Source organism: Pseudarthrobacter sp. TAF60_1 (assembly GCF_052113505.1).
Taxonomy (GTDB): Bacteria; Actinomycetota; Actinomycetes; order Actinomycetales; family Micrococcaceae; genus Arthrobacter.
The window spans coordinates 54,453-109,370 of record NZ_JBFRDI010000012.1 but is presented as its reverse complement, the minus strand read 5'-3'; the positions used below and the strand labels follow the sequence as shown (position 1 = coordinate 109,370).

The window sequence follows — 54,918 nt, the reverse complement described above, 5'->3', positions numbered from 1 at the left end:
GCCGCCCATTCTCAACGGCGCCGGTGACTCCACGCAGCTCCGGAACCCGGCCGTGGACGGGCAACCCTACGGCGTCGGCTATCAGGCCGCCGTCCAGCGCCGCTCCGGCCTTGCCCCGGACCAGCAGGGCCGCCTCAACCGGCGGAAGCTCATGAAGGAGTCGGGCAGTCGCCACCGCGGCCTTCAGCTGGGCCGGCACCACCAGAAGGAGCCGATCGCAGTCCCAGGCGAACAATTGCACCGGCTCGGCACCGCGGCCGATGTCCACCACCACCAGTTCATAGCCGCGCCGGGCAGCATCCAGGACCCCGGCGGCGGTGGTGGCGTCAACGGGTACTGTGCGACCCCGGCTGCCGGGCCAGGACAGGAAAGAAAACCCTCCGACCACCGGCAGCGAATCAGCCAGCTGCTCCGGATCGATGCTGCCACTGGCTCCGGACAGGTCAGGCCAGCGCAGACCGGGCGTCTCCTCGGCCGCCAGGGCCAGTTCCAAACCGCCGCCCCAAGGGTCCCCGTCAACCAGCAATACCCGGACTCCCAGGGCGGCTGCCGCTTGGGCGATCCAAATGGCGGATGTGGTGGCACCGGCCCCGCCGCAGCCCCCGGTGATTCCCAGGACCAGACCGCCCGTCTCCGGCGAGCGCGACCTGCTTAAGTACTCGGCCAGCCATGCCCCGGCATCCGGAAGCACCGCTACGCGCTCCGCCCCTAGGGCCGCGGCGAGATGCCAGAGGCTGTCCCCCTCACCATTCAAACCCACCAGCACCGCGGGTGCACGGCGCCGCGGCGGCAACTCCCGGACATCGCTTCCCACCAGCACGGCAGCCGCGGAATCCCAGTACTTGGCGGCATCGGCGACGTCGGCCACCACCCTCAGCTGGCCCCCGGCCGCAGCCACAATCTGTTCCACTTCGCCCTGCAGGAAGTCGTAGCCCGTCACCAGCAGTACTTCAGCGGCAGCAGAATCCGGCAGCCATGCCTCCCCAACCAGGCTTGTACTGGGCGCGCCAGAGGCAGGCCTCCCGGATGCGGCCCCGCGCGTAGGCGACGGCCGGGCCCGGGACATGTGGGGCGCGGGCTGTTCGGAAGGGGACGGCGATAGCTGGTGCCTGCTCATGGAGCAACTCTCCAGCGCAGTTCGTCGGAGCAACAGTGGCATGCCGCGCTATGTGGATAACCTCAGATCCTCGGGCAAGGCGGCATCTGTTTCCGTGTAGCCGGCTATTGCTTTCCGTATTTGCGGTGGACGGCCTGCTTACTGACCCCAAGGCACAGGGCGATCGCCTCCCAGGAGAGGCCGGCCTGCCGGGCCTTGCGGACCAGGGAAGCTTCCGCGCGCCCTACTTCCTTCTGCAGTTCAGCCACTGCGTACAGCGCTTCGGCGGGGCCTTTCCCGTCCATTGATGCCACCAGCGTCTTCATCCGGTCCACCTCCATGGCGTCAACATTAGTTGACGCACAACTGCTCGTCAACAAAAGTTGACGAGGGCCGTACGCCAACATCCTCCCCGCAGGGCAGAATTGAACCCATGTACCTGCTGCTCGCCGCCCACTCCAACGGCGCTGCCCTCCAGCAGGTCACCCAGGCGGGAGATCCGCACCCGGACCGCCCCGAACCGCGGCTGATCAGCGCAGGCGAGCTGCCCGGCGTCGTACGCCGTTTCGAAACCCGGCCACGGGAGGCCGCACCCCGCTGGATCTGGCAGCGCACCCAGGACTGGTATCCCGCACTCCTGGCAGCCGGAGTGGACGTGGAGCGCTGCTACGACCTGAGCCTCTGCGGCACCATCCTGGCGTATTCGCAGTTCACCGCCCACACCGAATACGCGCAGAACGCCGAAAAAGCGACGCTGGACGATACGCTGGAGCCGCCTCGTACCCTCCAGCCGCCGCCCCCGCCAGCGGACCAGGGCGCACTGTTTGAGGACGTCCGGCAGCGGGCGCCCCGCCACACCCTGGCGGAACTGCGTGCGGAGTATGCCGCGCAACAGGCGGCCCTGGCAGACGCAACCCCGGAACAGAACAAGCGGAAGCGGCTGCAATTGCTGCTCGCCGCCGAATCCGCCGGTGCCATGATCGCCGCGGAGATGCAGCACGCCGGTGTTCCGTGGCGGCCGGACCTGCATGAGCAGATCCTGGCCGACTATCTTGGGCCACGCCCGCAGCCAGGCCACCGGCCAGCGAAGCTTGAAGCACTGAACAGCGAACTGCGGGGTCTCCTGAACTCCCCCGCGCTGAACCCGGATTCGCCGCAGGAACTGATGCGCGCCCTGCACCGCAACGGGATTGAGGTCAAAAGCACGCGGCAGTGGGAGCTGATGGAGTCCAGCCATCCAGCCATCGAGCCTCTCCTCGCCTATAAAAAACTTTCACGCCTGCACAGCGCCAACGGGTGGGCCTGGCTGGACGCATGGGTGAACAACGGCCGCTTCCGGCCCGAATACGTGGTGGGTGGCGTGGTGTCCGGGCGCTGGGCCTCCCGCGGCGGCGGTGCCCTGCAGATTCCGCGCCAGATCCGCGGCGCCGTCCATGCCGAGCCCGGCCACAAACTCATCGTCGCCGACGCGTCCCAGCTGGAACCCCGCGTCCTGGTGGCCCTCGCGCAGGACTCCAAAATGGCCGCGGCCGCGCGCGATAAGGACCTGTACGCAGGCATTGCCGCCCAGGGCTTCGGCGGCGATCGCGCCAAGGCCAAAACGGCCCTTCTGGGCGCCATCTACGGCGCCACGACGGGAGAATCAGGACGCCTCATGCCACAACTGGCACGGACATACCCGCACGCCGTTGGCTTTGTGGAGCAGGCTGCCCGGGAGGGTGAGGCCGGCGGCACCGTGACCACACGGCTTGGCCGCAGCAGCCCGCCGCCGTCGGAACACTGGTTCCGGAGCCAGCAGTCGGCCACTGCGGAGGAGCAGCGCCGCGCGGAATCAATCGCCCGTTCCCGCGGCCGGTTCACGCGGAACTTTGTGGTGCAGGGCTCCGCCGCCGACTGGGCGGCATGCTGGCTGGCCGAATTACGACGGCGGTTGCGGGCCCTGCGTGCCGACGGCTCCGTGCAGGCGGAACTAGTCTTCTTCCTGCACGACGAGGTGATGGTCCACGCCCCGGAGGCGGGCGTTACCGCCTGCATCCGCGTGATCGAGGAAGCAGCCGCTGCTGCAAAGGAGCTGCTGTTCGGCCCCATCCCAGTGGAATTCCCGGTCAGCGTGGCCGTGGTGGACTCGTACGACAACGCAAAGTAGCCCGAAGTAACCTACCCGGCAGTAGCTGGTTCTGCGAAGTGACCATGGTTACAGTCAGGGAAGCCCCGCTTATGCAAAGGGTTGGGGCTAAACGTGCAATGACGCATTTAGGGGAGGTCCGGATCATGCCCGGCAGGTTTGAAATTCATCGAGTAGGCGATGCCGCCTATCGTTTCAGGCTCACTGACAAGAACGGCAATATTGTGGCCGTATCGCCCGATTTCAAGCACCTCGGTGCAGTGAAAGACGGCATCAGGGCATTACGTGAAAACGCCGCCACCGGCATTGTGGTGGACCTGCGCAACAAACCGCAACCCAGTTAGGCCGGCGCTAGAACGCCACCTGGTGTACGCGGCTCCGGTCCCACGGAACCGCCCAGCCCAGCTGTTCGAAAAGGCCATCGAGGATGATCCCGGTGAAGCCCCACACCAGCACGCCGCAGACGGTGAAGGCAGGGCTGCTGAAGGTCCTGCCGTCACGGCCGACTGTGGCCGTGACCCGGTTGACCGGGTCCAGGAGGTCACGGACGGGGACCCGGAAGACCTGGGCGGATTCACCGTAGTCCACCACGTGCACGGGCGACGGCGAAGCCCACCATCCGAGCACGGGCGTCACCAGGAAGTTGCTGCGGGCGAGTCCAAGCTCCTGCAGGCTCCCCAGGACCTCGACTCCTGCTGAGTCGAGCCCGGTTTCCTCTTCGGCTTCCCGCAGTGCCGCAGCTACCGGGGTTTCGCCGTCGTCGATGCCGCCGCCAGGGAAAGCTACCTGGCCCGGGTGCGAGCCCAGGGTGTGCGCGCGTTCAAGCAGCAGCACGTCCAGGTCCGCGGCGGCCAATGGCTTGCTGGAGACGGCCGGAACATCGTCCAGCACGCCGAACAGCATCAGGACGGCTGCCTTCCGGGCTATGGTTTCATCCACGGTCAGCGCGGCCCATGAGGTGTTGGGCGGGGTGACGTCGCCGTTGTCCGATCTCTGCACCAGGTCGATCAGGTCCTGGCGCGCACTCATGGGAGCCGCCTTTGTGATTCCATCCGTATTTCCGCGGCCCGGTGGGTTTCCGCCAGCAGCTGTTCCAGGAGGGCCTCGTTTCCGGGCGCGAGCTCGTATTTGAGGAGCTTGGCTGCCTTGACGGGATCGGTCTCGCCGAGCCCGTAGCTTGGGCACCAGTTGGCCACCGGACAGGCGCCACACGCCGGCTTGCGGGAGTGGCATACCCGGCGGCCGTGGAACACCACCCGGTGCGACAGCATGGTCCAGTCCCTGGGTTCGAACAGCTCGGCGACGTCGTACTCGACCTGCACCGGATCCTCGGACTGGGTCCAGCCGAAACGCCGCGCCAGCCGGCCGAAGTGCGTGTCAACGGTAATGCCGGGGACACCGAAGGCGTTGCCCAGTACCACATTGGCGGTTTTACGTCCGACGCCGGGAAGTGTCACCAGCTCTTCCAGCCGGCCGGGCACCTCGCCGTTGTACTCGTCCACCAGGCGGTTGCTCAGCGCCAGCACATTTTTTGTCTTGGCCCGGAAGAAGCCGGTGGGCTGCAGGATCGCTTCCAGGTCGGCCGGCTCGGCTTCGGACATGGCACGGGCATCCGGGTACTTGGCGAAGAGGATTTTGGTGACCTGGTTGACCAGCACATCGGTGGTCTGCGCGGACAGGACCGTGGCCACGACCAGTTCGAACGGGTTCCGGAAATCAAGCTCGGCGTGGGCGTAAGGGTACTTCTCCGCCAAGGCCCTGTCGATCCGCCGCGCCCGGCGCTTCAACGCCAGCAGGGACTCGGCAGCGGCCCCGGCCGTACGGGAGGTGGCCACGTGACCGGTCTAGCCGCGCTCGATGTTGCTGAGGTCGCGCAGCACGCCCACCCGTCCGTCGGTGTGCTGGACGAGGAATTCGTGGCCGCGGTCCTCGAGGGCCAGCACCCAGCCGCCGGGTTCGATCACGAATGCCGGGGCACCGGTCCGGGGGTCGACGGCGGTCCGGTGCTGCGCCACGGCAAACCAGAACGCCTCGTGCACCGGCTCGCCCGATTCTTCGGGCCGGCTGGCCGGGTCGACGGTTGCGCCGATGGGCTCTGTTCTCTGCACCTGCTGGTGGACGGCCGTGGCGGCGGGTTCGGCGGCAGCCTGGCGGGCCGGGGCAGGCACCTGCGCGCCGCCGTCGAGCACTGCCTCGGGACCCGGCGCCCCAGCGGGAGCGGATTCTGCAGCGTGATCAGCCGGAGCGGCGGCGGCCGGGATGTCACCCAGCATGGTCTCCTCCGCGGCGGACGCCGGGCGGGCGTTCGCCGGCGAAGCTGAAGGAACGACGTCGGCGGCCTGCGTTGCCGGGGTCGGGTCACCGGCCGCAGTCCATTCCCTGACCTCAGGGGCCGAGGAGACCGCGGCAGCTGCCGGAGCGGCCGTACCGGCAGCAGCACCAGCGGCGGGCGCCGAAGCAACAGGCGCGGAACCTGCATTCGCGGCCGAACCGGAACGGTTGGACGGCCACAGTCCGGCAGGGATGCCGAAGCCGCGCTTGGATCCGGACTCAGCTCCGGCAGCGGGCTTGGGTTCCTTGGGCGTATGCGGTTTGGGCAGCGGGACGGCCGATTCGCGGGCCACAATGTGGGCAGTCGTTTCGTCGCGTCCCAGGAAGTCACCGGAGAAGAACGGGATGAAACGGCCCAGCACAGTCGCGGCGAAGAGGATCACGGAGCCCGCCAGGCCTACGAGGAGGCTCGGGACGTAGGCAGCGGCGGCGGAAACAAAAAAGAATGCCAAGGCGAAGGACGCCACAACGGAGGCGAACTGGTCAACGGACAGCGACCCGATGCGGACCTTCGTTCCGGGGGCCAGCCGGCGGGCGGCGAAAAGGGCGGTGACGATCAGCGGCAGCACAATGCCCAGGCCAAGGAAAAACAGGCTGCCTGCGTTCCAGAGGTTGAACCGGCCGAAGAAGATCGGGAGCAGCGAGGCGACAAGGAGGACCAAGGTGCCGGCGAAAACCGTCAGGTCCCGGATGGTGAAGGGGCCCAGTACCGCCTGATTGGTGGTGCCGGGCTTGGCGCCTGCGGGCCGCTGGGGATCCTTTACTGCCCCGCTCCCCTCGGTCGCGTGAGACTCTGCCTCCGTTGCACGGCCAAGGTTCTGGCCGACGATTTGCTGGTTCATTCTGTTCTCCTAAGCGTGGCGGCACGGGACGGTTCCGCCCCAACAACTGTGCCGTCCGGAACGGCGGCAGCCGCCGGTCCCGGGCAGTGATGCACCGGATCGGGCAGCTCCGTAGAAAGTCACAATCCAATCTCAGCCTAGTCATCCGCATGGCCGATCACTAGCTGAACGGCGAGCGGAGGGCGCGCACCGCTCGCCGTTCCGTAACCATTCACCGCTAAATAAATGCCGTTCAGTGCACATATGTGACAGCGCACACACTCGGGTCCGGCTGAAGCATTAGTCTTGATTCTGGAACAGCTCTTTGCGGAACGCCCGTGATCGGCCACCGCCCCGGGGGAGAACCGGCGGCGGCCCGGCCACGGTGCATGCCCCGCAGCAAAGACCGATGAATGATGAGGTTCACATGTCCCAGGACACTCCCGGCTCCACTGTCACTGCTCCTGCCACCACCGCAAACGGCGGCCAGCAGGGCGATGCTTTTGAAAACCTGCTGCAGGAGAACCGTAAGTTTGCCCCCACCCCGGAATTCGCCGCCGACGCCGTTGTCACCGCAGCCGATTACGCCGAGGCCGACGCCGACCGTCCGGCCTTCTGGGCACGGCAGGCCCGCGAGCTGCTGACCTGGAGCAAAGACTTCGACCAGGCTCTGGACTGGTCCAACCCGCCGTTCGCGAAGTGGTTCGTGGGCGGTGAGGTCAACGCGGCCTACAACGCCCTGGACCGGCACGTGGAAAACGGCCTGGGCGACCGGGTGGCCATCTACTTCGAGGGCGAACCCGGCGACACCCGCACCTACACCTACGCCCAGCTCACCGACGAGGTGAAGAAGGCAGCCAACGCTTTCGAGTCCCTCGGCGTGGAAAAGGGCGACCGTGTGGCTGTCTACCTGCCCATGATTCCCGAAGCTGTGATCACGCTGCTGGCATGCGCCCGTATCGGCGCCGTGCACTCTGTGGTGTTCGGCGGGTTCTCCGCGGAAGCCCTCCGCTCCCGCATCGACGACGCTGAAGCCAAACTCGTGGTCACTGCCGACGGTACCTACCGGCGGGGCAAGCCCAGCCCCTTGAAGGCCGCCGTGGACGAGGCACTCTCGCACGAGGGTGAGCACACCGTTCAGAACGTTGTGGTGGTCAAGCGCAACGGCCAGAACGTGGACTGGCACGAGGACCGGGACCATTGGTGGGCGGACACCGTCGGGGCCGCCTCGAACCAGCACACCGCCGTCGGGCATGACTCCGAGCACCCGCTCTTCATCCTCTACACCTCCGGAACCACGGGTAAGCCCAAGGGCATCCTGCACACCACCGGCGGCTACCTCACCCAAGGCGCCTACACCCACAAGGCAGTGTTCGACCTGCACCCCGAAACGGACGTGTACTGGTGCACGGCCGACGTCGGCTGGGTCACCGGCCACTCCTACGTCGCCTACGCCCCGCTCATCAACGGCGCCACGCAGGTCATGTATGAGGGCACCCCGGATTCCCCGCACCAGGGCCGCTGGTGGGAGATCATCGAAAAATACAAGGTCTCCATCCTTTACACCGCCCCCACCGCGATCCGGACGTTCATGAAGTGGGGCCGGGACATCCCGGACAAGTACGACCTCTCCTCGATCCGTGTGCTCGGCTCGGTGGGTGAATCCATCAACCCCGAAGCGTGGATGTGGTACCGGGACGTCATCGGCGCCAACGCCGGCAAGAACGGCGAAAAGAAAGAGCACCCGGCGCCGATCGTGGACACCTGGTGGCAGACCGAAACCGGCGCCCAGATGATCGCCCCGCTGCCCGGCGTGACCGCCACCAAGCCCGGCTCCGCCCAGGTTCCGCTGCCCGGCATCGCCGTGGACGTCGTGGACGAGATGGGCGAGTCCGTGCCCAACGGCCACGGCGGGTTCCTGGTGATCCGCGAACCCTGGCCCGCCATGCTCCGCGGCATCTGGGGCGACCCCGAACGGTTCAAGGACACCTACTGGTCCCGGTTCGAAACCATGTACTTCGCCGGCGACGGCGCCAAGAAGGACGAAGACGGCGACATCTGGCTCCTGGGCCGCGTGGACGACGTCATGAACGTCTCCGGGCACCGCCTCTCCACCACCGAAATCGAATCCGCCCTCGTCTCCCACCCCGCCGTGGCCGAAGCCGCCGTCGTGGGCGCCGCGGACGAGACCACCGGCCAGGCCGTCGTCGCGTTCGTCATCCTCCGCGGGGACGCCGTGGACTCGGGCGACGCCATCGTCCAGGAACTCCGCAACCACGTCGGCAAGGAAATCGGCCCCATCGCCAAACCGAAAACCATCCTCGTGGTCCCGGAACTGCCCAAGACCCGCTCCGGCAAGATCATGCGCCGCCTCCTCAAAGACGTCGCCGAAGGCCGCGACCCAGGCGACGCCACCACCCTGGCCGACAACACCGTCATGGCACAGATCGCGGCGTCGCTGCGTAAGTAGGTGCCTCGGTGACAGGGAAGATCGGCCATCCTCCGCGTGCTGCTCGTACCTCGCTCTGACGCACGCTTCCGGATAACCGATCTTCCCTGTCTGCCACCTCCCTCGCCGCGCGCGGGGTAGGTACCCCTACACTTGTTGCAGCCCAGTCCCCCGGCTTGAAGGATTTTTCGATGCTTGCTGCTGCACGCCACGAAGCGATTGTGAGCGCCGTTCAGCGGGAGCGGGTTGTTCGGGTCTCTGACTTGGCTCAGCAGTTGGGGGTTTCGCTGATGACTGTGCGGCGGGACATTGAGTTGCTGGAGGAAGGCGGGCGGCTGGAGCGCATCCACGGCGGCGCCAAGCTTCCCGGCGATGTCAGCACGCACGAGCCGGGCTTTGAACTCAAGTCCACCCAATTGACGGCTGAGAAACGAGCGATTGCCTTGGCGGCGGCCGGCTTGGTCCACGAAGGCATGGCCGTGGGATTCAGCGCCGGAACCACCACTTGGGCTCTTGCCAAGGAACTGGTCAACGGTCCGCGGATCACCGTGGTCACCAACTCCGTGCGCATCGCCGACGTTTTCCACCACGCGTCCCCCGGCCCGGCCCGGTTTGCCTCCACGGTGATTCTCATCGGGGGCGAACGCACGCCGTCGGACGCATTGGTAGGACCCATTGCTACGGCGGCGCTGAGGCAGTTGCACCTGGACGTGCTGTTCCTGGGCGTGCACGGCATGGACGCTGATGCCGGCTTTACCACCCCGAATCTTCTGGAAGCCGAGACGGACCGCGCATTTGTGACGGCGGCGCGGAAGGTGGTGGTTTTGGCCGACCACACCAAATGGGGGCTTCAGGGCATCAGCACCATCGCGGCCCTGGACGAAGCGGACGAAGTCATCAGCGACGCACGCCTGGGCGCGGACGCGCAACGGATCCTCGGGGAGCGCGTCGGCAAGGTCCGGATCGCGGCCTAGGAAGCCTGTTTTCCTTCGTCGTGTCGGATTCTGCGCCATCATTCACGTGCCGCAGTCCGCGGGCGCCGGAAATCCGGTCCTGTGGACCCGGCCGGCCCGAATGATCGTGCAGAATGCGGCGGGTAGATTGGAGCCATGACTGATGCCGCTTCCCCCGCCTCCGACTCCACTTCTCCCGCTGGCCACGACGCCAGCCGGCGCGGCACTATCCTGGTGATCAACGGCCCCAACCTCAACCTGCTGGGGACGCGCGAGCCGGAAAAATACGGCACCTCAACGCTCGCCGACGTCGAACGGCTTGCCGCCAACGCCGCTGAGGCCCACGGGTTCGACGTTGAATGCGTCCAGTCCAACCACGAGGGCGTCCTGCTGGACGTCATCCACGCGGCCCGCACCAACGCCGTCGGCATCGTCCTGAACGCGGGTGCCTTCACCCACACGTCAGTTGCACTGCGCGACGCCCTGGCCGCGGTGCAGCTGCCCGCCGTCGAAGTGCACATCACCAACGTGCATCAGCGTGAGGAATTCCGCCACCACTCCTACCTGTCGCCGGTATGCGCAGCGGTGATCGTGGGAGCCGGCGTGTTCGGGTACAAGCTCGCCATCGACTACCTGGCCGAAGCCCTTTAACTCAGGCCCGCCGGTTCCGAGTGGGCTGCTACTTCTGGATGCACTGCCCCGAGGAAACGGGCGAACTGAAGCCGGCAGCCTGCGATGCCACCGGATAGAGGTCATCCATAGTGATAGCGAAGCCCATTTCGGCGTCGGAGGTTGCCTTGGCGAAGATGACGCCGGCCACCTGGCCGTCCGTAGTCAGAAGCGGTCCGCCGGAGTTCCCGGGCTGGACGTCCCCGGCCAGCCGGTAAATGTTCTCAGGGGCCGGGTTCTGTCCATAGATATCGGGCACCAGGACCGAGGCGATGTCCTGGACAGTGGCGGGGTTGGACTTGAACGGACCGCCGTGGGGATAGCCGGCGAAGGCAGCCTGGCTGCCGTTTGGAAGGTCCGACGTCAGGGCCAGCGGTTCGGACGGCAAGCCGTCGACAGCCAGCACGGCGACGTCGTGCCGGGTGTCGAAATAGACCACGCGCCCGGGCATCGCTCCGCCGTTGGGGATCTCCACCACCGGCTGCGACACGCCCGCCACCACATGGGCGTTGGTCACAACCCGTCCGGGGGAAACCACGAAGCCGGTGCCGGTCTGGTTCTGGCCGCACTGATAGGCCGTTCCGGCGATTTTCAGGACCGATTCGCCTGCCCGGTTCAGGGCCGGCGTGTTAGTGCTGGCATTAGGCACGGACACTTGAGGCCCCTGGCCAAGGCCTTCAATCAGCGTGGGGATGCCGTTGCCGATCACCGTCGAACGCAGCTGCGCGAGGCTGGCCTTCACCGGCACTGGCGTCAGTCCGTCGATGTAGCGGATCACCTTGGACTCGGCCAGCTGCTGCGACACAAAGGGAACGCCAAGGGAGCTGACGCTGAACGCGAGCATGGACATCACCAGTGCTGACACCACCACATTGACGGCGCCCCCGACCAGGCGGTCCACCGCGCGCAGTGGCTGGACCCGCACGGCGCCGCGGATCTGCCGCCCGATCATGGTCCCCAAGCCATGCCCCGTGGCCATCAGTACGACGGCGGCGGCCACGATGGCGGTCAACCTCCACCCGGAGTCGTCCACGAACTCGCTGACCAACGGTACTGCAAAGAAGGCAGCCACGGCGCCCGCGGCGAAACCCGCGATCCCGCCGAGCGTGACCAGGAAGCCGTTGCGCAGGCCATAGATCAGGTAGGACAGCAGTGCCAGGATCAGCGCCAGGTCCAGAACGGTCAAGCCAAACACTGACGCTCCTCTAATACGGTTGAGTCCCAATTCTAGTGCCGTCCACTGACATTCTTCGCTGGGGTGCCCGAGGCTGATGGATGCCGCCGCTCCACGAGGTAAAAGCTGCTCCCACAGCCACCGGCACAGCTACCGGCTGGCCTGCGTCAACGCATCCAGCGGCGTTTCCGCTGCCAAGTACGTCACAGAACGTTGAAAATTCTGAAACAATGGCAAAAGCGCCACAGCCGACACTTTTTTATATGGGAGATTTCATGGACATCGAGGTACTGCGCCGAGCACCACTATTCGCCACGCTTGACGACGAAGCATTCCGGTTGCTGACCGATGAGCTGACTGAGGTGGACCTTTCCCGCGGTGCATCGGTATTCCGCGAGGGCGACCAGGGTGATCAGCTCTACTTCATCGTCTCCGGCAAGGTGAAGTTGGGCCGCACGTCCCCCGACGGGCGCGAATCCCTGCTGGCCATCCTTGGGCCGGGTGAGCTGTTCGGCGAGATGGCCCTGTTCGATCCCAGCCCCCGCACGGCCACTGCCACTGCGGTCTCCGAGACCCGCCTCGCGGGCCTGAAGAACGAGAGCCTTAACGGGCTGCTCCGGACCCGCCCCGAGGTTTCAGCGCAGCTGCTGCAGGCTCTGGCCCGCCGGCTGCGCCGCACCAATGATTCGCTGTCTGACCTGGTCTTCTCCGACGTCCCGGGCCGTGTGGCCAAGGCACTCCTGGACCTGGCTGACCGCTTCGGCCGCCCGGCGACCGACGGCGTCCTGGTGGCCCACGAGCTCACACAGGAAGAACTGGCCCAGCTGGTTGGCGCGTCCCGCGAGACGGTCAACAAGGCTCTTGCAGAGTTCGTCCAGCGCGGCTGGCTCCGCCTCGAAGCCCGCGCCGTGGTCATCCTGGACATGCAGCGCCTCCGCCAGCGCTCCCGCTAAGACTCATCAGATAGACACGCACGAAGGCCGGCCCCGAGACAATCGGAGCCGGCCTTCTTTGCGCCCCCAACCACCGACGCTCTCTCAGTTAATGTGCTCAAACGACGAACGCTCTCTCACTCTCCTCAAGAGAGTGAGAGAGCGTCGCCCAAATACCCACGTTAAGTGAGAGAGCGTAGGGGGCCGGCCGCGGGAGTCAGCGAGCGGACCGAAAACGGGGATCCGGCAGCGTGCGTCAGAGCGAAGAAGGAGCAGCCCGCAGAGGATCGCCGTTTTCGGTCCGCGGACCCACCAGATCGGAGGCTAGCGTTCGCGCTGGGGGTCTCCGGCTACTGTCTTGGCCGCTTCGACTTCAAGCATCAACTTGCCGTCCTCTTCCACGAGCTTCGGCTGATAGACGTGGGGCTTCCGCTTGTAGCTGAGGTAGGCGATGCAGCCGTTCGCGGCGGCCATCTTTTCGAGCATGATCTCCGAGCCCGGCACCAGGAGCTGGCCGAGGGTGAGCCCGACGGTGTTCTCCCGGCCCACCTCATCCCCCAGGGCGGTGGTGTCGCGTTCGGCGATGGCTTTGGTGGCGCAAACCCAGCGGCCCCAGACGCCTTTGCCCTCCAGCAGGCTGGGCTGCTGGTTCATGGGCACCGTGGCGGCGAAGTACCGGGTGTCGAAGCGGCGGTGGGCGAAGTCCGGGCTGCGCCAGTTGACCAGCGGTTTCAGCAGGTCCGTCCGGACCGAGAGTCCACGCTTGGCGAGCAGCTCGGTGAAGGTCTTCTCCTGGTCGGCGACGGCCACCCGGATCTTCATCCATTCGTGGCTGGACGTGCCCTCGACAGTATTGGACATGTCCGGACCAGCCAGGAGCACCCCGGTTTCCTCAAAGAGTTCGCGGATGGCGCCCACCACGTGGCGGCGCGCCAGCCCGACGTCGGCCGTTCCCAGTTGCTCAGCCCAATGCTGCGGTGACGGGCCCAGCCAGCCGACGGCGTCGTTGTCGGACGCCTCCAGAGAACCCCCCGGGAAGGCGAGAACGCCGAGCGGCGAGGAGCCTGGCCGGTATCCCAACCAGGTCTCCAGGCCGGTGGGCGAATCGCGGAGGAGCACCACTGAGGATGCCAGGCGGGCGGCACGCGGAGTCCGCTCGCCGTGTTCGAACCAGCTTCGGGCCGCCCCTTCAAGCTCAGGAGGGAGGGCGAACAAGCGTCTGGCAAGCTGAGGCAATTGAGTGAACCGGTTCCTTAGCTGAATTCAGCGATCAGTTCGACCTCGACCGGAGAGTCGAGCGGAAGAACCGAGACGCCGACGGCGGAACGGGCGTGCTGCCCGGCGTCGCCAAACACCTGGCCCAGGAGCTCGGACGCACCGTTGATGACGCCCGGCTGGCCGGTGAAGGACGGGTCCGACGAAACGAAGCCCACCACCTTGACGATGCGTGTGATGCGGTCAAGGTCACCTATGACGCTCTTCACGGCGGCCAGCGCGTTGACCGCGCACACGGCGGCGTAGGCTTTTGCGGCCTCAGGGGACACCGTGGGCTCGTCGGAAGTGCCCTCAGTGCCGGTGGAAACTTTGCCGGTTGCTTCGAGTTTGCCGTTAATAAACGGCAACTGCCCGGACGTGTAGACGTGGCTGCCGGTGATGACCGCCGGCACGTAGGCGGCCACCGGGGCGGCCACCTCCGGAAGGGTCAGGCCCAGCTCGGCAAGCCGCTGCTCGACGGCGGAAATAGGCGCCTCTGCCGCGCCGGACGTGGTCTCTGCGGACGTGCTCATTGCTACTGCTTCTCCCTCTTGAGGTAGGCAACCAGGCCGTTGCCGTCCGGTCCGGTGACTACCTGGACGAGCTCCCAGCCATCCTCTCCCCACTGGTCCAAGATCTGCTTTGTGGCGTGAATAATGAGCGGAATCGTCGCATACTCCCATTTGGTCATGAGAGAAAGACTAGTCCTTGCCGGTAAAGTGGAAAACATGGTGACTCGTAAGAACCCCATTTTCGACACGGCCACTACCCTCGGAAAGATTTTTGGCTTCCTTGGCGTGAGCGCTATTTGTGGTGTCCTGGTGGCGGGCCTGTTGGTTCCGGCGGCGGCTGTTTCAGGCAGCGCGGCGAGCGGTTCGATCGACTTCTTCGACACCCTTCCGGCGGAACTGAAGGTGGATCCGCCCAACCAGACCACCCGGATCCTGGCAGCGGACGGCAGCCAGATCGCCAGCGTCTACTCAGAGAACCGCACCAAGGTCAGCCTGGACCAGATTTCGCCGTTCATGAAGAAAGCCGTCATCGCGGTGGAGGACAGCCGGTTCTATGATCACGGCGGCGTGGACACCACCGGCATCATGCGCGCCTTGGTGGCCACTGCCCGGGGCAACAAGCAGGGTGCTTCCACCATCACCCAGCAGTACGTCAACAACGTCCTCAACGCCAACCTCGCAGCCGAGGGCAATGAAGAGGCCATCAAGCTCAATGGCGTCAATAAGGGCGTTGGCGACAAACTGCGCGAGATGAAGCTTTCCATTGCCTTGGAAAAGGAGTTCTCAAAGGATCAGATCCTGGAGGGCTACCTGAACATTGTCTTCTTCAACCGTGACGCCTACGGCATTGAGGCCGCGTCCAAGTTCTTCTTCAGCACCACAGCCAAAGACCTCACGCTCCCGCAGGCCGCGCTCCTTGCGGGCCTGGTGAACAGCCCGTCAGCCTTCGACCCGATCACCAACCCGGAGAACTCGAAGGCCCGCCGCGACCTCGTTCTGGGCCTGATGCTGAACCAGAACAAGATCACCCAGGCCGAACACGACGCCGCCGTGGCGACTCCGGTTGAGACCAAGGTGACTCCGGCCCGCCAGGGCTGCGCCTATGCGTCCACCGCCCCGTACTTCTGCGACTACGTGCTCCACCTGCTGGAGAACAACCCGGCCTACGGCGCCGACATCAAGGAGCGCCAGCGGCTCATCTATGGTGGCGGCCTGACCATCACCACCACGTTGGATCCCGCGGCCCAGGCAGTGGCCCAGGAGCAGGCGAACGCCTCAGCGGGCGCCAACCCGGACAAGTGGGGGGCCGCAATGGTCTCCGTGCAGCCCAACACGGGCAAGATCATCACGATGGCGCAGAACACCACGTTCCTGCCCGGCGACGGCAAGTTTGATTCCCAGGTGAACTTCAATGTGGATCAGCTGGACAAGAACGGCAACGACCTCAACGGCATGGGCGGCGCGCAGCCCGGGTCCACCATGAAGCCGTTCACGTTCGCGGAATGGTTGAACGAGGGCAAAACCATGAACACCGTGGTCAACGCAGCGCAGCGCCGGTACCCGCTGAACTTCCCATGGAAAAACACCTGCGGCAAGGTCACGGGAGCTTACAACACCGCCGAAAAAGCGCTGGGTGCGGCCGATGACCTGCAAAACGCCGAACCCCAGTGGTACCGGCCCCTGACGGTGCTGGAGGGCCTGTACAACTCCATTAATACGGTGACGTTTGCCACCGCGGCCCAGCTGGACTTCTGTGGAATCCAGAAGGTTGTGGACGGCGTGGGGCTGCACAGCGGCCTGCCGTCGGCCGACGGTGACCCGAACCCCAAGATCGACATGTCCACCTTGGGCAACCTGCTCGGTTCCACCCAGACCTCCCCGCTGACCATGGCCAGCGCGTTCGCGACGTTCGCGAACGATGGAAAGTACTGTGAACCCATCGCCATCGCGTCGGTAACCGACAATGCCGGCAAGAACCTGCCGGCCCAGTCGACGGCTTGCCGGGACGCGATTAAGCCTGAAGTTGCGCGCGGCGTGAACTACGCACTTCAGGAAGTCCTCAACCGCGGGTCCGGCTCTCTGATCCAGCCACGGATCTCCACCAAGACGAGCTTCCCGATCGGCGCCAAGACGGGTACGTCCAATAACAACGGGTCCACCTGGGTGGTGGGCCACACCACTGGCTTGGCCACGGCGGCGTGGTATGGCGATCCATTGGGCGCACAGAGCCGGTCAGGCCAGAATGTGACCATCAACGGCAAGTTCTACCAGGGCATTGACGGTTACATGATTGCGGGCCCCATGTTCTCCAACTTCATGTCCAAGATCGCCCCGGCGTACGGCACCAACCCGTTCCCCGCACCGCCGACAAACATGGTCAACGGCACCACCACCCGCACGCCCAGCGCGCCCAACGCGCCCGTGACCACGCCGTCGTCCCCGGCCCCCGCCCCGGCACCTTCAGCACCAGCCACGAACGGCCCGGGCAACAGCGACAAGAAGGGCTAGCCAGCAATGGCTATCAGTCCTGACTTGGCCGGCCGCGTTCGAACCATCGGGCGCGGCTTCGCCGTCACCGCCGCCGCCGGCACCGCGGCGGGCCTTGGCACGTTCGGATACGGGCTGTGGGAAAAGAACCAGTTTGTCCTGCGCGAGGAAACACTTCCCATCCTGCCTCCCGGTCAGGCCCCCTTCCGGGTGCTTCACCTGAGCGATATCCACTTCGTCCCCGGCCAGGACACGAAGGCCCGGTGGCTTGAGTCGCTTGCAGCGCTGAAGCCGGACCTGGTGGTCAACACCGGCGACAACCTGAGCCATGTCAAAGCCGTGGACCCCCTCCTCAAGGCATTGCGCCCGCTGATGGAGTTCCCCGGCGTGTTCGTGCCGGGTTCCAACGACTACTACGCCCCCACCCCGAAGAACCCCGCGTCCTACCTGCGGGGGCCCTCGAAGGCCAGGCCCAAGCCAGTCGAATTGGATTGGCCACGGCTGCGGTCCGGTTTCGGCATGGCCGGCTGGGTGGACCTCACCAACCGGCACCAGTCAGTGGTGCTGAGCGGGATCCGCTTCGACTTCTCCGGCGTGGACGATCCGCACCTGAACCGGGAGCGTTATGCCGGCTGGCCCCGCGGCACCCGCAACCAGGACCAGGATCCGCACCTCCGTGTGGCCGTCATCCATGCCCCCTACCAGCGGGTGCTGGACCACTTCACCGAGGCCGGCGCGGACCTGCTCCTCGCAGGCCACACGCACGGCGGCCAGCTGTGCATCCCCGGTTACGGCGCGCTCGTGGCCAACTGCGACATCCCCACGTGGCGGGCCAAGGGCCTCCATGACTGGGAAAGTGATGGATGTACGACGCCGGTGAACGTCTCGGGCGGCATCGGCACCTCCCGTTTCGCCCCCATCCGTATCGCCTGCAAACCAGAGGCCGTGCTGCTGACCCTCACCTCCTGAGGCCAATGCCAAGCCTGCTGTGAATCAGCTCACGCAATAACATAGGGTAGTTGCTACGGGAAACTACATTCGTTTTATAGCTTGAGAAGCGGGCATGGCCAAGCAGACCTCATTTTTCAGATCCATCAGCCGTCTTTATCCCCACGTCAGGCCGATCCTCCCCCGGCTGGTGCTGGGACTGATCAGCGCCCTGCTGGCCAGCCTGGTTGCGCTAACCATTCCCCAGGTGCTGCGCGTCCTCATCAATGAGTCACTGAAACCCGGTGGTGCCCAGGACGCCGTCTGGACTGCCGCCGTCGTCATCCTGCTCTTGGGCGTCGCCGAGGCCGTCCTGGTGGCGCTTCGGCGGCAGTTCGTGATCAACCCGGCCACCACAGTGGAAACCCGGATGCGGGTATCCCTCTACGGGCACCTGCAGAACCTGACGGTGTCCTTCCACGACCGCTGGGGGTCCGGCCAGCTGCTCTCCCGCGCCATGACGGACCTGAACTTCCTGCGCCGCTGGATGGCCTTTGGTGCGATCATGCTGGTGGTCACTACCCTCACCGTGGTGATCGGCATTGTGGTGATGTTCTCCATGAGCTGGCAGCTGGCGCTGATCTTCATGGCCGCCGCGGTGCCCATCATGGCTTACAGCTTCCGGTTCCGGACCCGCTTCAGCAAAGTGGCGCGCCGCAGCCAGGATCAGGCCGGCGACCTCGCCACCACTGTGGAGGAGTCCGTTCACGGGATCCGCGTACTGAAGGCATTCGGCCGCAGCCGCGAAGCCCTGGAGAACTTCAACGAGCAGGCCGAGGAGCTGCGGCAGACCGAAATCGCCAAGGCCAAACACCAGGCGACCTTCACCATGGTGGTCACGCTGCTCCCGGAACTCGCACTGGGCGCCGGGCTGGTGGTGGGGGTGACGCTGTGCGCCAGCGGCCAGCTGAGCATCGGCGCCCTGGTGGCGTTCTTCGCCACTGCCGCGGTGGTGGCCACACCGGTGGAATTCTCCGGAATGCTGCTGGCCATGGCGCTGACGGCCAAGACCGCCATTGACCGACACTTCGAGGTGATGGATTCGGTCAACACCATCACCAGTCCCCCGGCCCCGCGCAAGCCCTCGGACCCCAAGGGCGCGCTCAGCTTCAACAACGCCACCTTCGCGTTCGAGGACGCGCCGGACAAGCCCATCCTCACGGACATCAACCTGGCGGTCCGGCCGGGCGAAACCATGGCGCTGGTGGGCATCACCGGCAGCGGCAAGAGTGCGCTGATCCAGCTGGTCCCGCGCCTGTACGACGTCACGGCCGGTTCCATCACCATCGATGGCGTGGACCTGCGCGAGTTCGACGTCGCGGAGCTTCGGCGCATGGTGGCTGTCGCGTTCGAAGACACCACCCTGTTCTCCAGCTCCGTCCGGGACAACGTCCTCCTGGGGGCAACGGACCGGTCCGAAGAAGCGTTGGACGAAGCGCTGGACGTGGCGCAGGCGCACTTCGCGTACTCGCTGCCGGAAGGCGTGGACACGCTCATCGGCGAGGAAGGCCTGAGCCTGTCCGGCGGGCAGCGCCAACGGATCGCTCTCGCCCGGGCCATCGCGGCGCGGCCCCGCGTGCTGGTGCTGGATGACCCCCTCTCCGCCCTCGACGTGCACACCGAGGAGCTGGTGGAGACCCGGCTCCGTACGGTCCTGAAGGACACCACCACGCTGATCGTTGCGCACCGCCCGTCCACCGTGGCCTTGGCCGACCGGGTGGCGCTGCTCGAGGAAGGCCGAATCGCCGCCGTCGGAACCCATACGGAACTGCTGGCGCACAATCCCCACTACCGCTACGTCATTGCCAGCCTCGACCCCCAACCACGGGACCTGGATACGGAACTGTCCGAGCTTGAGGAAGCGGCAGACGCAGAGGAAATCACCCGATGAGCAACGCAACCTTCGGCACCGCCAACGAGGACAACGCCCACCTCAGCAAGGCGGAAAGCAAAACCGTCCGACGGCGGTCTCTCGCGTTGCTTGCCAAGCTGATCCGTCCGGTTCGGCTCAGGTTCTGGCTGACCATCGCCACGGTGGTCCTTTCCCAGGCCGCCCGTGTGGCTGGGCCTGCGCTGATCGCCTTCGGCATCGACCACGCCCTCCCGGCCCTACAGGCAGGGGACAACCTCCCGCTGGTACTCACCGGCGTGGCCTACCTGCTCGCGGCGATCGCGACGGCGGGACTCACCTCCTTGTACGTCACCTCCACGGCGCGGCTCAGCCAGGCCATGCTGCTGGACCTTCGCGTTCGGGTGTTCCGGCACACCCAGCGGCTGAGCCTGGAATTCCACGAGAAATACACGTCGGGCCGCATCATTGCCCGGCAGACCTCGGACCTGGAGGCCCTGCGGGAACTGTTGGACTCCGGTGTCAGCTCGCTCGCTTCGGGCCTGCTGTTCATGATCTTCACCGCCATCACGGTGTTTGCCCTGGACTGGCGCAGCGGGTTGATTGTCCTGGCTGCCGGTGTGCCCATGTTCTTCCTGGCGCGCTGGTACCAGAAGCACTCCCAGATCGCATTCCGTGAATCGCGCGTTGTGTCCGCCCGGCTGATTGTGCACTTTGTGGAAACCATGACCGGGATCCGCGCCGTGAAGGCGTTCCGCAAGGAACAGGAGAACGCTGAGGAGTACGGCCAGCTGTCCGAGGACTACCGGCGCGTTACAGTGCGCTCCATCAACCTCAACGGCATTTTCCAGCCCGGCCTGGTGCTGATAGGCAACGTCTGCGTGGCTGTGGTCCTGCTGTTCGGCGGCTTCCGGGTGCTGGGCGGGGATCTGGCGGTGGGCGTGCTGCTGGCTCTGATGTTGTCCACCAAGCGCTTCTTCCAGCCGGTGGACCAGATGGCGATGTTCTACAACTCGTTCCAAAGCGCGCAGGCAGCCCTGGAGAAGGTGTCCGGGCTGCTGGAGGAGGTCCCCACAGTCCGCCCGCCCAAGAACGCTGTGGAGCTTCGCGATGCCAGGGGCACGGTGGACTTCAAGGGCGTCGAGTTCCGCTACGGTGACGGGCCCGTGGTCATCCCCACGATGGACCTGCACATCCCCGCCGGTCAGACCGTGGCCCTGGTGGGCCAGACCGGTGCCGGGAAGTCCACCCTGGCGAAGCTGATCGCCCGCTTCTACGACGTCTCCTCGGGTTCCCTGACCCTGGACGGTGTGGACCTCCGCAGCCTCAGCACCACAGACCTGCGGCGGAACATCGTGATGGTCACGCAGGAGGCGTTCCTGTTCAGCGGCTCCGTGGCGGACAACATTGCCCTGGGCCGGCCGGAGGCCTCCCGCGACGAGATTGAGGGTGCCGCGCGTGCCGTGGGCGCGCACGACTTCATCACCCACCTCCCCGAGGGCTACGACACCGACGTCAACAAACGTGGCGGCCGTGTTTCCTCGGGGCAGCGGCAGCTGATCAGTTTCGCACGGGCGTTCCTGGCCCGGCCCGCCGTGCTGATCCTCGATGAGGCCACCTCCTCCCTGGATATCCCTTCCGAGCGTTTGGTTCAGAACGGACTGGCGCGGCTCCTGCGGGGAACGTCCGACGGCGGCACTCCGGCAAGTGCCTCGGGTTCACGCCGGACGGCGCTGATCATCGCCCACCGGCTCTCCACCGTGGAGACTGCCGACCGGGTACTGGTGGTCCACGACGGCCGGATTGTCGAGGACGGTACGCCAGCGGATCTGATTGGCGGTGGCGGACGGTTCGCGGATCTCCACGGCGCTTGGAAAGACTCTCTGGTCTGAGTTCTGGGTGCTGCCGGTGGGGGCCGATTTCGCATCCGGGCAGGCATCCGTTATTCTTGTAAAGTTGCTTTTGCAGCGGATCGGGATGTGGCGCAGCTTGGTAGCGCGCGTCGTTCGGGACGACGAGGTCGCAGGTTCAAATCCTGTCATCCCGACCATTTGAGAAGAGGGTCTCCCCAGGGAGGCCCTCTTTTTGCATGTCCTGACTTCCCGGCCTGCGGACAAAAAGCCGGAGGACAAGTAGCCGAGGGCAAAGAAATAGCCCCGAAGCATGGAAACCATGCTTCGGGGCTAACGCCTCCGGAAAGGATTTCTTACATCGGGTTGGGCCAGTTACCGCTGAGCGTGGTGTACGTGGTGCCCGTACCCGTAGTGCTCTTATCACCCTTCACCTTTGCAGACATGGGATTCGGCCAGTTACCGCTGGCAACAGCTACACCCGTGTTATCTGAAATGGAACCTGCGGACAGGACTGCTGGGGCGGCTGCAGAGAATGCAAGGGCGCCGGCTAGGACGGCGGCTGCCGCTATCTTCTTGAACATGTGAGTTCCTCAATACGAGTCGGATTCGTTACAAAGTCAGCACGTCCTTGTTGACACTTATTGTAAAATGGATCCCACAGGGCCTGTCAAGCTTTGCGTACAAAGACGGTCCGGAATAAGGAGGGATCCCGTGGGTAATGGTTTCGGGGAAAAGCTTCGAGCGGAGCGACTTGAGCGCGGGATGACTCAAGCTGAACTCGGCAAGAACCTGTATTCCCCCAGCTACATTTCGCTCCTTGAGACCGGCCGCCGCGAGCCCACCGCCGAGGTAATCGACGAACTCGCCCGCCGATTGGAATTGGCGCCCAAGGCTTTGGAAGCCTGGAGCCAGCCCATCTCGGTCAGCGACGCTGAATATGTCCTTGCTGGCCTCTACGCCCGCCAGGCATGGGACCTCCGCGACTACGAGCTTGCCGCCAGCCATGCCGCCACGGCTGCAAAGATTGCCCTCGAAGGAAAGAACACCAGCGCCTGGTGGAATATGACCTACATGCAGGCCGAGTGCCTGGTGCGGCACGGTGATCTGTTGGAGTGCCAGCGGATCACCGAACGCCTTATCGAGCACCCGATGGCCAGGGAATCCGTGGGCCTCGGGGTTCGTGCCCGCCAAATGCTTGCAGCCGTGTTGCAGCGCCAGGGTCAATTGTCAGCCGCTGTAGACGAAGCGATGGAAGCCATGAAGCTGTCCGAGCAGCTGCCTCCAAGTTCCACCATTATTACCGGCGCCTTGCGGGTCCTCATCGGGGCTCTGGCAGAAAGTGGTCGCCTGAACGAGGCATGGACATACTGCCAGCAGCTCGTCGCCCAGGTTGATGAGAATACGAATGCTCAGCTTGCGGGTGAAGTCGCCTGGGTAGTGGGCAACGTGGCCTTCATGCGGCACGACTACGCAGAGGGAGTCAAGGAACACGAACGTGCCGCGAAGCTGCTTTCCCCGGCCAATGACATCGAAATGTGGGCCCGGTTCAACAAAGCGTCGGCTGCCGTACGGCTTCAGGCCGGCATCGTGGAACCTGAGACGCTGGCCTCGATCGAACGGGCCGAGCTTGCTTTTTCCATCGTCTACGAAATGAAGAGCGATGAGCTCGAAGTCGCCTTCATCCGTGCCCGCTGGTTGTACCTCACCGGCGACATCGTTGCCGCTATCAACAAACTGCGCGACATCCACGCCCAGCGCGAGGCTCTCGCCAAGCACACGGCCGGCGAGGTTTCCCTGCTTTTGGGCAAGTCACTCAAAGCGGCGGGGGAAGCTGACGAAGCCCTTGTGTACCTGCAGGAAGCACAGAAGGCGTTCAGCTCCGCCGGAGCCCAGGATCTCGTCCAGCAGTCCCTGGACGCGATCCTGGAAATCAGGTTGTCCCAGGAGCGGGCTGCCGCCACCGCGAAGAACTCCAAGGCCAGCTGACGCCGGCAGCGGCCAGGCCGGAGGCGGCTTAGGCGAACGTCCGGCCGGTCAGCTTCTCGTAGGCCTCAACGTAGCGGCTCCGGGTACGGGCCACCACGTCCTCGGGCAATGCGGGCGGAGGCGTGTCCGAGTTCTTGTCCCAGCTTGATTCGGCCGAGGTCAGCCAGTCGCGGACATACTGCTTGTCGTAGGACGGCTGCGCCTGCCCGGGCTGGTACGTGGCGGCGTCCCAGAAGCGGGACGAATCCGGTGTGAGGACCTCGTCGCCGAGGACAATTGAACCGGAGACGGCGTCGTAGCCAAACTCCACCTTTGTGTCAGCCAGGATGATGCCGCGTTCACGGGCAATCTTTTCCGCAGTGGAGTAAATCTTCAAGGTAAGTTCACTCAGCCGCCCCGCGATGTCATCGCCCACCATGCCCACCACGGCGTCGTAGGTGATGTTTTCATCGTGGTGGCCCACCTCGGCCTTGGCGGACGGCGTGAAGATGGGCTTTTCAAGCCGTGAACCGTCCACCAGGCCCTCGGGCAGGGGGATGTCGCAGACCGTGCCGGATGCCTTGTACTCCAGAAAACCGGTGCCGGTGAGGTAGCCGCGGGCGATGCACTCCACGGGGAACATGTCCAGGTTCTTGCAGATCATGGCCCGGCCTTCCACGGCCGCGGGCACTCCGCCTTCCACGGTGGACGCCAGCACGTGGTGCTCCACGTCCAGCTGGTCAAACCACCAGAGGCTCAGCTGGGTCAGGATGCGGCCCTTGTCCGGGATTTCACTCGCCAGGACATGGTCGTAGGCGCTGATGCGGTCGCTGGCCACCACCAGGACACAGTCCTGGCCAACCTGCTCGCGGACGGAGTCGTCCGCAGGTTCGTACAAGTCGCGGACCTTGCCGGAATAGATGTGCTTCCAGCCGGCCAGGTCAAGGGTTGCCGTGCGCAGGCCGCGCTGGGGTTCCTGGGCGGGAGTCTCAGTCATGTTATGCCTTCGCCTTCGTGACAGGCAGCGATCCGGTTGCGCTGGAGGCAACCTTGATCTCGCCGCGGGCAGCTTTGCGTCCAATATCCGTCCGGAACTGCGAGCCTTCCAGCTGAACCAGCTCCACGCCGTCGTACGCCCGTTCACGGGCCTCCACCAGGTCGGTGCCGAGGGCCACCACCGCGAGCACCCGGCCGCCGGCGGAAACAACCTTGCCGTCGTCGTCGAGCGCGGTTCCCGCGTGGATCACGTGCACGCCCTCCAGCTCATCCACCTTCTTGAGGCCACGGATGCGGTCACCGGTGCGGGGAGTGTCCGGGTAGTTTTCGGACGCCACGACGACGGCGACCGCGGTCTCCTTGGACCAGCGCAGCTCATCCGCCTTGTCCAGTTCGCCCTTGGCAGCTGCCAGCAGCAGGGCACCGAGCGGCGTCTTGAGCCTGGCCAGCACCGCCTGGGTCTCGGGGTCGCCGAAGCGGACGTTGAACTCGATGACGCGGGTGCCGCGGGACGTCAGCGCAAGGCCAACGAAGAGCACGCCAACGAAGGGTGTGCCGCGGTGCGCCATTTCGTTCACGGTGGGCTGTGCGACGCGCTCAATGACTTCATCCACCAGCCCGGCGGGCGCCCATTCAAGCGGGGTGTAGGCACCCATGCCGCCTGTGTTGGGGCCTTCGTCGTTGTCGAAGATCCGCTTGAAGTCCTGGGCCGGGGACAGGGCAACGGTGTTGTGGCCGTCGCACAGGACAAAGATGGAAACTTCGGGGCCGTCCAGGAACTCCTCGATCACCACGGTGCCGCCGGCGTCGAAGCACGACTGCGCGTGGGCCAGGGCTTCGTTCCGGTTCTTGGTGACCACCACGCCCTTGCCGGCTGCCAGGCCGTCGTCCTTCACCACGTACGGTGCGCCGAAGGTGTCCAGCGCCGAGGCAGCTTCCTCGGCATTTGTGGCCACCATGGCCATGGCCGTGGGAACGTCCGCCGCAGCCATGACTTCCTTGGCGAACGCTTTGGAGGCTTCCAGCTGGGCTGCGGCCTTGCTGGGGCCGAAGACGGGAATGCCGGCGTCACGGACGGCGTCGGACACTCCGGCTGCCAGTGGAGCTTCCGGGCCCACCACCACCAGGTCCACGCCGAGCTTGGTAGCCAGGGCCGCCACAGCGCCGGGGTCGTTCCCGTCAATCTTGTGGGTGGGTACCAGTTTGCTGATGCCGGCGTTGCCGGGCGCTGCGTGGACTTCGGAGACGTTGGGGTCGGCGAGCAGGGAGCGGACAATGGCGTGTTCGCGGCCTCCAGGGCCAATGACGAGTACCTTCACAGTGTCCAAGGGTACTTTGTGCACCCTGCCCTTTCCTAAGGGGTGTTCCTCAGCTTCGTCCCTGCCCAGCCATCCCTAACCATCCGCAGGGCCTGCCGCGCCGAACCAACACCATGAAGAAGCTCCTGAACTGGCTCAAGGAACCCGCTGCGCTCGCTGCTTTGGCAGGCGTGGCGGCTGCCGCCGTCGTACTTTCCGTTGCGGAGCTGATCGGAGCGTTCTTTACGGCGCGGGCCACCCCGATCATTGCCCTCGGTTCCACCTTCGTCGACTTCACCCCGCTGTGGATGAAGAATTTTGCTGTCGAAACGTTCGGCACCAACGACAAGGCGGCCCTGTTCGCAGGGATGGGACTGACCATCTTCCTGCTGGCCTGCGTGCTGGGCGTAGTGGCTTACCGCAGGTGGGCTTTGGGTGTGGCCGGTGTGCTGCTGATGGGCGCCGTCATTGTGGCCAGCGTGGTGACGCGCGCGGGCGTCCAGCCACTGGATGCGATCCCCTCGGTGTTGGGCACGGTGGCCGGCCTGGTGGTCCTGCGGCTCCTGGTGGCTCCGCTCTGGCGGCTGAAGACTTGGCCGGAGGCACCTGCAGACACTGGTGCCGAGGAACCCGGCCGGCCCGCCTCCAGCCGCCGCCGTTTCTTCGCCGCCGCCGGGATCACCGTCGTGGGCGCCGGGATCGCGGCCACCGGCGGACGCCTGCTCAGTGCCGCCCGCAGCAACGTGGCCAAAGCCCGCGAAGCCCTCCAATTGCCGATGCCCGCCAAACCCGCGGCGGCCGTACCCGCGGGCGTGCAGTCCCCGGTGGCCGGCGTGACGCCGTGGCTGACGCCCAATGGCGACTTCTACCGCATTGACACCGCACTGAGCGTCCCGGAGATCAATGCCAAGGACTGGGAGCTCCGGGTCCACGGCCTGGTGGAGCAGGAAGTCCGGTTGAGCTTCCAGGACCTGCTCGACGCCGACCTCATCGAATCGCACGTAACCCTCACCTGCGTGTCCAACCCGGTGGGCGGAAACCTGGCCGGGAACGCGCGCTGGCTCGGGCTGCCCATCCGCGAGGTCCTCAAACGGGCCCGGCCCCAGGCAGGTGCGGACATGGTGCTTTCGACGTCGATCGATGGCTTCAGTGCCTCCACACCGTTGGAGGTCCTTCAGGATGACCGCGATGCCATGCTGGCGATCGGCATGAACGGTGAGCCGCTCCCCCTGGAACACGGCTACCCGGTGCGCATGGTGGTGCCAGGGCTGTACGGGTTCGTCTCCGCCACCAAGTGGGTGGTGGACCTGGAGGTGACGCGGTTCGCGGACCACAAGGCCTACTGGACCCAGCGCGGCTGGTCGGAGCGCGGCCCCATCAAGACCATGGCCCGGGTGGAGGTGCCCAAGTCCTTCGCCAAGGTGCCGGCAGGCCGGGTGGCCATCGGCGGCACAGCGTGGGCGCAGACCCGCGGCATCACCAAGGTGGAAGTCCAGATCGACAACAACCCGTGGGCCGAAGCCGTCCTGACCAGCGAGGCCTCCCTGATAACGTGGCGCCAGTGGTCCTTCGACTGGGATGCCACACCGGGGCCGCACTACATCAAGGTAAGGGCCACGGACGGGACTGGTGAAGTGCAGACGGACCAGCGGGCGGATCCCGTCCCCGACGGCGCCTCCGGCTGGCAGTCGGTGATGGTCACCGTGGAGTAGCCCGGAAATCGGCGGGACCGCCCCTAGACTGGCAACATGCCGCACAACCCGCACGCCACTTTTACCGTGGACTCCGCCGTCGAACTTGCCGTCGTTGAACGCAGTGGCTTTGTGGAGTCCCGGCACATCGGCTCCGCCGTGGTCCTGTCCGCCGACGGCTCCGTTGTCACCGAACTCGGCGATATCAGGACTCCCCTCTACGCCAGGTCTTCGCTTAAACCGCTCCAGGCGCTGGCGTCCATGCAATCCGGCGTCCCCCTGCGCGGCGCGCAGGTGGCCGTGGCCTGCGGCAGCCACGTGGGTTCCCTGGACCACATGGATGTGGTGGAAGGAATGCTGAAGGCCGCCGGCGTGAAAGAAGACCAACTGCAGTGCCCCGCAGCCTGGCCGCAGGACGAGACAGCCCGCAACTGGCTGCTGCGCTCCGACAAGGGCAGGTCCAAGCTGGCCTTCAACTGCTCCGGGAAGCACGCCGCGTTCCTGTGGGCGTGTACCGAAAACGGCTGGGACACCCACAGCTACCTCGAGCCGAACCATCCGCTCCAGCAGCGCGTCCGCAGTGTAATTGAGGAATACAGCGGAGAACGGATCGCCCACCTGGGCATTGACGGGTGCGGGGCTCCGGTGGCCGCCATTTCGCTGACCGGGCTGGCCCGCGCCTATTCCATGCTGGCCAAGGCGCCGGGTGACAAGAACTCCAACGCCCGCGCCGCCACCATCGCCACGTCCATGCTCGACTACCCTTGGGCCGTGCAGGGCCGGGGCGAGGCGAACACGGTGGTGATGGACGAGCTGGGCATCATCGCCAAGATCGGCGCCGAGGGAGTCCTGGCCATGGCCACACCCCAGGGCGTCTCCGTGGCCATCAAGATGCTGGACGGGAACCTGCGCGCCACGTCACTGGTGGGTCTGACGCTCCTCGCGGCCGCCGGCGCGGTGGACATCCCCGGCGTCTCCAGCGTCCTGGAAAAAGTGGTGGCCCCGGTGATGGGCGGCAGCCACGAGGTGGGCAAGATCCGCCTGGGCCCGGCCGTGTCGGCACTGCTCGACTGATGGCTGTCGCACGCCGAAGGATCGGCATTGACGAAGGCACAGCGGCACTGGCCGCATGGCGGGAAGCCGCCGCAACGCCGTCGGGCGCTCCCCTCCCCCGCAGCGTCACCGCAACGGCGGTGCGCTACACGCTGGAGGAGGTGACCGCCCGGGCGCCTGGCAACTCGGTGGAAGTACGGGTGCCACCCTTCGGCGTCACCCAGTGCGTGGAGGGTCCGCGGCATACGCGCGGCACCCCGCCGAACGTCATCGAGTGCGACGCCGCCACCTGGCTGTCGTTGGTGACCGGCCAATTGACGTGGGCGGACGCAGTGGCCGCGCACCGGGTGGCCGCGTCCGGACTGCGCGCGGACCTCTCCGCACTCCTACCGCTGTAGGGCCCTACCGCTTGAGCCTCCACCTCTTTTTGCGGAAAACCGGGTCCGGTTTACTGTCCGGGGTTGAGGACTACCTTGATGCAGCCGTCCTCTTTCTTCTGGAACTTCTCGTACAGGGCGGGCGCACCGTCCAAGCCGGAGCGGTGGGTCACGAGGTCCATCACACCCAGGGGATCGGCGTCGTCCTCCACGAGCGGAAGCAGGTCACCGGTCCAGCGCCGTACATTGCACTGTCCCATCCGTATCTGTATTTGCTTGTCGAACATGGTCAACAGCGGCATGGGGCTGGCTTGGCCGCCGTACACGCCGCTCAGCGAGATTGTCCCGCCGCGCCGGACGGCGTCGATGGAGGTATGCAGGGCGGCCAGGCGGTCCACCCCGGCCGTTTCCATGGCCTTTTGCGCCAGTTTGTCGGGCAGGAGACCCAGCGCATGGTGTGCGAAGCCGGCCACCGGGGAACCGTGTGCTTCCATTCCGACGGCGTCCAGCACCGCGTCCGGTCCCCGTCCGGCTGTCATTTCCCGCAGTTCATCCGCCACATCCTTGTTGTAATCGAGCGTCTCCACCCCGTGCCGCTCGGCCATAGCGCGGCGCTCCGCGACCGGATCAACGCCGATGACCCGCAGCCCGCGGTGGACGCCGATCCGGCTGGCAAACTGGCCCACGGGCCCGAGCCCGAACACCGCGAGAGTGCCACCGGGCGCAACGTCCGCGTACGCCACACCCTGCCACGCTGTGGGAAGGATGTCGGAGAGGAACAGGTACCGTTCATCCGGTAGGTCCGCGCCCACCTTCACCGGACCGTAGTCTGCGTGCGGTACGCGCAGGAATTCCGCCTGCCCGCCCGGGACCGATCCGTAAAGTTCGGAAAAACCAAGAAGAGCGGCGCCGGATCCTTTTTCCCTGACCTGCGTGGTCTCGCACTGGGACTGCAGCCCCTGCTTACACATGTAGCAGTGGCCGCATGAGATGTTGAATGGAATGACCACGCGGTCGCCTTTGTGCAGGTTGGTGACGGCACTGCCGACCTCCTCCACGATGCCCATGGGCTCGTGCCCGAGGACGTCACCTTTGTGCATGTAGGGTCCGAGTACTTCATAAAGGTGCAGGTCCGAGCCGCAGATTGCCGTGGATGTGATCCTCACAATTGCGTCCGTGGGTTCCTGGATCACAGGATCAGGGACATTCTCCACGCTGACCGAGCGCTTGCCTTGCCACGTAAGTGCCTTCATCGTCTGCCTTTCTATCGGATCCGGGCGGGTGTCCCTCTTCGACGCTAACGGGTTCAGCAGAAAAACGTAAGTGCACTGACTAATTTCCTTGTGCAAGGAAGTCGCGGCCCCTAGCGTGGAAGGACAAGTGACGCGACCATAGTGAGGAGGCGCCGCCATGGCGCTGGACCAGCCGGAGCCCGTTGAGATTTCCACCAGGATGCGTCCGGGGGAATGGACCGACGCCAGCCTGACGGAACTGGTGGCCAGCTACCGGGAACGCATTCTGGCCATGGGCGCTACCGCCTCGGAGGTGGTTGAGCAGATCGAAAAGCACGACGACGGGTCCGTTGCGGTGAACGTCTCCTGGGTCAAGGCCGACCTCGCCGAGGACGCAGGCTTCATCGGGGAGAATACGGATAATCCTGACGGTCGGCGGCTCTAAGCACCAGCTCCGGAAGCACCGGCTCCCGACTCCAGCGCGAGCAACCTGCCGATGGCGCTCGCCTGCAGGTTGTCGAGCAGATCCCGCGGACCTGCGTAGACCTCCGCGGCGCCGGCGTCGAACAGCTCGGCGGCACTCCGGCCGCCGCAGGTGAGCCCGATGGGCGGGATGCCCAGTGCGGCGGCCGCTTTCATGTCCCACACCGCATCCCCCACGTAGACGGCGTTGGCCGCCGGGACATGGACGGCCTCCAGGGCCGCCACCAGAATGTCCGGAGCGGGTTTGCTTTCCTTGGCGTCGTTGGAGCTGGTGGCCGCATGGATAAAAGCATCAGCTCCGAGTGCCCTGCGGCTGGCGGCCAGGTCTTCCTTGCGCGCAGACGATGCCAGGGCGACGGCAAGTCCCCCCGCGTGGCACTGGGCAAGCAGGTCCTTGGCGCCGTCGAACGCTCCCAACGACGGCCAGTTCATCGCGAAAACCGCAGCATGGCTGGCCAGGATTTCCGCATCCGCATCCTTGTCCCGGTTCGCGGGAAGGAGGCTGTCCACCAGACGGTCGCCGCCCATACCCACGCACCAGTGGATGGCTGACATGGGCACATCATGCTGGTGCTGGCGGAACGCCTGCCACCACGCCAACGTGTGCACGTAGGCGGTATCCAACAACGTTCCGTCAACATCAAAAAGGACGGCCCCCCGCCACCAAGAGGCGGGGCCATGACTTTGCGGGGCCATCACCCGACCGTACTACGCGGGGTCTTTGAAACCTTCCTGCCCCTCGAAGCAGGACTGTCCTTCGGCGAGGACAGCGGACGAGCCTTGTCCCGGATCACCACACCGGCGCCTTTGCTGCTGCAGTCCCTGATCAGGCCCGTGCCCGCAATCTCCCGGGCCATCGCAATGCCGGCCACTGCGGCGCGCTTCGTGGGAAAGGTCACCGAGATCGCCATCAGGCTCCCTGAGCCATCCAGCATCCTTATCCTGTAGCCGCCGTCAGATGCGTCAACCAGCTCAAAGTGTCCGGCCATTGTTACCACCCCTCGTTCAGTCGCGGCGCTGGCTTTGTAACCTCTCCGCGAGTATTTAGTAAGTCTACTTACCTCTCCGGCGGAGTTGAAGCGGTGGGGCCGCCAAGGCGTTACTGCCCCACCCTTTCTGCCTCCGGCGAAATAGGGGTATCACTCCGGCGCACCATATCCTGATGCAGCTCAAGGGCGCTTGTCACAAGCGCGAAGTGGCTGAAGGCCTGCGGTGTATTGCCCAGTTGCCGCTCGGCCGTGACTGCCCATTCCTCGCTGAGCAGGCCCACATCATTGCGCAGTTCGAGCAGCCGCTCGAAGAGCTCAGTGGCTTCGTCGGCTCGCCCGGCCCCCAGAAGCGCCTGCACCAGCCAGAAGGAGCAGGCGAGAAACACGCCTTCGTCCCCCGGAAGTCCGTCGTCGCTGTCAGCTGGACGGTACCGCAGGACGAAGCCGTCCTCAGTGAGCTCGCGCTGGATCGCGTCGATGGTTCCCACCACCCGGGGATCATCGGGCGGCAGGAACCCCACACGGGGGATCAGCAGCAGGCTGGCATCGAGTTCCGGCTGCCCGTAGGACTGCACGAAGGTGTTGCGCACGGGGTCAAAGCCGTTGGCCATGACCTCCCGGTGGATGGTGTCCCGAAGGGCCTCCCAGCGCTCCACGGGTCCCGGCAGACCGAAGTCGCGGACGCCTTTGACCATCCGGTCGGCGGCCACCCATGCCATCACCTTCGAATGGGTGAAGTGGCGGCGTGGCCCGCGCATTTCCCAGAGCCCGTTGTCCGGCTGGTCCCAGATGGTTTCCAGATGCTGCATCAGGGCAACCTGCACGTCCCAGGATTCATCGGTGTGTTTCAGCAGTGAGTTCCGGGTCAGGGACAGGCAATCGAGCACTTCGCCCCAGACGTCGAGCTGAAGCTGCGCGGCGGCGCCGTTGCCGGTGCGCACCGGCTTCGAATTCTCGTACCCGGCCAGCCAGGGCAGTTCCATTTCCGGCAGCCGCCGCTCTCCGTGGATGCCGTACATGATCTGCAGGTCCGCCGGATCGCCCGCCACGGCGCGGAGCAGCCAGTCGCGCCAGGCAGCAGCCTCAGCGGTGTAACCGGCAGCCAGCAGCGCCTGCAGCGTCAGGGTGGCGTCCCGCAGCCAGCAATACCGGTAGTCCCAGTTGCGGGGACCGCCGATTTGTTCCGGCAGGGAAGTGGTCACGGCGGCCACAATGCCGCCGGTGGGCGCATATGTCAGTGCTTTCAGTATCACCAGAGACCGGGCTACGGCCTCGTGGTATTTGCCTTTGTAGGTGCATTGGGAAGCCCAGCCCCGCCAGTATGCCAGCGTGGTTCCCAACACGTGCTCGGCGTCAACGGTGTGCGGCCGGGGAACGTGGCTGGGCGCCCAGGTCAGGACAAAGGGCACGCGCTCTCCCGCATGAACAGTGAAGTCGCTGACCGAATGCATGTTTTCGCCGTGAACGGGGGCCGTGGTGACGAAGTAGGCGGCGTCCGGGCCGGCGATGGCGTGCAGGCCACGCTTGTCCTTCCGCACCCAGGGAACTATGTGGCCGTAGTCGAACCGCATGGCCAGTTCGCTGTGCATCCTGACACTTCCGGACACTCCCTCCACAATCCGGACGATGTCAGCCACCTCGTCACGTGGCGGCATGAAGTCTATGACCTTGACGGTGCCCTCCGGAGTGTCCCATTCGGTTTCAAGAACCAGGGTGCCGTCCACGTAGCTGCGCCTGGTGCAGGTGCCGCCACTTTCGGGCGCCAACAGCCAGCGACCGGCCTCGGGCGTATCAACCAAGGCGCTGAAACAGGCCGGGGAATCGAAGCGGGGCAGGCAGAGCCAGTCGATCGAGCCCTCGGTACTGATCAGGGCGGCGGTGTGAAGGTCGCCAACAACTGCATAATCCTCGATGCGCGCCATGACATTACATTGCCACAAGGACACCCCTCATAGGGGAAAGCGGCAGACGGGCGCGGACACTGTGACCAGCACTTCGGCCGCATCCGGCGCGGTAGCCTATGTCCAAGGCCCGTCCCCGAAACTCCGGAGGCACCATAATGCACCCTTCACCGATGGGAACCAGCTAGGTATGGCCATTCATATCGGCACGTCAGGCTGGAGCTACGACCACTGGGAGGGCGTGCTGTATCCGTCGGGCCTCCCCGCCCGGGACAGGCTCCAGCACTATGTTGCCCGCTTCAGCACGGTGGAACTGAACGCAAGCTTCTACCGCTGGCCACGGGATACGTCCTTCGCCAGCTGGCAGCGCCGCCTCCCGGACGGGTTCGCCATGTCAGTGAAGGCTCCCCGCGGCCTGACGCACGGCAAAAAGCTCTACGCACCGGAGGTGTGGCTGGAGCGGATTGGCCGGTGCTGGCATGAGCTGGGCGACAAACGGGCCGTCCTGCTGGTCCAGCTCCCACCGCAAATGGAACGCGATGATGCGCGCCTGGATTATTTCCTCGGCGCAGTGCCGTGGTGGATCCGGGTGACGGTTGAGTTCCGGCACCCCAGCTGGGACCATGCCGATGTTTACGCCCTGTTGGAACGGCACGGCGCCGCATACTGCATCATGAGCGGCGCCCAGCTCCCCTGCATTCTGCGTGCCACGGCACCGTTCGTTTATGTCAGGCTCCACGGCCCCGACCATGAGCACCTCTACGGCGGTTCCTACTCCGACGAGGACCTGCAGTGGTGGGCGGCCCGCATCCGTGAATGGGCCGGGGCCAACCTCGATGTCTATGCCTATTTCAATAACGACGGCGGCGGGAACGCCGTGCGGAACGCCGAAACACTGCGCTGGTTCATAGGCGCCGGCTGACGTCACGCACGACGACGGTACCGCCGCATGTGCCCTGCGCGGCGGTGCGCTGTGGCAGAGTGGAGGCATGGACAGGGCTCCCCAGAACACCCCGCACCCGGCACAGCCTTCGGGCACGCAGCTTTTCCGTCTGGCCCACCGGATCTCGGACGCTGTTAACGGGACGCGGGTCCGGCTCGCCGGACGCTGGAATTTCGCACCGCAAACCATCGCGTACCAGGGCTACGGATCATCCAGCGGGTGGGTGCGTGTCCTCGGACGTGTCCTCCTCACCAGGAAGCCCACCCCCGGCAGCTTGGCCGAACATGCAGCCCTCAACGGTACCCAGAACGTCCGCGGCTGGCGGGCCTTTACCAGCGTCCCCATGCAGCACACTGGGGTGGAAATCACCATCGGCGACGTCACCGCCCAGGTCAAGGCGGACCGGGGCGGGCTGATCGACACCGTGGTGGACGTCAAGCTTTCCCCCGGCTGGCACACTGCCGTCCTGCGGGCGGACGGGACCGAGCCGGTGGAAACGCTCATCCAGGTGATCGATGCCAACGCGAAGTTCGGCATCGTCTCGGACATCGATGACACCGTGATGGTGACCGCGCTGCCGAGGCCGTTCCTGGCACTCTGGAACACGTTTGTGCTCAGCGAACGGGCGCGGATGGCCACTCCCGGCATGGCGGTCCTGCTGGACCGGCTCACCATTGAACACCCTGACGCCCCGGTCATCTACCTGTCCACGGGTCCATGGAACGCTGCCCCCACGTTGAAGCGGTTCCTGAGCCGGAACATGTACCCCTCCGGCGCCCTGCTGCTCACGGACTGGGGCCTCACGCAGGACCGCTGGTTCCGCAGCGGGCAGGAGCACAAGAACCGCAACCTGGAACGCCTGGCCAAGGAATTCCCGGACATGCGCTGGCTGCTGATCGGCGACAACGGCCAGCACGATGAAGAGATCTACTCCGGTTTTGCCCAGGACCACGGCGACATGGTGGCGGCCATCGCCATCCGGCAGCTCTCCGTCAGCGAGTCAGTGTTTGCCGGCGGGCACTCTGAGGACGGCGACCACACCACCTCGGTGGTGCCCTGGATCTATTCGCCTGACGGTGCGGGAATGGCCAAGCAGCTCAAGGTCCTGGACCTGCTCTAGCGCCCGCCCGGCCCGGTACCGCCGGGCTGCGCAGGTCAGGCGGCGGTGCCTGAGGTCACGTCGTCGTCGGGCATTGCCGCTGCGTCCGGTTCGTCAGTGGCAGCCTGCGCGACGGCGGCACCCGCCGCCGCGGCCAGGTTCCGCTCCTCGATGAGCTCCTGAAGCCAGAAGTAAGAAGCCTTGGGTGTGCGTTCCAAGGTCTCGAAATCAACGTGGAGCAGGCCGAACGGCTGGTTGTACCCAGCGGACCATTCGAAATTGTCCAGCAGCGACCATACGTAGTAGCCGCGCAGCTCGATCGATTCGGCTTCACCGCCGGGGGATGTTGCCTTCAGTGCCGACTCGATGTGGTCCGAGAGGTACTTCAGGCGCCGCTCGTCCGGAATGAAAGTGGTATTGGTGGACTTGTCGCGGACAATGATGTCCTCGAAACTTGCCCCGCCTTCGGTGATGATCACCGGCGGGAGATCCGGATAGCGCTCGGCCATCTCCTTGAGCGCCACCTTCATGTATTCGGGTTTCACCGGCCAGCCGTAGGCAGTGATGTCGGCTTCGGGCCAGGTCTCCACGTGGAACGGCGTGCCGCCATTGCCCGCAGCACTCAGGTCGCTGCCCATCGCCTCCGCCATGCTCGCCGGCACCGCGCCTTCGCCCGGGCCGACGGCAACTTTCGTGGGCATGTAGTAATTCAGGCCGTAGAAATCCAGCGGCTGGGAGATGATCTCCATGTCCTCGTCGGGGTGATCGAACGAGCCGAAGAACTTCGCGGCCCGGATGAGGTCCGGATATTTACCTTTCAGGACAGGATCGGCGTACAGCCGGTTCTGCGCAAGGTCCATCAGGTTGGCACTGATTTTGTCCAGAGGGTTGATCGAGTTGGGGACCATCGGCGAGTACACGTTGGTCATCCCGACCTCACCGGGGACACCTGCCGCCCGCAACGCCTGCAGGGCCAGCCCGTGGCCCAGCAGCTGGTGGTGCACGGTGGGCAGCGCGTTGAGCATGAGTGCTTCGCCGGGCGAATGCAGCCCCAGGGTGTAACCGTTCGTGGTGACCGTGGCAGGTTCATTGATGGTGCACCACCGCGCCACCCTGTCGCCGTAAGCCTCCGCGGCGATAGCGGCGAACTCCCCGAGGCGGTAGGCGGTGTCCCGGTTCATCCAGCCGCCGGCGTCGTCCAGTGCCAGCGGCGTGTCCCAGTGATAGAGCGTCAGCATCGGGGAAATGCCGTTGGCGAGCAGCTCGTCCAGGAGCCGGTCGTAAAAAGCCAGGCCCTCGGGGTTCACCGGGCCGCTCCCCTGGGGCTGGATCCGCGACCAGGAGAGGGAGAACCGGTAAGAGTCGACGCCGAGCTGCTTCATGAGTGCCACATCCCCCGGCATGCGGTGGTAGTGGTCGCAGGCGACGGCCGGGCTGTGGTCCTCAACAATGGACCCGGGCTTAGCCGAAAAGACATCCCACCCCGCCGGGCCCCGGCCGTCCTCGGTGAGCGCGCCTTCAATCTGGAAGGCTGCGGTGGCCACACCCAACGTGAAGTCCGCGGGGATGAGGGCTGCCAGGTCTTTGGCGGAAATATGCATTGGCGTCAGCCCTTAGTGATGAGAAAACGTGGAACGGGTACCACTCAGAATGCTATACCCGGGGCACCGCTGGCGAGGGAGGCTGCTAGGGTCTGGGCATGGATGAAAAACTGGGGAAGTTCATCGACAACTTTGGCGCGCTGGTCCAGCTGGCGCAGGCCGGAAGCCACCGGCAGCAGAAGGGCCAACAGCTCCTTCAGGCGTTGACCGAACATCTCGGCGTCGCGGCCGAGGGGCTCTCCGTGGTGGAGGAGACCATCCCGCAGCACCGGTTCGTGGACGCCGATATCGTGATGGCGGAACTCGCTGCGAAGGACCATGCCGCCCGGCTGGTGGGCATCGGCGGCGGCGGCCAGCGCCACCACCAGTCCTTCAGCGACATGGTCCAGCAGTCCCAGCTCTTTCCCCAGTTCCCGCTGGCCCAGCCCGACTATGCCAACTTGGCGGTGGGGCCGGACAAGCAGCGGCAGGCCGTGGCGATGGGCCTGCGGCTCTTCGCCTTCGGCGGGAGCCCGCTGGCGGTCCTGCAGCGCAACGCCGAACCTCGCTCCGGGCGCCAGACCGCCACGCTGGAGGTGATGGCCGGTAGCCCGGACGCTGCCACTGAGTTCCTCGCAGAGTTCCGCCTCCGGATGGAGAACAACAGCGTCCTCAAGGGCCAGGTCATTTCCCTGGTGATGTCCGAGTACGGCCCCAGCACGGCGGGGGTGACGTTTCATCACCGCCCCAGCCTGCCGGCGTCGGACGTCATCCTGCCCGAGGGTCTGCTGCAGAAGGTGGTGGACCACACCGTAGGAATCGCCACCCACCGCGAGTCGCTTCGGGACCACGGCCAGCACCTCAAACGCGGCATCCTGCTCTACGGCCGGCCGGGAACGGGCAAGACGCACACCGTCCGGCACCTGCTCAGCCAGAGTGAAGGCTCGACGGCGATCCTCCTCTCGGGCGGTTCGCTCGCCCGGATCGCGGAAGCGGCGCGCATGGCGCGCGCCCTTCAGCCGTCCATTGTGGTGCTGGAGGACTGCGACCTCATCGCCGAGGACCGGAGCTTCGGGCACGGGCCCCAGCCGCTGCTGTTTGAGGTGCTGGACGCCATGGACGGGCTGGACAGGGATGCCGACGTGGCGTTTGTGCTCACCACCAACCGCCCGGACATGCTGGAGCGGGCGCTGGCACAGCGACCCGGCAGGGTGGACCTCGCCGTCGAAATCCCTCTGCCGGCCCACGCCGAACGGGTGCGGTTGCTGGAACTGTACGGCCGCCTGGTGGGTTTCAGCCCTGAGGCCCTCGATGCCGCCGCGGCACAGACCGAAGGAACCACCGCGTCCTTTGCCCGCGAACTTGTCCGCCATGCTGTGGTTGCCGCTGCGCTGGAAAACGATCCGGTGTCGGACTTCCACCTCAGTGCCGCCGTCGAGGATCTGATGGCCGACGCCGAAACCCTCACCCGCAGCCTGCTGGGCAGCGGGTCGGATGCTGCGGCCGGGCCCGGTCACGCACCCGGCTTCCCTGCGCCCGGCCTACTGTGAGCCGAACAGGAATTCCTTGGCGTGGGCCACGGCCTTGCGGTAGGCATCGTTCCGGAGGGTGACAAGCTGTTCGGTGTCGCCGTCGGCCGGTTCCAGGTAGGCCGTGTAGCCGGGCCGGAGGACCCAGATGTCACCGGCGGGCGGGAGATAGAACACCCCGAATGAGCGCTGCTGGCGCTCGTCCGCTGTCCACACCGGCACCACTGCCAGCGCCGCACCGGTTGCGGGGTTGATCCACTGAGCCCGCGGAAGCGGTTCTTCGTGCGCCTCGGGATCCAGGAACGGGGCGGTGCCCTTGCCCCAGCGCGCTTCGAAACGCTCATGGAAGGCGGGGATCAGATGGGAATCGTAGCGACGCCAATCGCTCATGAGGCTGCTCCTAAGGTTGCTTGCGGTTATGCCCAGGGCCCGCTTTCCCAGCGGACCGGGGTGATCCTGATGGTGTTGCCTGCCGGCACGTTACGCCGGTTCACACGTCGGACCGGGATGACGATCGGGCCGGCGCCCTGCGTGGCTGTACCTGCGCTTGTGCCCGTGCGGCTCCGGTCGTAGGCTGCGCGCCGCGCGGGGTCACGGAGGACCGCGAAGGCCTGCATGATCTGCAGCAGCTCGCCACGGTCCAGCGCACCGCCATCTGCGGGGCCGCCCTCCGCCGGGCCGCCCTCCGCCGGGCCGCCGTCGAGGTCCGGATGATGGGTGCGCATCAGGGTCCGGTAGGCGCGGGAGATCTCCTGCCGGCTGGCAGCGGGCTTCACCCGCAGGACGTCGTAGTAGTCCGGTTGGCTGTTCATGACGGTTTCCGGAGGTCTCAGAGGCACGGAGCCGGGGCGCCGGGGCGCCGGGAACAGGCTGCCGGCGCCCCGGGAAATGGGCTACTTTCCGATCTCGTGCATCTGGCTCTTGGTTTCGATCTCGATCTTGCGCGGCTTTGCCTGCTCTGCCACGGGGATCCGCAGGGTCAGCACGCCCTGGTCATAGCTGGCCTTGATGCGGTCCGTATCCAGCGTGTCCCCCAGGATCAGTTGGCGGCTGAAAACACCGCGGGCACGTTCAGAGGCCACCAACTCAACATTGGGCTGGGTGGGATCAATGCGCTCAGCCCGCACAGTCAGGACGTTCCGCTCGACGTTCAGGTCCACGGAGTCCACCTTGACGCCAGGCAGGTCAAAGGCCACAACAAACTCACCGTCTTCCTGCCAGGCGTCCATAGGCATTGCCGCCGGCCGGGCCGCGGTTCCGAAAACCTGCTGGGTGAGCCGGTCCAGTTCGCGGAACGGGTCCGTACGCATCAACATCATTTTTCACTCCTTCAGCATCTTGGATGAATCTGCGCCATACCCACCGTTCAGATATCTCTGGTGATGGATATAGATTTTTTATAGCACCCGTGCGAAACTGAGGCAAGACATTTTCGACAGGATTTTTTGGGAGCAGAGATGAGTGAAGCGCCCTCCGGACGTGCACAGCAGCCCCAGGCCCGGCGGGCGGTCTATGCCATCTCCGTGGCCGCCCAACTGGCCGGAACAGGCCAGCAGAACATCCGCCTCTACGAGACCCGCGGACTCCTCACGCCCGCCCGCACGTCCGGCGGCACCCGCCAGTACAGTGACGCCGATATCGCCCTCCTCCTGCACATCGGAGAGTTGCTGGCACAGGGCCTCAACCTGGCCGGGGTCTCAAAGGTCCTGGAACTCGAGGCGGCCAACGCAAAATTGCACCGGGCCCTCAAACGCGCGCGATCGGCCACCAAGCAGTAGCGCTTGTTCGCGAACGGCCGGGCGCCGGGCTATTCCTCACGCTCCGCGGCCACCCGCCAGCCGGTACGATCAGGGTTCCCGCGAACCCCGCCGGCTGGCCCCAACTGCTGCGTTCAGTGACGCCGGGCAGTGTGAGGCATATGCGGCGGACATCCGCCTGGTTGGCCACAGGAGTTAGTCGCCCGGAGCGTCCGCTTTGGAAAGCTCGCCCGTGATCTTTTCGCCGGGGATCCGGGCGGTCCGCCAGGTGTCCAGCGCAATGTAGGCGCCCAGGATGACGAGCGAGAGGGACAGTGAAGCAAAGGCGTCGCTGAACCAGTGGTAGCCGAGGTAAAGCCTGCTCGCAATGGCCAGCACAATGCCAATTCCGGCCCCCACAAATCCCAGCACTGCGGACCGCAGGTTCTCTTTCCGCGAGAAGATCAGAAAGGTTCCAACCAGCAGGAAATCGCAAGCTCCCAGGACGTGGCCTGAAGGAAACGAGAACGTGTGGTCGGCACCAAAAAGCATCAGGTCCACCGGCGGGCGGGACCGCCTGATGATCTGCAGGATGATCTGGGAAACGATCACGCCGGTGAGCATGGCTGCTGCCAGGACTATGGGCCGCCAGGCGTGCTTCGCCGCGAACCCCCAAGCCACCGTGACCACGAGGACGATGATGGGCAACGCAATAGGACCGAAGATAATGGCGAGGAAGATCATCACGCCGGTGAGCGTCTCTGAACGGGTCCCGAGCAGCCACTCCCGGACCGGTTCGTCCGGTCCCCACGGTGCGGTGCCGCTTTGCACCACACCCACCAAGGCGATGATGAAAAGCAGGGTGCCCACCCCCATCAGGATCACCGCGGTGCGGTAAAGCGCCCTGCGCGCCCCGGGTTCCATGTAGCGTTCTTCCACCACGAACTTGTCATTGAATTTGCGCCACCAATGCGGGCCGTTCCCTGATTTTTCTGACCCTGCGTGCTCTGCCACGTCCGATTTCCGTCCCTGCGCTGTTGAATTTGCTTGAGAAGAAGACTATCCCGGTAGCCTGACCGGATGGGTGCGATGAACGAATTGATCAACCGCCGGAATGTCGAAGCGCTGGCTGGCATTCTGGGCAGCGCGGCACCTGGCACCCAGTGGGCCAACGTGGCCGTGGCAGCAACAACGCTCGACGAACTCAGTCTCCGCGGTAGGACCGACCAAGTCTGCGGTGCACTGCTGGCCGATTTCCGGCAGGTCCCGGGGAGCGGTTATTCGACGGCGGCCCGCACCTTCCGCGCCGCACTGGATGACCCGGGTTTTACGGGCTGGGTCCTGTGGCCGGCCTCCGAGGCGGCTGTGACTCTTGCACTCGAATCGCACAACGCAGCGGACTTCGCTGACTGCCTGGCGCTCCTCACCGAACTGACCCCTCGGCTCACCGGCGAGTTTGCCATCCGGCGACTGATCGCCAGGGATCCGGACACTGCCCTGCGGGCCATCCTCGGGTGGACCTCGCACCCCGATGAACACATCCGACGCCTCGCTTCCGAGGGCACCCGCGCCTACCTTCCGTGGGCGGTGCGGGTCCCTGCTCTGGTTCAACGGCCCGACGCGACACTTCCCATACTCAACGCTTTCTACCGCGACCCTTCCGAGTACGTTCGCAGGTCCGTTGCCAACCACCTCAACGACTTGGCCCGCCATTCGCCCGAGGCCGTGGTGGCGACGGCGGCCGGTTGGCTTGACGCCCCGGACACCAACACCGCCTGGGTGGTGAGGCACGGCCTCCGGACGCTGATCAAAAAGGGCCATCCGGGTGCACTGGCGCTCCAAGGGTTCGCGCCGGCGTCGGTGGCTGTCACGGCACTTCGGCTGGACCGGCAGGTAGTGGCCATGCCGGAGGATCTGGGCTTCGAATTCGAGATCTGCAACACCGGCACCGCGGACGCCCGGCTGGCGGTGGACTACGCGGTCCATTACCGCAAAGCAACCGGCACCCAGTCCGTGAAGATCTTCAAACTGATGGCGCTGACCCTTGCTGCCGGCGAAACCAGGACGCTGGCCAAACGCCACGCCCTCAAACCCATGACCACCCGGGTACACCACGACGGACTGCATGCCCTGGAGCTGCAGATCAACGGAGTCCGGCACGGCCATACGGAGTTCGAAGTCCGGACCTGACCATTGCCTCCAGGATCTAGGCGGAGCTGCTGGCCTTCCGAGCAGCGACGGCAGGCGCCACAGCAGTCTTGATCCCGCAGCATTCCTCGATAAAGCGGGTGAGGGTGGCATAGCCGAACGTCTTGTAGGTGATGTTGGGCCACCTTTTGCGCAGCAGCAGCCCCATACGCTGCGCACTGACCTGCCCGTTCACCCAGAGACTGGGGTCTTCTTTGATGAAGCCATGGACGCTTGCCTTGTAAAGCTTGAGTTCTGGGTGCTCCTGCGCGGCGGTTTTGGGAGCCGGGACCTTCTTGGCTGCCGGGGCCTTCTTGGCTGCCGGGGCTTTCTTCGCAGGCTGGGCATTCTTGGCTGCCGGGGATTTCTTCGCTGGCTGGACAGGGTTCCGGACAGGCACAGAGGCCGGTGGCTGCGGAACGTCGATGAGCAGAAAACGGTCGGCGACGGCTGGCAGCAGCTTATTGACCACGCCGGCAGCCGGCTGGGACGTGGTGGCCACGAAGGACCGCTTTCCCAAGGCATGGAGCCGCCGGATCAGCGGCACGAAGTCACCGTCTCCGCTGACAATGACGAACAGTTCGATCCACGGCATGTCCGCCGCTACTTCCAAGGCGTCCACCACCAGCTCGATGTCGGCGGCGTTCTTGGTGCTCTGGTCAAAGGAGAACACCTGGACAGGTTTGATGTTGCAGGCCAGCAGTTGGCTCTTGTACCCGGCCATGTCCGGCCGGGACCAGTTGGCGTAAGCCCGGGCAACGGCTGTCTGCCCGCCCAGGCCGCTTCGGGCCACTTCCGCTTCGATGTCACGGACAATTTGGGCGAGTGGCACTGTGGCAACGTTCTTGGCGTACCCGCCAAAAAGGTTTTCCATGTCCAGGAAGATCGCAACATTGCGCTTCTGCTCCACAAGCACTGAACCGTCCTCCCCCATGCGAATAGTAAAACAGAGCCTATCCGCCGCCGGACGCGGCACGGGTCAACGCCACCAACAGGCACTCCCGCAGAAGGGAAATGTGCGGTTGGCTAGTGGAGAACCTTCGTCCGTAACGTCACTCCCGAAAGGAAACAAATCATGGCTACCTGGCTCATCACGGGGTGCTCGACCGGACTCGGCCGCGCACTTGCCCAAGCCGTGCTCGCGCACGGCCACAACGCCGTCGTCACTGCCCGCGACGTCACCACGGTGGAAGACATCACGGCGGACCACCCGGACAAAGCACTGGCACTACCTCTCGATGTCACCGATCGGGCGCAGATCACCTCGGCAGTGGAGCAGGCCAAGGCCCGTTTCGGCGGGATCGACGTCCTGGTCAACAACGCCGGCTACGGCTACCGCGCCGCGGTTGAAGAAGCGGACGACGCCGACATCCGGCAATTGTTCGACACGAACGTTTTCGGCACGGTGGACATGATCAAGGCGGTCCTGCCGGACATGCGTGCGCAAAGGTCCGGGTCCATCGTGAACATCTCCTCCATCGGAGCCCGCATCAAAGCGGCCGGTTCCGGATACTACTCCGCAACCAAAGCGGCTGTGGAGGGCCTGTCCGGTTCCCTGCACAAGGAACTGCAGCCACTCGGGATCAACGTCACCGTTGTTGAGCCCGGCGCGTTCCGAACTGACTTTGCCGGCCGCTCCCTCACCCAGTCGGCGAAGCCGATCGAGGACTACGCAGAGACGGCCGGCAAACGCCGCAAGGAAAACGACACCATGCACGGTACCCAGCCGGGCGACCCTGCCAAAGCCGCGGCAGCAATTCTGGCGGTGGCCGAGAGCCCGAATCCGCCGGCGTTGCTGGTTCTCGGCAAGGACGCCTTCGGCGCGTTCACCGCCGTGGCGGAGTATGAACGCGCCGAACTGGAGGGTTGGCGGAACCTCAGCCTCAGCACGGACATCTGAAGCGAGCCCGCCTCGCACCCGGCCAAGCTGTCAGCGGACGGTGGCACCGCTCTGGGTGGCCGCGAGCAACTCCAGCTCGTCCCGGCCTGGCAGGCCCTCCCAGTCTCCGGCGGTGCTGACGGCAAAAGCCCCCATCACCGTGCCGCGCGTCAGGCGCGCGGGTACGTCCCCGCCGTCGAGCAGTGCGGAAAGGTAGCCGGCGGTGAACGCATCGCCGGCGCCAACGGTGTCGATGCTGGTCACAGCCACGGCGGCCGCCTCGAACCGTCCGGAGTCGGTGTGGACGCCCGCTCCGGCGGCGCCCCGCTTGACCACCACTTCGGTGACCCCGCGGCCCAGGAGTTCTTCGGCAAGGGCGGTCTCGGCGTCGGAGTTGGCTCCGCCCAGCGTGTTTACGCCCGAGGCGGCGGATGCCACAAGGTCAAGTTCGTCGTCGGACGCTATCAGGATGTTGGCGTGCCGGGCGATGGGGGCGAGCACGGCGCGTGCCTCGTCCCGGGTCCAGAGCCTGCTGCGGTAGTTCACGTCGAGGGAGACCAGCACGCCCTCCGCCGCGGCGCGCTCCGCAGCGTACTCGAACGCCGCCCTGGCTTCTGGGCTCAGGGCAGCGGTGATTCCGGTCAGGTGCAGGATGCGCGGGCCGGCGTTCAGGGCACGGTGAACGTCGTCCCGGCTGATGGTGGAACCTGCGGAACCGGCGCGGTAGTAGTACGCCCGGGTTAAGTCGGCGGTCCTCTGCTCGAGGAACATCACGCCCGTGCTCCGGGCTTTGTCCAGCCGGTGCTGCACCTGGATTCCTTCGGACCGCAATTGCCGCAGGATGTATTCACCGTGCGGATCCGCGCCCACAACACCGGCCCAGCTGACGCTGTGCCCCAGCCGCGCAACCCCCACGGCCACATTCGATTCCGCCCCGGCCACGTGCATGCCCAGGCTGCCGCCGGCGCGGAGCGGGCCGGCCGAGCGCAGGGAGACCATGGACTCGCCGAAGGTTAGAAGGTCGACGGCGGCGCTCACCGCACGCCCGCTGCGGCTGCGCCCGAGGCGGATCGCCGGTTGAAGGCCTCCGCCAGGTCCACAAAGGCCCGGGCCCGCTCCCGCATGGGAGCGAGGTCTCCGCCGGAGCCGGCGTTTCCGAACAGCGGGCCGCCGAGTCCGACGGCGATCGCTCCGGTTTCCCAGTAGCCCGTGGCTTCGTCGAGGCCCACTCCGCCCACCGGGATGAAGGGGATCCCGGGAAAGGGGTCGCGCAGTGCCTTGAGGTAGCCGGGGCCGCCGATGGACGCCGGGAAAAGTTTGACTGCCGTGGCGCCACGGTTCATGGCCTCGTACGCCTCGCTGGGCGTCAGGGCGCCGGCCAGGACGGGAATCCCCTGCCGGGCGGACTCGGCGATTGATGCCGCCAGGGCCGGCGTCACCATAAACTGGCCGCCGGCCTCGGCCACGTTGTCCACGTCCTGCACGGTCAGCACGGTTCCCCCGCCGACGTAGCAGCCCGCCGGTGCCGCGGCGCGGACCTCGCGGATCGCCTCGAGGGCGTCCGGCGTGGTCAGCGCGATTTCGACGAACCGGAAGCCTTCCTCCATGGCAGCGAGGGCCGCCTTCGCGGCGGCCCCGCCGTCAGTGCCCCGGACGATCGCCACGAGCCGGGCCTCTTTGATTCCGGCCAGTAGGCCCTCGGGCGTAACTCCGCTGCCGTCAGTCATTGTGTTCACCATTCTGCGAAGGCTCCGTCCGCGTGGCGCCAGACCGGGCCGCGCCAGGCGTGGCCCCGCTTGTCCGCGGCACGGACCACCGCTTCGTCGATTTCGATGCCGAGTCCGGGGCCTGTCAGCCGTTCAATGTGGCCGTCCACGAACTTCAGCGGGGTTTTGTCCACCACATAGTCCAGGACTTCGGCGCCCTGGTTGTAGTGGATGCCGATGCTCTGTTCCTGGATCAGGAAGTTGGGTGTCGCGAAGCCAACCTGCAGGCACGCCGCGAGGGCAAGCGGGCCAAGCGGGCAGTGCGGAGCCAGCTGAACGTCGTAGATTTCCGCCAGCGAGGCGATCTTGCGGACCTCGGTGATGCCGCCGGCGTGGGAGAGGTCCGGTTGGGCCACGGCGATGCCGGCCTGCAGTGCCGGCAGGAATTCCTGCCGGCTGTAGAGCCGCTCACCGGTGGAAACCGGCGTGGTGGTGGACGAGGTGAATTCGCGCAGCAGGTGCGTGTTCTCCGGAACCACCGGCTCTTCGAGGAAGAACGGCCGGTACGGTTCCAGCAGCGGCGCCACGCGCCGGGCGTTGGCCAGGCTGAAGCGGCCGTGGAAGTCCACGGCCACGTCGCGGTGCTCCCCCAGCACTTCGCGGGCCGCGGCCACACGGCGGATGACGCCGTCGATCTCTGCCACCGAGGCGACCGGGCTCATCCGGCCGCTGGCGTTCATCTTGACGGCGGTGAGACCCACGTCCAGCTGGGCGCTGATCTGGTCCGCCACCTCGTTGGGCTCGTCGCCGCCCACCCAGCCGTACATCCGGATCCGGTCGCGGACGTGGCCGCCCAGGAGCTGGTGCACCGGGGTGTTGAAGTGCTTGCCCGCGATGTCCCACAGGGCCTGGTCCAGCCCGGAAACCGCGCTGGCCAGGATGGGGCCGCCCCGGTAGAAGGAGCCCTTGGTCATGACCTGCCAGTGGTCCTCGATCCGGAGGGCATCGTTGCCGATCAGCAGCTCCGAGAGCTGTTCGACGGCGGTGCGCACCGTTTCGCTGCGCCCCTCGCAGGTTGCCTCGCCCCAGCCGACGATGCCGCTGTCCGTCTCGATCCGGACAAACAACCACCGTGGCGCGACCAGGAAGGTTTCGATTCTGCTGATGATGGTCATCTTGCCCTAGCCTTTAGTGGCGCCGGCGGTCATGCCGGACACGATGTATTTCTGCGTGAAGAGCGCAATGATCATGATGGGGATGGTCACCACGGTGGCGGCCGCCATGAGCCCGCCCCAGTCAATGCTGGCGTAGGAGACGAAGTCGAAGATGGCAACGGGCAGGGTCTTCGTTTTCGACCCGGACAGCACCAGGGCGAACATGAAGTTGTTCCACGAGAAGATGAAGCTCAGGATGCCTGCGGTGGCCATGCCGGCCACGGACAGCGGCAGCGTGATGCGGCGGAATGCACCGATGGGCGTGAGGCCGTCCACCTGGGCCGATTCCTCCAGCTCCAGCGGGAGGGAATCGAAGTAGCTCATCATGATGTACACGATCAGCGGCAGCGCCACGAACATGTGGCTGAGGATCAGCACCTCGAAGCCGCCCACCATTTTCAGGTTGGAGAACACGTAGTACCAGGGCACCAGCAGCGAGACGCCGGGGATGACACGGGCCATCAGGACCACGAGGGCTGAACGGTGCATGGTGAACCGGCTCATGGCGTACGCGGCCGGGACGCCCAGCACCAGCGAGAGGGCGGTGGAGACGAACGCCACCCAGAAGCTGTTGAAGATGAAGACGAAGTAGTTGTTGCGCTGCAGGACGTTCGCGTAGTTCTCGCCGGTGGGGGTGAAGACGACCGATTTGGCGGTGTCGTAGATGTCCACGTTGGTCTTGAAGGAGGCCAGCAGCATCCAGATCAGGGGCGCGATCAGGAACAGGACCACGGCGATCAGGGCTACGACGCGGAAAACCTTGTAGGCACGGGTCCCGAGGGGTTTCCTGGGGCGGCGGAGCGGCTGCGGGTGACCGGGGGCGGCAGGGTTCAGGGTGTTTCCTGTGTCTTTGTTCAGGACGGTCATTTGCTTACCGCTTTCTTGCGCATGGTCAGCAGCCACATGGAGCCGATGATGATCATGAAGAACAGGATCAGCACCGCGGAGGACAGGCCGTACTGGTTGTAGTCGAAGCTCAGGCCGTAGGCGTAGACGTTCAGGGTCTCCACCTCGTGGAAGGAGCCGCCGCCCTTGCCCTTGGTGGCGTACAGGATGTCGAAGGTCTTCAGGGCGTCGATGCCCCGGAGCAGGATGGCCACGATCACCGTGGGCATCATGAGGGGAAGGGTGATGTAGAAGAAGCGCTGGAAGGCGTTGGCGCCGTCCATCCGGGCCGCCTCATCGGGCTCTTCGGAGAGGGACGTCAGGCCGGCCAGCAGGATGAGGACCACCATGGGCGTCCATTGCCACACGTCCATAAAGATGGTGGTGCCGAGCGCGGTGTCCTGGCCTGACAGCCAGGGCTGGGCGGGAATCCCCACAGCGGCGAGCAACTGGTTCGCGAAACCGATGTTGGGGTCGAAGATCAGCCGCCACATCATGCCCACGGCCACCGGGGTTGCCACGAGCGGCAGCAGGATAGCCACGCGCACCCACTTTTCGCCGCGGAACGGGCGCCAGAGCAGCAGCGCGATGCCCATGCCCAGGGCCACTTCGCAGACCAGGGCAATGCCCGTGAAGGTCAGGGTGCGGCCCACCGCGGGCCAGAAGCGTTCGACGTCGGAGAGGACAGTCATGTAGTTTCCCAGGCCAATGAACTCGGTGGCTGCCCGGACGGAGCCCTGCGAATCGGTGAGGCTCAGGTACAGGGTCCAGGCCAGCGGGAAGACGATCAGGATGCCGACGAAGGCCATCGCCGGGGCGGCGAAAAGCCATTTGCGGTGCGCGTTCGCCCAGTCGGAGAATTTTTCGCGGCCGTTAGGGGCACGGCCTGGATTCCGGGCTGCGCTGCGGGGAGAAGTCATTACAGACATGGTTCACCTAAGGAGTTGGGGGGTGAATGCGGCCGGGGCGGGAGGGCAGCGTCGCTGCCGTCCCGCCCCGGCTGGGTGGTGCACCGGGATGGCGGGTGCCGCCCTCGGTGCACAGAGTGCGCTATTTCTTTTCGCTGTCCAGGAACTTCTGGAAGGCCTCGTGGGCCGAGTTAGCCGCAGCTGCGGCGTCGGCACCGGTGATGCTGGCAACGATCGGCTCGCCGACGATTTCGCGTGCCTTGCCTACGGTGACGACGTCAGGACGGTCGTGGCCGACGCCGTTCTTGGCGCTGACTGCAATGGCTTCTGCGAGGTCCTTCGGGTACGTGGACGTGCCTTCCGGGTTGGCCCAGACGGAGGCGCGGGGTCCGGGGACGCCCGCCTTCTGTGCGGCCAATGTCCGTTCCTTGCTCGTGGCCCACTGGATGAACTTCCAGGCGTTGTCCTGGTTACCCGAAGCCTGGTTCACGGCGAGGCCCCATGACGGGATGTTGTACGGCTTGGAACCGGCGGGGCCGGCGGGCAGGGCAGCGAACCCAACAGTGTCGGCAACCTTGGACTTGGCCGGGTCCGTGGCGTTCTTGTAGAGCGAGTCAGCCTCGGTGTAGAAGGCGGCTTTGCCCTGCGTGAAGATTGCCATTGCCTCGGGCCAGCTCATATCCGTGCTGACGTTGGCCGGGCCGTAGTTCTTGATCAGGCCGCCGTAGAAGGCGTAGGCCTTCTTGGCAGCGTCCGAGTTGATGCTGGATTTGCCGCTGGAATCGGTGAAATCGCCACCGAAGCTGTAGAGGAAGCTGGAGAACTGGGTGACGGCCGCGGACTTGCCGGTGCGGGCCACAAAGCCGGCGGTGTCCGGGTTGGCTGCCTTGATTTTCTTGGCAGCGGCTTCCAGCTCTTCCATGGTCTTGGGGACGGCGATGCCGGCGGCCTGCAGCAGGTCCTTGCGGTAGTACAGGACCTCACGCTCAGTGATGATGGGGACACCCACCACCTTGCCGTCAACGGTGGTGGCCTTGACCGGGCCCTCCTGGTAGTCCTTCCAGTCCCAGTTGGAATCCGAGGAAACCTTGGACGTCAGGTCCGCGAGGTAGCCGTTCTTTGCAAACGCCTTGCCCTCCTGGAGCGGACGGTACATCATCACGTCGATCTCGTCGCTGCCGGCGTTGAGCTTGACGTTGTACTGGTCCGAGAGTTGGTCCTCACCGAGTTGGGTCAGCTCGACCTTGAGGCCGCTGGACTTCTCAAATTCGGGGATGGCCGCCTTGATGCCTTCGGTCCAGACGTGGTTGGCCAGCGTCACCCGCACCGTTCCCGAACTTTTGGCGTCGCTGCTGCCACTGCCGCCGCAGGCTGTCAGCCCCAGCGAGAGCGCGGCCGCCACTGCCGCGTACTTCACTACTGAACGTCGCTTCATAACGACTCCTTGCTTTTTAGGGCTGACGTCACTGTCCAGCCACATACAAATGCCTCTTTACATCTGCTCTGGGGACGATCATAAGTAAATAAGGCAGACTTAAACAACCCCTTTCGGAAACCAGTATGATTTATTCATGAACCCAAAGGCGGTATCCCCTACAGACCGGCATGCTGCGTTAGTGCAGAGCTTGGGACTGGCGATCGCAGACGGGCGCCTTGCAGCGAACTCGATCGTGCGCCTGGACGAGCTGGAGGCCCAGCACAGCGTGTCCCGCTCGGTGGTCCGGGAAGCTACCCGGGTTCTATCGTCCAAAGGCATGCTGGCTTCGCGGCGCCGGTTTGGCACCGTGGTTCAGCCCGAAGAAGCCTGGAACCTCTATGACCCGCAGGTGATCCGCTGGCGGCTTGCCTCATCCCGTCGCCTGGAGCAGCTCCAGTCCCTGAACGAGCTCCGCGGCGCCATTGAACCGCAGGCAGCACGGCTCGCCGCCGAGCGCGCCTCCTGGGACGCCGGCAGCGAGCTTGTTTCCCTCGCAGCGCGGCTGTGGGCCGCCGGCCAGCGCGGAGACCAGGAGGAATTCCTCCGGCTTGATGTGGAGTTCCATGCCGCGGTACTCAAGGCTTCAGGCAACGCCATGTTCTCCCAGCTCCAGAACCTCGTGGCCGAGGTCCTGACGGGCAGGGTGGAACATGGTCTCATGCCGCAGCTGCCACAGCACGAAGCACTGCAGCTGCACGTCGATGTGGCCAGCGCCATCCAGCGGGGCGAGGCCGCTGCCGCGCATGCAGCCATGAGCAGGATTGTGGAGCAGTTCGCCGAAGAGGTGGGGCACATCTGGTCCGAGCACCACCCGGACGCCGCACAGGACTCCTCCGGCAGTACCCATCCCGGCAGGCGGGAGAGCCCGACGACGCCCCCCAGCGGCCGCCGTCGGACTCCCGCTCCCGGCGGAACGGTCAGCCCGAACCTTTAGTGGGCTGCTTAGTCCTCCGTGGGTGTGTGGCGGTTTGAGTGGTAGGAACGCCAGGAATGTTCGGGTTCGAATCCGAGCAGCCGCCTGGCCTTGTCGATGGACAGCAGCGTCTCGTGTTCGCCCAGGTCCTTGGTCACCCGGACATTGGGGAACACCTCCGCGGCGAGGCTGGCGCTGGAGCGGGACATCACGGTGTCTGAGTTCGCCACGATGAACGCTTCGAATCCCGGCTTTCCGTGTTCAAGGGCCCGGGCTACCGCCTGCGCGCCGTCGCGTCCGTCGATGTAGCCCCACAGATTCCACTTGCGGGCGGTGGCGTCTTCGTCGAACTGCGGGAACCGTTCGTAGTCCTCCGCGTCCATCACGTTGGAAAACCGCAGCCCCGTGATGCTCAGCGCCGGGTCCCAGCGCGTCAGCTGAATGGCCATCTGCTCCTCAAGGTGCTTGACCAGGGAGTAAGTGCTTTCAGGCCGGGCCGGGTATTCCTCATCCACCGGGATGTAGGGAGGGTCGACGTCGAACGGCAGTCCCAGCACCGTCTCGCTCGAGGCGTAGACCACCTTTTTGATGCCGGCCCGCCGCGCCGCCTGGAAGACGTTGTAGGTGGACAGCATGTTGTTCTCGAAAGTGGCTGCGTCCGGGATGATGCCCGGCGCCGGGATTGCCGCCAGGTGGACGACGGCGTCGAACCCGTTGTGCCTGTCGTCCAGGCCCAGCAAGACATCCAGGACCTGGCCATAGTTGCGAAGGTCCACGATGGCCAGGCCCGGGTTCCTTTCACCTGCCCGGTCCAGGTTGAGGACCTGGTGGCCGTCATCGTTGAGCCTGCGGACCACATGCCGCCCGAGTTTTCCGCTTCCGCCGGTTACTGCAATTTTCATAGTGCGACTCCTGCTGCAAGGAACTTTTCGACGGCGGCGATGGCCCGTTTGGTGATTTCGCCCGGGTCACCGCTGCCGTCCACCGAGACCACCATGCCACGGCCGGCGTAAACGGCCACCACTTCATGGGTTTCGCGGTGGTAAAGGTCCAGCCGGCGCCGGAAGACCTCCACCGTGTCATCCTTGCGTCCCTGTTCCTTGGCCCGCTGGATCATCCGCCGTTCGAGTTCGGAATCCGGGGCGCGGAGCTCAACAACAGCGTCGAGGCGGTGGCCGAGCGAGGAGAGCATGTTGTCCAGTTCCATCACTTGGGGCGCGGTGCGGGGGTACCCGTCCAGCAGGAACCCGGGCAGCACATCGGTATCACCGAGACGGTCCCTGACCAATGCGTTGGTGAGATGGTCGGGCACAAAAGCGCCGTCGTCGAGGTACTTTGCGGCTTCCTGGCCCAGCGGCGTTTCGTCGCTGACATTGGTCCTGAAGATTTCGCCGGTGGATACCGCAGGGATGCTGAAATGCCTGGCGATATGTACCGCCTGGGTGCCTTTGCCGGAGCCTGGCGGCCCGATGATGAGCAGTCTGGTCATAACCTGTCCCTCCGCGGCGGTCTGGCCGGCTGGTTTCGGTTTTACCGCCGGCAGCGCCAGCGTGAGCTACATTCTGCCCGCAAGTGGCCGCACAACGCCAGCCTCCGGTGAGGACTCCGGAAGGCTGGCGTTGGACTGTGGCGGTTAGAACCGGGATGCTGCCGCCGGAGCCACGCCCACGGCCTGGTTGCCGGCTATGTCTGTAACACCGGGGGTAGGTGCCACAACGGGGAAGGACTCTGCCACATTTGAGTTGGAGGCGACGTTTCGGGTGCCCAGGGTGATCTTTAGGGTTTGCGTCGCGTTGTCCCACACGATCTTGGACGGGGTGCCGTTGCCAGTGTTCCCCTTGAAGACGAGTGATCCGTAGTTAGTGCCAAGGGTCACTGGACCAAGGTTGACTGTACAGCCGGCCGAGCCGCTGGTGGTGACCGTAAGGGTGTTCGAACTGATGGTCACTGTCACCGCATTGCCACCAGCTATCTCCGGAGGCTGCACGCCGTTGGTCCACGCGCTGCAGATGGTGTTGCTGTTGATGTCTCCGGAGTACTTGATGCTGAGTGAGTCGCCCGTCTCCGCCGTACCTGCTGTGTTCGTTGCGAGGTTGGAAAGGGTGACCGTCGCCGTCGGCGCCACCGTGTCTTTGGTTGCCGTAGCCGCAGCCGAGGGATCACTACTGCTCCCCACCGCATTCTTGGCGACGGCTGTATAAGTGATGAGGCCATCGCTGAGCCCTGAGAGGTCAAAGTTGCTGACTGCCCATTTTCCAGAGCTATCTGTGAGTGCGGGTTGAGAGTCTTTCTTCAGTCCTTGGGCATCCGTGGCTGTCACCGTCACCGATGACACGCCAGCCGCAGCAGTGCCGCTGACCGGGGCATTGGCTTTGTTGCCGATGTTGACTGTCCCTGTAGCTGAGATCGTAGGCGCGTTCGGCTTAGTCGTATCAGCAATGACGACTCCCCCGCTCCGCGCAGACTCCGGACCTGCCCAGAAGCCGAGTTTTGGCGTGACTGTGTAGTACCAGGTCCCGGATGGTAAAGCAGCTTCGGTGCAGCTGGTCGCTGTGACGATGCCCCCGCACCCGCCGCCAGCGGCAACCATGGTGCCGCCGGTCGCAGACGAGTAGCGGGAAACGGTGTAGCCGGAGACCGCCCGGCCTCCCGCCGTCGTGCCTGGTGCCCAACTGACCGCCGCCGCACCTGCGGAAGCGGATGCCGTGGGCACGCCCATGGTCGCGATGGCATCTGCCCTGGCAGTACCTGGGTTGCTGCCGAGGGTCTGCCAGTAAGCGCTGGCAGCGGGACCTCCGCACGATATGGCGAGGGCTGCTGCGGCGGCGACCGCAATACGGGTCCGGGTGATGCGGCTCATTTCCGTGCCTCCAAGGTGACAGGCAGGCTGAAGGTGGCTCCCTGGCAGCCCGACGACGACGCCGTGGACATGGCGGCAGCGTTCGGCAGCGTGATTAGGATGGACGAGTTCGCCGGAATGCTGAGCGCCGGCGCGAGCGGGACCGCCGGATCAACGAACGTGACGCCGGTGGTGGTGCAGCCAGGGTGGTTCGCATCGGCCGAGGGAGCGCCGTTGCCACGGATGGCGTAGACCTGAACCGGAAAGCTGTTGGGGTTGAGCGCCCGGACGGCAACGTCGGCGGTGCCGCCCGGGACAAGGGTGTTCTGTGGGCTGTCGCCTGCAACCAAAGCTTCCACGCTGACCGTGGCCATGGTGCCGCTCGTGGCGGTGCCGGAACCGGCGCCCACCGTGGCCCAGTAGGCGTAAGCACCGCCAACTCCAGTGACCAGGCAAAGGGTGATAGTTGCTGCCGCAGTCTTGGCAGCCAGCCGTCGTGACGTCTTCCTGTGCTTAGGTGTCATGTCAGCTTCCCTGCCCTGCTCC

Annotated in this window: 55 protein-coding genes and 1 tRNA gene (2 of these 56 running past the window's edge); 23 read left to right on the top strand and 33 right to left on the bottom strand. The window is 65.5% G+C overall.

What is annotated here, in order from left to right; genetic code table 11:
• Both ssd and AB4Y73_RS14525 read right to left on the bottom strand, forming a co-directional pair.
• Nucleotides 1–1,117 carry the 5' portion of a septum site-determining protein Ssd gene (gene ssd / locus AB4Y73_RS14530; protein ID WP_441872583.1) on the bottom strand. Its footprint begins 95 nt before the window's first position, so only the first 1,117 of its 1,212 coding nucleotides appear in the window; it begins with the start codon at nt 1,115–1,117; the stop codon falls past the left edge of the window.
• A gap of 104 nt (nt 1,118–1,221) precedes the next feature.
• Complete coding sequence (locus AB4Y73_RS14525) at nt 1,222–1,437, bottom strand: AsnC family protein (RefSeq protein ID WP_441872582.1); 216 nt, start codon at nt 1,435–1,437, stop codon at nt 1,222–1,224.
• Nucleotides 1,438–1,529: 92 nt separating this feature from the next.
• On the opposite strand from AB4Y73_RS14525, the gene AB4Y73_RS14520 reads away from it, so the two are divergent.
• The gene (locus AB4Y73_RS14520) at nt 1,530–3,242 is read left to right on the top strand and encodes a bifunctional 3'-5' exonuclease/DNA polymerase (RefSeq protein WP_441872581.1); all 1,713 of its coding nucleotides are present in this window, start codon (nt 1,530–1,532) and stop codon (nt 3,240–3,242) included.
• 125 nt (nt 3,243–3,367) lie between these two features.
• Nucleotides 3,368–3,565: a YegP family protein gene (locus tag AB4Y73_RS14515; protein ID WP_441872580.1), complete on the top strand. Its 198-nt coding sequence runs from the start codon at nt 3,368–3,370 to the stop codon at nt 3,563–3,565.
• Nucleotides 3,566–3,572: 7 nt separating this feature from the next.
• On the opposite strand, the gene AB4Y73_RS14510 is transcribed toward AB4Y73_RS14515, so the two are convergent.
• The 3 genes from AB4Y73_RS14510 to AB4Y73_RS14500 are packed head-to-tail and all read right to left on the bottom strand — an operon-like array spanning nt 3,573 to nt 6,394.
• Nucleotides 3,573–4,250, bottom strand: a complete 678-nt coding sequence (locus AB4Y73_RS14510) for an NUDIX hydrolase (protein WP_441872579.1) — start codon at nt 4,248–4,250, stop codon at nt 3,573–3,575.
• Nucleotides 4,247–5,056 (bottom strand): endonuclease III, encoded by an 810-nt coding sequence (nth, locus tag AB4Y73_RS14505; RefSeq protein ID WP_441872578.1) that lies wholly within the window; start codon nt 5,054–5,056, stop codon nt 4,247–4,249. Before nth ends, AB4Y73_RS14510 begins: the two co-directional genes overlap by 4 nt.
• Before the next feature lie 9 nt (nt 5,057–5,065).
• On the bottom strand, nt 5,066–6,394 hold the full coding sequence (locus AB4Y73_RS14500) for a hypothetical protein (RefSeq protein ID WP_441872577.1): 1,329 nt from the start codon (nt 6,392–6,394) through the stop codon (nt 5,066–5,068).
• A 406-nt stretch (nt 6,395–6,800) separates the two neighbouring features.
• Between AB4Y73_RS14500 and acs the strand changes: the two genes are divergently transcribed.
• The 3 genes from acs to aroQ all read left to right on the top strand — a co-directional run bounded on the left by acs (nt 6,801) and on the right by aroQ (nt 10,426).
• A complete protein-coding gene (acs, locus tag AB4Y73_RS14495) occupies nt 6,801–8,843 on the top strand; it encodes an acetate--CoA ligase (protein ID WP_441872623.1) in 2,043 nt (680 codons plus the stop codon).
• Nucleotides 8,844–9,013: 170 nt separating this feature from the next.
• Nucleotides 9,014–9,796, top strand: coding sequence for a DeoR/GlpR family DNA-binding transcription regulator (locus AB4Y73_RS14490; protein ID WP_441872576.1), 783 nt, complete (start codon nt 9,014–9,016; stop codon nt 9,794–9,796).
• A gap of 135 nt (nt 9,797–9,931) precedes the next feature.
• Complete coding sequence (gene aroQ, locus AB4Y73_RS14485; RefSeq protein ID WP_441872575.1) at nt 9,932–10,426, top strand: type II 3-dehydroquinate dehydratase; 495 nt, start codon at nt 9,932–9,934, stop codon at nt 10,424–10,426.
• 28 nt (nt 10,427–10,454) lie between these two features.
• On the opposite strand, the gene AB4Y73_RS14480 is transcribed toward aroQ, so the two are convergent.
• A complete protein-coding gene (locus AB4Y73_RS14480; protein WP_441872574.1) occupies nt 10,455–11,639 on the bottom strand; it encodes a MarP family serine protease in 1,185 nt (394 codons plus the stop codon).
• Nucleotides 11,640–11,893: 254 nt separating this feature from the next.
• On the opposite strand from AB4Y73_RS14480, the gene AB4Y73_RS14475 reads away from it, so the two are divergent.
• Nucleotides 11,894–12,571, top strand: coding sequence for a Crp/Fnr family transcriptional regulator (locus tag AB4Y73_RS14475; protein WP_123254700.1), 678 nt, complete (start codon nt 11,894–11,896; stop codon nt 12,569–12,571).
• A gap of 303 nt (nt 12,572–12,874) precedes the next feature.
• Here the strand turns inward: AB4Y73_RS14475 and AB4Y73_RS14470 are convergent, their stop codons facing one another.
• From AB4Y73_RS14470 to AB4Y73_RS14460, 3 genes are read right to left on the bottom strand one after another with little or no spacing between them, the layout of a single operon-like run.
• Nucleotides 12,875–13,786, bottom strand: coding sequence for an NUDIX hydrolase (locus AB4Y73_RS14470; RefSeq protein WP_441872573.1), 912 nt, complete (start codon nt 13,784–13,786; stop codon nt 12,875–12,877).
• A gap of 17 nt (nt 13,787–13,803) precedes the next feature.
• A complete protein-coding gene (locus tag AB4Y73_RS14465) occupies nt 13,804–14,337 on the bottom strand; it encodes a RidA family protein (RefSeq protein ID WP_441872572.1) in 534 nt (177 codons plus the stop codon).
• 2 nt (nt 14,338–14,339) lie between these two features.
• Nucleotides 14,340–14,495 (bottom strand): DUF4177 domain-containing protein, encoded by a 156-nt coding sequence (locus AB4Y73_RS14460; protein WP_011693223.1) that lies wholly within the window; start codon nt 14,493–14,495, stop codon nt 14,340–14,342.
• A gap of 37 nt (nt 14,496–14,532) precedes the next feature.
• On the opposite strand from AB4Y73_RS14460, the gene AB4Y73_RS14455 reads away from it, so the two are divergent.
• The 5 genes from AB4Y73_RS14455 to AB4Y73_RS14435 all read left to right on the top strand — a co-directional run bounded on the left by AB4Y73_RS14455 (nt 14,533) and on the right by AB4Y73_RS14435 (nt 21,689).
• Complete coding sequence (locus tag AB4Y73_RS14455; protein WP_441872571.1) at nt 14,533–16,824, top strand: transglycosylase domain-containing protein; 2,292 nt, start codon at nt 14,533–14,535, stop codon at nt 16,822–16,824.
• Nucleotides 16,825–16,830: 6 nt separating this feature from the next.
• Nucleotides 16,831–17,772, top strand: a complete 942-nt coding sequence (locus AB4Y73_RS14450) for a metallophosphoesterase (RefSeq protein ID WP_441872570.1) — start codon at nt 16,831–16,833, stop codon at nt 17,770–17,772.
• 94 nt (nt 17,773–17,866) lie between these two features.
• Nucleotides 17,867–19,681 (top strand): ABC transporter ATP-binding protein, encoded by a 1,815-nt coding sequence (locus tag AB4Y73_RS14445; RefSeq protein ID WP_441872569.1) that lies wholly within the window; start codon nt 17,867–17,869, stop codon nt 19,679–19,681.
• On the top strand, nt 19,678–21,531 hold the full coding sequence (locus AB4Y73_RS14440) for an ABC transporter ATP-binding protein (protein WP_441872568.1): 1,854 nt from the start codon (nt 19,678–19,680) through the stop codon (nt 21,529–21,531). The genes AB4Y73_RS14445 and AB4Y73_RS14440 overlap by 4 nt, the downstream gene beginning before the upstream one ends.
• Nucleotides 21,532–21,612: 81 nt before the next feature.
• A tRNA-Pro gene (locus AB4Y73_RS14435) sits at nt 21,613–21,689 on the top strand.
• A 156-nt stretch (nt 21,690–21,845) separates the two neighbouring features.
• Here AB4Y73_RS14435 and AB4Y73_RS14430 read toward each other — a convergent pair.
• The gene (locus AB4Y73_RS14430) at nt 21,846–22,073 is read right to left on the bottom strand and encodes a hypothetical protein (protein ID WP_441872567.1); all 228 of its coding nucleotides are present in this window, start codon (nt 22,071–22,073) and stop codon (nt 21,846–21,848) included.
• Between the two features lie 130 nt (nt 22,074–22,203).
• On the opposite strand from AB4Y73_RS14430, the gene AB4Y73_RS14425 reads away from it, so the two are divergent.
• Nucleotides 22,204–23,478, top strand: coding sequence for a helix-turn-helix domain-containing protein (locus AB4Y73_RS14425; protein ID WP_441872566.1), 1,275 nt, complete (start codon nt 22,204–22,206; stop codon nt 23,476–23,478).
• Between the two features lie 28 nt (nt 23,479–23,506).
• Here AB4Y73_RS14425 and AB4Y73_RS14420 read toward each other — a convergent pair whose 3' ends face one another.
• Together AB4Y73_RS14420 and purD are read right to left on the bottom strand one after the other, a co-directional pair.
• Nucleotides 23,507–24,454: a phosphoribosylaminoimidazolesuccinocarboxamide synthase gene (locus AB4Y73_RS14420; protein WP_441872565.1), complete on the bottom strand. Its 948-nt coding sequence runs from the start codon at nt 24,452–24,454 to the stop codon at nt 23,507–23,509.
• 1 nt (nt 24,455) lies between these two features.
• Entirely contained in the window at nt 24,456–25,772 is a 1,317-nt protein-coding gene (gene purD, locus AB4Y73_RS14415; RefSeq protein ID WP_441872622.1) for a phosphoribosylamine--glycine ligase, read from the bottom strand.
• Between the two features lie 113 nt (nt 25,773–25,885).
• Between purD and AB4Y73_RS14410 the strand changes: the two genes are divergently transcribed.
• Genes AB4Y73_RS14410 through AB4Y73_RS14400 form a run of 3 tightly spaced genes read left to right on the top strand, consistent with a single transcriptional unit; the run spans nt 25,886 to nt 28,893 of the window.
• Entirely contained in the window at nt 25,886–27,463 is a 1,578-nt protein-coding gene (locus tag AB4Y73_RS14410) for a molybdopterin-dependent oxidoreductase (protein WP_441872564.1), read from the top strand.
• Between the two features lie 36 nt (nt 27,464–27,499).
• Nucleotides 27,500–28,516: an asparaginase gene (locus AB4Y73_RS14405; RefSeq protein ID WP_441872563.1), complete on the top strand. Its 1,017-nt coding sequence runs from the start codon at nt 27,500–27,502 to the stop codon at nt 28,514–28,516.
• The gene (locus tag AB4Y73_RS14400; RefSeq protein WP_441872562.1) at nt 28,516–28,893 is read left to right on the top strand and encodes a sterol carrier family protein; all 378 of its coding nucleotides are present in this window, start codon (nt 28,516–28,518) and stop codon (nt 28,891–28,893) included. Before AB4Y73_RS14405 ends, AB4Y73_RS14400 begins: the two co-directional genes overlap by 1 nt.
• Nucleotides 28,894–28,943: 50 nt before the next feature.
• Here AB4Y73_RS14400 and AB4Y73_RS14395 read toward each other — a convergent pair whose 3' ends face one another.
• On the bottom strand, nt 28,944–30,125 hold the full coding sequence (locus AB4Y73_RS14395) for a zinc-dependent alcohol dehydrogenase (RefSeq protein ID WP_441872561.1): 1,182 nt from the start codon (nt 30,123–30,125) through the stop codon (nt 28,944–28,946).
• A gap of 157 nt (nt 30,126–30,282) precedes the next feature.
• Between AB4Y73_RS14395 and AB4Y73_RS14390 the strand changes: the two genes are divergently transcribed.
• The gene (locus AB4Y73_RS14390) at nt 30,283–30,549 is read left to right on the top strand and encodes a hypothetical protein (protein ID WP_441872560.1); all 267 of its coding nucleotides are present in this window, start codon (nt 30,283–30,285) and stop codon (nt 30,547–30,549) included.
• Here AB4Y73_RS14390 and AB4Y73_RS14385 read toward each other — a convergent pair.
• The 3 genes from AB4Y73_RS14385 to AB4Y73_RS14375 form a co-directional block, all read right to left on the bottom strand.
• The gene (locus AB4Y73_RS14385; RefSeq protein ID WP_441872559.1) at nt 30,546–31,283 is read right to left on the bottom strand and encodes an HAD family hydrolase; all 738 of its coding nucleotides are present in this window, start codon (nt 31,281–31,283) and stop codon (nt 30,546–30,548) included. The genes AB4Y73_RS14390 and AB4Y73_RS14385 overlap by 4 nt on opposite strands.
• Nucleotides 31,283–31,576 (bottom strand): YegP family protein, encoded by a 294-nt coding sequence (locus AB4Y73_RS14380; protein ID WP_441872558.1) that lies wholly within the window; start codon nt 31,574–31,576, stop codon nt 31,283–31,285. Before AB4Y73_RS14380 ends, AB4Y73_RS14385 begins: the two co-directional genes overlap by 1 nt.
• Before the next feature lie 110 nt (nt 31,577–31,686).
• Nucleotides 31,687–33,498: a glycoside hydrolase family 15 protein gene (locus tag AB4Y73_RS14375; protein WP_441872557.1), complete on the bottom strand. Its 1,812-nt coding sequence runs from the start codon at nt 33,496–33,498 to the stop codon at nt 31,687–31,689.
• A 169-nt stretch (nt 33,499–33,667) separates the two neighbouring features.
• Between AB4Y73_RS14375 and AB4Y73_RS14370 the strand changes: the two genes are divergently transcribed.
• Together AB4Y73_RS14370 and AB4Y73_RS14365 are read left to right on the top strand one after the other, a co-directional pair.
• Complete coding sequence (locus AB4Y73_RS14370) at nt 33,668–34,399, top strand: DUF72 domain-containing protein (protein WP_441872556.1); 732 nt, start codon at nt 33,668–33,670, stop codon at nt 34,397–34,399.
• A gap of 67 nt (nt 34,400–34,466) precedes the next feature.
• Nucleotides 34,467–35,540, top strand: coding sequence for an App1 family protein (locus AB4Y73_RS14365; protein ID WP_441872555.1), 1,074 nt, complete (start codon nt 34,467–34,469; stop codon nt 35,538–35,540).
• Nucleotides 35,541–35,575: 35 nt separating this feature from the next.
• Here AB4Y73_RS14365 and AB4Y73_RS14360 read toward each other — a convergent pair whose 3' ends face one another.
• Nucleotides 35,576–37,120 (bottom strand): glycoside hydrolase family 1 protein, encoded by a 1,545-nt coding sequence (locus tag AB4Y73_RS14360; RefSeq protein WP_441872554.1) that lies wholly within the window; start codon nt 37,118–37,120, stop codon nt 35,576–35,578.
• Between the two features lie 98 nt (nt 37,121–37,218).
• Between AB4Y73_RS14360 and AB4Y73_RS14355 the strand changes: the two genes are divergently transcribed.
• Nucleotides 37,219–38,649: an AAA family ATPase gene (locus AB4Y73_RS14355; RefSeq protein ID WP_441872553.1), complete on the top strand. Its 1,431-nt coding sequence runs from the start codon at nt 37,219–37,221 to the stop codon at nt 38,647–38,649.
• Here AB4Y73_RS14355 and AB4Y73_RS14350 read toward each other — a convergent pair.
• From AB4Y73_RS14350 to AB4Y73_RS14340, 3 genes are all read right to left on the bottom strand, one after another.
• Entirely contained in the window at nt 38,641–39,018 is a 378-nt protein-coding gene (locus AB4Y73_RS14350; RefSeq protein ID WP_441872552.1) for a hypothetical protein, read from the bottom strand. The two genes, AB4Y73_RS14355 and AB4Y73_RS14350, sit on opposite strands and share 9 nt — an antisense overlap.
• 26 nt (nt 39,019–39,044) lie before the next feature.
• Nucleotides 39,045–39,440 carry a J domain-containing protein gene (locus AB4Y73_RS14345; protein WP_441872551.1) on the bottom strand — a complete coding sequence of 132 codons (396 nt, stop codon included), beginning with the start codon at nt 39,438–39,440 and terminating at the stop codon, nt 39,045–39,047.
• A gap of 81 nt (nt 39,441–39,521) precedes the next feature.
• Nucleotides 39,522–39,944 (bottom strand): Hsp20/alpha crystallin family protein, encoded by a 423-nt coding sequence (locus tag AB4Y73_RS14340; RefSeq protein ID WP_441872621.1) that lies wholly within the window; start codon nt 39,942–39,944, stop codon nt 39,522–39,524.
• Between the two features lie 141 nt (nt 39,945–40,085).
• On the opposite strand from AB4Y73_RS14340, the gene AB4Y73_RS14335 reads away from it, so the two are divergent.
• Entirely contained in the window at nt 40,086–40,406 is a 321-nt protein-coding gene (locus tag AB4Y73_RS14335; RefSeq protein WP_441872549.1) for a MerR family transcriptional regulator, read from the top strand.
• Between the two features lie 174 nt (nt 40,407–40,580).
• Here the strand turns inward: AB4Y73_RS14335 and AB4Y73_RS14330 are convergent, their stop codons facing one another.
• The gene (locus tag AB4Y73_RS14330) at nt 40,581–41,378 is read right to left on the bottom strand and encodes a phosphatase PAP2 family protein (protein WP_441872548.1); all 798 of its coding nucleotides are present in this window, start codon (nt 41,376–41,378) and stop codon (nt 40,581–40,583) included.
• A 66-nt stretch (nt 41,379–41,444) separates the two neighbouring features.
• On the opposite strand from AB4Y73_RS14330, the gene AB4Y73_RS14325 reads away from it, so the two are divergent.
• Nucleotides 41,445–42,554 (top strand): DNA alkylation repair protein, encoded by a 1,110-nt coding sequence (locus AB4Y73_RS14325; RefSeq protein ID WP_441872547.1) that lies wholly within the window; start codon nt 41,445–41,447, stop codon nt 42,552–42,554.
• 16 nt (nt 42,555–42,570) lie between these two features.
• Here the strand turns inward: AB4Y73_RS14325 and AB4Y73_RS14320 are convergent, their stop codons facing one another.
• Nucleotides 42,571–43,485 carry an NYN domain-containing protein gene (locus AB4Y73_RS14320; RefSeq protein ID WP_441872546.1) on the bottom strand — a complete coding sequence of 305 codons (915 nt, stop codon included), beginning with the start codon at nt 43,483–43,485 and terminating at the stop codon, nt 42,571–42,573.
• Nucleotides 43,486–43,626: 141 nt separating this feature from the next.
• Between AB4Y73_RS14320 and AB4Y73_RS14315 the strand changes: the two genes are divergently transcribed.
• Nucleotides 43,627–44,451, top strand: coding sequence for an oxidoreductase (locus AB4Y73_RS14315; protein WP_441872545.1), 825 nt, complete (start codon nt 43,627–43,629; stop codon nt 44,449–44,451).
• A 30-nt stretch (nt 44,452–44,481) separates the two neighbouring features.
• Here AB4Y73_RS14315 and AB4Y73_RS14310 read toward each other — a convergent pair whose 3' ends face one another.
• The 6 genes from AB4Y73_RS14310 to AB4Y73_RS14285 form a co-directional block, all read right to left on the bottom strand.
• Nucleotides 44,482–45,468, bottom strand: coding sequence for a sugar kinase (locus AB4Y73_RS14310; protein WP_441872544.1), 987 nt, complete (start codon nt 45,466–45,468; stop codon nt 44,482–44,484).
• Nucleotides 45,465–46,157 (bottom strand): bifunctional 4-hydroxy-2-oxoglutarate aldolase/2-dehydro-3-deoxy-phosphogluconate aldolase, encoded by a 693-nt coding sequence (locus AB4Y73_RS14305; RefSeq protein WP_441872543.1) that lies wholly within the window; start codon nt 46,155–46,157, stop codon nt 45,465–45,467. Before AB4Y73_RS14305 ends, AB4Y73_RS14310 begins: the two co-directional genes overlap by 4 nt.
• A 5-nt stretch (nt 46,158–46,162) precedes the next feature.
• Complete coding sequence (gene dgoD / locus AB4Y73_RS14300; RefSeq protein ID WP_441872542.1) at nt 46,163–47,311, bottom strand: galactonate dehydratase; 1,149 nt, start codon at nt 47,309–47,311, stop codon at nt 46,163–46,165.
• Nucleotides 47,312–47,317: 6 nt separating this feature from the next.
• A complete protein-coding gene (locus AB4Y73_RS14295; RefSeq protein WP_441872541.1) occupies nt 47,318–48,217 on the bottom strand; it encodes a carbohydrate ABC transporter permease in 900 nt (299 codons plus the stop codon).
• Entirely contained in the window at nt 48,214–49,155 is a 942-nt protein-coding gene (locus tag AB4Y73_RS14290) for a carbohydrate ABC transporter permease (RefSeq protein ID WP_441872540.1), read from the bottom strand. Before AB4Y73_RS14290 ends, AB4Y73_RS14295 begins: the two co-directional genes overlap by 4 nt.
• 130 nt (nt 49,156–49,285) lie before the next feature.
• A complete protein-coding gene (locus AB4Y73_RS14285) occupies nt 49,286–50,578 on the bottom strand; it encodes an ABC transporter substrate-binding protein (RefSeq protein WP_441872539.1) in 1,293 nt (430 codons plus the stop codon).
• Nucleotides 50,579–50,714: 136 nt separating this feature from the next.
• Between AB4Y73_RS14285 and AB4Y73_RS14280 the strand changes: the two genes are divergently transcribed.
• On the top strand, nt 50,715–51,554 hold the full coding sequence (locus AB4Y73_RS14280; RefSeq protein WP_441872538.1) for a FadR/GntR family transcriptional regulator: 840 nt from the start codon (nt 50,715–50,717) through the stop codon (nt 51,552–51,554).
• Nucleotides 51,555–51,562: 8 nt separating this feature from the next.
• Here the strand turns inward: AB4Y73_RS14280 and AB4Y73_RS14275 are convergent, their stop codons facing one another.
• The 5 genes from AB4Y73_RS14275 to AB4Y73_RS14255 form a co-directional block, all read right to left on the bottom strand.
• Nucleotides 51,563–52,435 carry an NAD-dependent epimerase/dehydratase family protein gene (locus AB4Y73_RS14275; RefSeq protein ID WP_441872537.1) on the bottom strand — a complete coding sequence of 291 codons (873 nt, stop codon included), beginning with the start codon at nt 52,433–52,435 and terminating at the stop codon, nt 51,563–51,565.
• The gene (locus AB4Y73_RS14270) at nt 52,432–53,022 is read right to left on the bottom strand and encodes an adenylate kinase (RefSeq protein WP_441872536.1); all 591 of its coding nucleotides are present in this window, start codon (nt 53,020–53,022) and stop codon (nt 52,432–52,434) included. The genes AB4Y73_RS14275 and AB4Y73_RS14270 overlap by 4 nt, the downstream gene beginning before the upstream one ends.
• Nucleotides 53,023–53,166: 144 nt before the next feature.
• Nucleotides 53,167–54,393, bottom strand: a complete 1,227-nt coding sequence (locus AB4Y73_RS14265; protein ID WP_441872535.1) for a hypothetical protein — start codon at nt 54,391–54,393, stop codon at nt 53,167–53,169.
• A complete protein-coding gene (locus AB4Y73_RS14260) occupies nt 54,390–54,896 on the bottom strand; it encodes a hypothetical protein (protein ID WP_441872534.1) in 507 nt (168 codons plus the stop codon). Before AB4Y73_RS14260 ends, AB4Y73_RS14265 begins: the two co-directional genes overlap by 4 nt.
• 1 nt (nt 54,897) lies before the next feature.
• Nucleotides 54,898–54,918: the final stretch of a COG1470 family protein gene (locus AB4Y73_RS14255; protein ID WP_441872533.1), read on the bottom strand. The gene runs 834 nt beyond the window's last position; the window shows 21 of its 855 coding nt (coding positions 835–855); the start codon falls outside the window, past its right edge — the gene reads right to left on this strand; its stop codon occupies nt 54,898–54,900.

Coding starts and splice junctions, on each gene's coding strand:
- AB4Y73_RS14525 (WP_441872582.1), bottom strand. CDS start 1,437: ATGGAGGTGGACCGGATGAAGACGCTGGTGGCATCAATGGACGGGAAA.
- AB4Y73_RS14520 (WP_441872581.1), top strand. CDS start 1,530: ATGTACCTGCTGCTCGCCGCCCACTCCAACGGCGCTGCCCTCCAGCAG.
- AB4Y73_RS14515 (WP_441872580.1), top strand. CDS start 3,368: ATGCCCGGCAGGTTTGAAATTCATCGAGTAGGCGATGCCGCCTATCGT.
- AB4Y73_RS14510 (WP_441872579.1), bottom strand. CDS start 4,250: ATGAGTGCGCGCCAGGACCTGATCGACCTGGTGCAGAGATCGGACAAC.
- AB4Y73_RS14500 (WP_441872577.1), bottom strand. CDS start 6,394: ATGAACCAGCAAATCGTCGGCCAGAACCTTGGCCGTGCAACGGAGGCA.
- acs (WP_441872623.1), top strand. CDS start 6,801: ATGTCCCAGGACACTCCCGGCTCCACTGTCACTGCTCCTGCCACCACC.
- AB4Y73_RS14490 (WP_441872576.1), top strand. CDS start 9,014: ATGCTTGCTGCTGCACGCCACGAAGCGATTGTGAGCGCCGTTCAGCGG.
- aroQ (WP_441872575.1), top strand. CDS start 9,932: ATGACTGATGCCGCTTCCCCCGCCTCCGACTCCACTTCTCCCGCTGGC.
- AB4Y73_RS14475 (WP_123254700.1), top strand. CDS start 11,894: ATGGACATCGAGGTACTGCGCCGAGCACCACTATTCGCCACGCTTGAC.
- AB4Y73_RS14465 (WP_441872572.1), bottom strand. CDS start 14,337: ATGAGCACGTCCGCAGAGACCACGTCCGGCGCGGCAGAGGCGCCTATT.
- AB4Y73_RS14460 (WP_011693223.1), bottom strand. CDS start 14,495: ATGACCAAATGGGAGTATGCGACGATTCCGCTCATTATTCACGCCACA.
- AB4Y73_RS14455 (WP_441872571.1), top strand. CDS start 14,533: ATGGTGACTCGTAAGAACCCCATTTTCGACACGGCCACTACCCTCGGA.
- AB4Y73_RS14450 (WP_441872570.1), top strand. CDS start 16,831: ATGGCTATCAGTCCTGACTTGGCCGGCCGCGTTCGAACCATCGGGCGC.
- AB4Y73_RS14445 (WP_441872569.1), top strand. CDS start 17,867: ATGGCCAAGCAGACCTCATTTTTCAGATCCATCAGCCGTCTTTATCCC.
- AB4Y73_RS14440 (WP_441872568.1), top strand. CDS start 19,678: ATGAGCAACGCAACCTTCGGCACCGCCAACGAGGACAACGCCCACCTC.
- AB4Y73_RS14430 (WP_441872567.1), bottom strand. CDS start 22,073: ATGTTCAAGAAGATAGCGGCAGCCGCCGTCCTAGCCGGCGCCCTTGCA.
- AB4Y73_RS14420 (WP_441872565.1), bottom strand. CDS start 24,454: ATGACTGAGACTCCCGCCCAGGAACCCCAGCGCGGCCTGCGCACGGCA.
- AB4Y73_RS14410 (WP_441872564.1), top strand. CDS start 25,886: ATGAAGAAGCTCCTGAACTGGCTCAAGGAACCCGCTGCGCTCGCTGCT.
- AB4Y73_RS14405 (WP_441872563.1), top strand. CDS start 27,500: ATGCCGCACAACCCGCACGCCACTTTTACCGTGGACTCCGCCGTCGAA.
- AB4Y73_RS14400 (WP_441872562.1), top strand. CDS start 28,516: ATGGCTGTCGCACGCCGAAGGATCGGCATTGACGAAGGCACAGCGGCA.
- AB4Y73_RS14395 (WP_441872561.1), bottom strand. CDS start 30,125: ATGAAGGCACTTACGTGGCAAGGCAAGCGCTCGGTCAGCGTGGAGAAT.
- AB4Y73_RS14390 (WP_441872560.1), top strand. CDS start 30,283: ATGGCGCTGGACCAGCCGGAGCCCGTTGAGATTTCCACCAGGATGCGT.
- AB4Y73_RS14385 (WP_441872559.1), bottom strand. CDS start 31,283: ATGGCCCCGCAAAGTCATGGCCCCGCCTCTTGGTGGCGGGGGGCCGTC.
- AB4Y73_RS14380 (WP_441872558.1), bottom strand. CDS start 31,576: ATGGCCGGACACTTTGAGCTGGTTGACGCATCTGACGGCGGCTACAGG.
- AB4Y73_RS14375 (WP_441872557.1), bottom strand. CDS start 33,498: ATGGCGCGCATCGAGGATTATGCAGTTGTTGGCGACCTTCACACCGCC.
- AB4Y73_RS14370 (WP_441872556.1), top strand. CDS start 33,668: ATGGCCATTCATATCGGCACGTCAGGCTGGAGCTACGACCACTGGGAG.
- AB4Y73_RS14365 (WP_441872555.1), top strand. CDS start 34,467: ATGGACAGGGCTCCCCAGAACACCCCGCACCCGGCACAGCCTTCGGGC.
- AB4Y73_RS14360 (WP_441872554.1), bottom strand. CDS start 37,120: ATGCATATTTCCGCCAAAGACCTGGCAGCCCTCATCCCCGCGGACTTC.
- AB4Y73_RS14355 (WP_441872553.1), top strand. CDS start 37,219: ATGGATGAAAAACTGGGGAAGTTCATCGACAACTTTGGCGCGCTGGTC.
- AB4Y73_RS14350 (WP_441872552.1), bottom strand. CDS start 39,018: ATGAGCGATTGGCGTCGCTACGATTCCCATCTGATCCCCGCCTTCCAT.
- AB4Y73_RS14345 (WP_441872551.1), bottom strand. CDS start 39,440: ATGAACAGCCAACCGGACTACTACGACGTCCTGCGGGTGAAGCCCGCT.
- AB4Y73_RS14340 (WP_441872621.1), bottom strand. CDS start 39,944: ATGTTGATGCGTACGGACCCGTTCCGCGAACTGGACCGGCTCACCCAG.
- AB4Y73_RS14335 (WP_441872549.1), top strand. CDS start 40,086: ATGAGTGAAGCGCCCTCCGGACGTGCACAGCAGCCCCAGGCCCGGCGG.
- AB4Y73_RS14325 (WP_441872547.1), top strand. CDS start 41,445: ATGGGTGCGATGAACGAATTGATCAACCGCCGGAATGTCGAAGCGCTG.
- AB4Y73_RS14320 (WP_441872546.1), bottom strand. CDS start 43,485: ATGGGGGAGGACGGTTCAGTGCTTGTGGAGCAGAAGCGCAATGTTGCG.
- AB4Y73_RS14315 (WP_441872545.1), top strand. CDS start 43,627: ATGGCTACCTGGCTCATCACGGGGTGCTCGACCGGACTCGGCCGCGCA.
- AB4Y73_RS14305 (WP_441872543.1), bottom strand. CDS start 46,157: ATGACTGACGGCAGCGGAGTTACGCCCGAGGGCCTACTGGCCGGAATC.
- dgoD (WP_441872542.1), bottom strand. CDS start 47,311: ATGACCATCATCAGCAGAATCGAAACCTTCCTGGTCGCGCCACGGTGG.
- AB4Y73_RS14295 (WP_441872541.1), bottom strand. CDS start 48,217: ATGACCGTCCTGAACAAAGACACAGGAAACACCCTGAACCCTGCCGCC.
- AB4Y73_RS14290 (WP_441872540.1), bottom strand. CDS start 49,155: ATGACTTCTCCCCGCAGCGCAGCCCGGAATCCAGGCCGTGCCCCTAAC.
- AB4Y73_RS14285 (WP_441872539.1), bottom strand. CDS start 50,578: ATGAAGCGACGTTCAGTAGTGAAGTACGCGGCAGTGGCGGCCGCGCTC.
- AB4Y73_RS14280 (WP_441872538.1), top strand. CDS start 50,715: ATGAACCCAAAGGCGGTATCCCCTACAGACCGGCATGCTGCGTTAGTG.
- AB4Y73_RS14275 (WP_441872537.1), bottom strand. CDS start 52,435: ATGAAAATTGCAGTAACCGGCGGAAGCGGAAAACTCGGGCGGCATGTG.
- AB4Y73_RS14270 (WP_441872536.1), bottom strand. CDS start 53,022: ATGACCAGACTGCTCATCATCGGGCCGCCAGGCTCCGGCAAAGGCACC.
- AB4Y73_RS14265 (WP_441872535.1), bottom strand. CDS start 54,393: ATGAGCCGCATCACCCGGACCCGTATTGCGGTCGCCGCCGCAGCAGCC.
- AB4Y73_RS14260 (WP_441872534.1), bottom strand. CDS start 54,896: ATGACACCTAAGCACAGGAAGACGTCACGACGGCTGGCTGCCAAGACT.